Raw genomic sequence first — 52,935 nt, forward strand, 5'->3', positions numbered from 1 at the left:
GCTCGCCCGGCAAGAAGAAACAGCGCGAGTTCACGCAGGCCGATATCAATGGTGTGATTCTGGAACAGTCGCAGCAGCGGCAAATGCAACAACCACGCAAACCTGGCCGTCGGTCTGCAAAGGTGATCGACACAGACGTAAGCGCCCTGCCACTTCAGGCATCGTCCTTCAACAAGGTGTGAGACAAAAGGCGTTAGAAACAAACCCCTTAAACCCGGACATTTCAACTTAGCCAGAAAGCGGACATTTCAGAATGGCCTCGACAAATTCGGGAATCCTAATTAGATAGCCGGAGGTTTGGCGGCGATGTGGGCTTCAAATCGGCCCGCAATTGACTTGATTGCCTGACTGCCAAACGGGTAGGAGAGGGTGCCCGTCAGCGAACCTCAGGCCAACCACCACGCCTTCCGCAGTCGCTCTTTTCCTGCCAATGCGCATTCGATCGTCTCCATCGTTTCCGCCGCCTGTCTCTTCCTGGCTGGTGACGCTATCCGTTTTACGGCGTCGTTTCTGTTTGCGACCGCACCCAACCGGCGCACACGCTCGCGCGCCGCTTCAAACTGTGTTGATCAGTATTCGGTTATCCGACGACCAGATCGGCCTCGCGCAGCAGCGCCACAACGGTGCGCTCGGGCGCATGAAGCCGGAGCATCAGGTCCTGCACGAAGGTCGCCACCGATACTGCAGGATGGCCATCCTCAAAATATTCCAGAAGCCGCTGGACCTGGTTGACCGGAATCTCCAGCCGCACACGCTCCGAGCAGACGCGCAGGCCGCTGACACTCAACCTCGCATCTGGGTTCCACCGCAACGTCGAGAGCCCGTTGGGACGCGGGTCCGGCACCACGCGGAATTGCTGGTCAGGCAGTTCCGCCAGATAGCCCTGCGCGGTGAGCGCCCGGAGATATTGATGGACCGCGACCTTTTCCGCATCTTCGAATGCGGGAACGATTCTGTAGCGCATGTCGAGCCAGCCAAGCACCGTCAGCATCGTGAAGTCCCTGGTACTCGCGCCTTCAGCGGCGGGACGCACGAACTTGCCAAAGATGTCCGCTTGCCAGACTCGCGGGTCGACACAAAACGAGCCTTTTCCGGTCACGTCAACATCGGCCGCATCCGGCCAGCGCGCGCATGGCTCGCCTAGCTGTTGCTCAAAGGCGCCGATCTTCTCCGCGACAGGCAGTTGCCGATAGGCTGCATCGGCCGCTAGCCCGCCGGCTTGCACCCATGGGGTGACGGCTACAGGCACCGACAGCTTCGCGGCAGGCTTTTCGACCTCGCCAAAGAGCAGCGCCACTTCGGCCGGCCGCCGCTTGGGCGGCGCATGACGTTCGCGATTGCCGATCGCCGGGTGCCACAGCCAAACCTTGTTCGTTAGCCCATGCAGTACGACTTCCCGGAGATCGCCAATGCCCAGCACTTCGCCCGGTTTCGGGATCGAGATTTCAAGCGCAGCGTAGCCGAGAGCCCGGATGGTCGATCGCGTCGATGCGTCGTACAACGACTTGATGGCGATCTGGATGATCAGCGGTCCCGCCAGCGTCTCGGCAAAGAAGTCGACCGGGATTCCATCCACTGTGGTGCGGACTGACGCCAGACCCCATTCTTCAATGATGTGGCGCTTGCCATGTCCAGTACCTTTCTGTGTCAGCGCAGGGAGCGACGACGAACCGGCTCTCGGCAAGCAGTTGCACCGCCGCGGCGTGCAGTGCGCGCTGCGCATCAAGCTCGCAGGCAGCAGGACGCACGTGCCGGAAGTCCGCTTGAGAAGCGTCTTGACGACACAGGGTGACCTCGCCACCGCAGCCGGCGCAATAGAAGATCGCCGGGCCAACGGACGGCAGGTCGTTCGCCGCGACCACTTGACCCGCCTTGTTCCTGGCGAAAGCCATGTGCGAACTAAAAGCCATTAGATGTCCTTTGCGAACCACAAGTAGTGGGAGACTCGCCGCGAGTGAGGTCGTGCCTGATTTCTACCACATTAGAGTAAATGGAATGAGATACGACAATACGACACGGTCGCGAAAATTCACAGATGGCCGCCGTCGACATAATCGAGCACGCGCACACCGGTTTTGGCCGCGTGGTCGCAGTGCAGGCGGCCGGCGTACTGCTGCAGCGTGCCCGTCCAGGCCACCGGCATGGCGAATACCAGCGTCTCCAGTGCCGGGTGGTCGAAAACTTCGCCTACCAGCCTGCCGGTCGCCAGCACGATCCGGGGTGTGCCAGCGGCCAGCGCGTCAAGGGCCGCGAGCTGTGCTGCACGCGCCTTTTTCGCGAGGCGCCCGCGCAGCACGAACTGCGGCTGTACCGGCCCGCCAGAGCCTGCTTCAAGCGTTCGAGATGGTCTGTGCGCTCGGTGAGCACCAGCACCTTGCGCCCCTGCCCGTACTGCGCAATGATGGTGGCGGCGATCATCTGCATGCGTGCCGCGACCTGCGCGAGATGCGCGAACACTGTCCGCTTCGGCGCTTCAGCCGCGACGTTCACCGCTGCGGTGAGCCTTTGCGGGAGCGCTTCCAGCAGTTGGGGGGCGCCGGCTGGCAGGCGCGACGTGTGCCGGATCGGCCCGCACAGTATGAACATGACGGGCTGCTGGCTGTCGCGCCGCAGCGGCGTCGCGGTCAGACCCAGCACATAGCGCGCATGAACGGTCTTGAGCGCCGCCTCGAAGGAATCCGCCGGGACGTGGTGACATCAACTGAAGCGCAACTCAGCGACAGACCGGAGTTTTACGACAGGCAGAAGGAAAGTCAGGACAAAACCTGCATCATGGAAAAGTACACGCCCGATTGCGCGCCCGCACCTGGATCATGGCTCGAACTCGATGAACAGGAGCGAATTTCTCTCGTCGAAACGTATCACCGCGTCGCCCGGCTCAAACTTCCCAACGTCACGGCACACGCTGCGTTCCACGTGATCGTCGAAAACCAGATTGCCCTGAACCTTGAGCCCGTGGTCCGGGCGATGCATCGACTCAGGAACCAGGGACTGTCGCGACACGATGCTATCCACGCCATCAGCTCGGTCGCCGCAGAGCATCTGTTCGATATTTTGAAGACGGAGCGGAACGAAAACCCTGAAGCTTCGCAGGCGTCTTACTACGCGGCGGTGGAGCGATTGACGGCGGCACATTGGCACAAAGGCGAACCCTGATGCGGATACCATCGAAGCTTCAGCCGTGGTTTGAAGCGCGGCAGCGTTTCAGGTTGAGCCACGCTCATATCCAGATGGCCCGCGAACCGGGATTGAATCCCCGACGATTCGGGTCGCTGGCTAACGGGCAGCAGGAACCGTGGAAGCGTCCCCTCGAGGAATTCATTGCACATTGCTACCACAAGCGTTTTGGTCGCACTACGCCAGAACACGTGCAATCTCTGGAAGAGGCCGTGAAGCGTGCGGAAGGGCGGCGCAGCGAGCGAAGGGAAAGAAAGGCGGACCGGGCGGTTCTACCGTGAACAACCCGCCCGCTGTCCCGTAAAAGAGATCGGGCTTCACTGACCGGGCCGCAGCCCGGCCTCGACGTCGCCATGACAGACCGGCGAAAAATTGCCGGACCACAGGTGGCGGTAACCAGGTACGACGGGAATGGGCACGGCAACGGACGACCGCCTGCGAGGGCGACAGGTTGGGGGAAGAGCGTTGTTTAAGGCCGCTTAAATAAGCCTCAGCGCTAATTAAGTCAAAGGCGTATTGCTTAATTAACGACTAATTGCCATAATTCATCCATGGCTGACGAGAGTACAACAAATCCCCGGCTGGGCCGATTCGTCGAAACCGCCGTAGGCGGTGAGATTGCGAGCGCATTCGTGCCGCCGCCCCTACCGCCCGACCCCCCTATTGACGTCTTGAGTCTGCTTGACCGGCTCAGCCTTGCCGAGCGGGCGGTCGGGCGGCTGGACGGCATCACGATGCTTCTCCCCCGGCAGGAGCTTTTCCTCTACATGTATGTGCGCAAGGAGGCCGTGCTGTCGTCCCAGATCGAGGGCACCCAGTCCACCTTGACCGATTTGCTTCGTTTCGAAACCGAGGCACAGGCCGGCCAACCCATCGACGACGTCCGGGAGGTGTCGAACTACGTTGACGCGATGATGTATGGGCTGCACCGGCTCCAGGAGTTGCCGCTCTCTCTGCGGTTAATCCGCGAGATGCATGCGCGCCTGCTTCAAAGTGGGCGGGGGGGCACTAAAAGCCCTGGCGAGTTCCGCAGGTCCCAGAACTGGATCGGCGGGACCCGACCCGGCAACGCCCAGTATGTGCCGCCGCCCGTGAACGAGCTCGACCCCTGTCTTGATGCACTTGAAAAGTTCATGCATGAGGACCGCTCGCGCTTGCCGGCGCTGATCAAGGCCGGACTTCTTCATGTCCAGTTCGAGACGATCCACCCGTTTCTTGACGGCAACGGCCGCATTGGCCGGCTGCTCGTCACCCTGTTCCTCAAGGTGCATGGGGTTTTGCACTCGCCGCTCCTCTACCTGAGTCTCTACCTCAAGACGCACCGGGGGGACTACTACCGGCTCCTGCAGGAGGTGCGTGAACGCGGTGCCTGGGAACCCTGGCTCGAGTTCTTCCTCGATGGCGTGGCGGAGACAGCAAACCAGGCGTTTGATGCTGCAACACGGATCGTCGGCCTGTTCAAGGAAGACCGGGAGCGGATCACTGCGGAGAGCGAGCGGGCCGGATCGGCCCTGCGCGTCCATGACCTGCTTCAACAGAATCCATTCCTTACTGCCAACCTGCTGGTTGAACGTACCGGCCTCAGTGCGCCGACGGTCAATGCTGCGCTTGCCGACCTGGAACGCCTCGGTGTGGTGGAGGAAGTAACGGGGCGCCGGCGCGGACGCGTGTTCGGCTATCGGCGTTATCTCGCCATCCTTGGCGAAGGCACGGACCCGCTTCCCGCTCAACAGGACCAGACTCCCGGCGGGTAGCGCCCCGGCCATCCCGAAGCGTCATCGTCTTCGGCTCCGGAACCACCGGTCCGGCTTTTCGTGAGCTTTTCCCGTGCAAGCGCTCGTCGTTGTCGACGCGGGCGCCCGGGACCGGCGGGTGGCAGCGCCGGAAAAATTGAACGATTAGTTATGTTTGAGGGCGGCAAGGTTGCTCCGTCGACCACTAAAGAGGATGTAATGGCTATGTAACGCTGGCAAGCTCGGCGTGGAAGCTTGCGCGATGAAGAGAACAGATCGCTTCATGAACGTCATCGTTTTCATGCCACAGCCATCCGCTGCGCCCGGCGAATGCTGATGAGCATGGAAGGACGGCCGTTCCGGTGTGATATCGCTGACCCGGGCGACGAGCTTTGAGTCGCGGACCGTATTGCCATTGCACGGCAGTTATAACTAAGGATCTCGAATTATTGGCATGGTCGTTCGTGCTTAAACAGATAGTCGGCCCCAAGCCTATTCTTTCCGCAGCGGCACGCACAGAGGTCCAGCTGGAGCCGTCTCGCTTTCCCGTGAAATGCTGTCCGGCCCGAAATCCGCACTTCACCAGTCCAGACGATGCTTCTCTTCTGTCTCGCGGTGACGGGTGTCGTCGTCGCTATGAAGATAGATGCTCGTCGTCGAAATCGATGGGGGACCAAACCGCGCAGATCGATCGCTTTCATGACGTCTCCATCCAAATTGAGCTTTTCGGCTCCTCTTTCCGAAAGAGGAGAGCCCGCTGCTCGTTTCGCTTCAAGCCGGAACAACGGTGCATGCGTTGCAGTGTAGGGACGGTCGGCCCATGCGAGAACTGGCAAACGAGACATTTCAGCTATACTGACCTGACATAGCTCATTGGGGACCTGACGGTGGACTACGCTGCCTGGAAGCTGTTCATCGACGCCGCGGAACTCGGCAGTTTGAGCAAGGCCGCCGTTGCCTATGGGACAAGTCAGCCGCACATCAGCCGCCAGATTGTTGAGCTTGAGCAATACTGCGGCGGCCGTTTGTTTCAGCGGACCGGGCGAGGCGTGGTATTGACCGAGTTGGGGGCGCGTATCGCCCCGCGCATAAGGGCGTGGCTGGCCGGTACAGAGCAGTTGTCAAACGACATCCGCAGTACGGCGGGAGAGCCGATCGGCTTGGTCAGAATTGGAGTCCTGCCTTCCACCGCGCATCCGCTTGTCAGCACCCTTTACCATCGCCTTCGGGAGCGTTATCCCCTGGTGCAACTACAGGTGCGCGAAGGTCAAGGTGCGTTGCTGGAAACGTGGCTGGAAAACGGCAGTGTCGACCTCGCAATCCTGTTTCGAAATAGTCCTACGCCGAAAAACGCTGACGAGTATCTCGTTGAGGCGGCGACCTACCTGGTCGGTGCAGAAGGCGATCCTTTGACAAAGCAGTCCACGATTGCTTTTTCAAAGCTCGACGGGATTCCACTGGTCTTTTTCTGCCGCCCCAACAGCTGGCGCGACCGGCTCGAACAACTTGCGGGTGAACACCAGGTCTCCCTCATCTTCGCGGCGGAAGCTGACTCTTTGAGTCTGCAGGGGCACATCGTGGCAGACGGCGGAATCTACGCGTTGCTCGGACCTTATGCGATTACCAATCTTGAAAAGGAATGCCGGTTGCAGGCGTCGATGGTGGTTAATCCGTCCGTGCCGCGCTTCATTGCACTTGCCATGTCTCCCCACGGCGAAATGACGCTTGCTTGCCGCACGGTCATGCAGCTCACCAAGGAGATAGCGCGTTCGCGGAACCTCTCATCCGATCTCCAACTGGGCGTGTCAGCAGCTTTCCTGCGATCCATTTGAATGGTTGAAATGCAACGGCGAAACGCGTCGACGTTGAAAGGACCGCGCCATGATTAACGATGGCAACGGACGCAAGGGCCCGGCGCTGTCCGGTAGCCTTTCCACCAGAGAAAAGGCGCCATGCCCCGCCACCAGAAGCCGCACCGTTGACAACTGCATGATCAGGTGCGTGATCTACGTGAATTCCGGACGACTCCTTCGTGGATGTACCGGCCATTCGAACGTCTCGTTATGGCCACTGGCGAATGTCAACTTGTGGCCGACTGTACGTGCTCGCCGACTTCAACGTAAGCCACCATTCAAAAGCATTCGCCGTGCGCCAGCGGCTGCTTTGTGACGCCATTGCTCAGCGGGTGCGACCGGCTAATCAGGGACGCCCGGCGCTAGTTATCCTACGGCCGCTTGCCAAGTGTTAGCGGCCATCCCCTGCGATGTGACCCCGCAAGTCTCCCAGCTTCCCTGCCATCCGTTGCGGAATTGCTGCATCATGTGCAGCAATTATCTGCACTTATCCAGCTTGATGCACGAGTCCGACTTTCTCATAATTGGCGCAACGAAAGGTCATCGGGAGACGGTCGGACGCGTCGATCACGAAATCAGCGCAATCGCGATCTTGTTCAACCTCTCGTACGGACCAATGGAATACGACAATATTTTCGATAACCGTCACTCGGACGAAATCGCTGCCTTCCTTGCGGTGGCAAAGCAAGGCAGCTTCGTTGCAGCCGGGAAGCTTTTGAACCGCCACCCGACCGTGCTTTCGAAGCGGATAGCCGCGATGGAGGCACGACTTGGCGTCCGATTAATGGAGCGATCGACGCGACATGTTCGATTGACCCAGGTTGGGCTAGATATGGCGTCGCGTCTGCAAATGGCAATGGCGATGATCAGTGATGCAGAGCGGCAGGCAGCAAGTGAATCTGCCGACGTCCGAGGAATTTTGAGACTGGCGCTCCCTGCCTCGATGGGGCGTCGATGGATTGCACCGATACTGCCAGAGTTCATGGAGACGTATCCGGCGGTAAAAGTGGTCGCTGAGTTTGATGAGCGATTTGTCGATCTGATACGCGAAGGGTTCGACGCAGCTATACGTATCGGTGAGCTTGCAGACAGCCGACTGGTAGCAAAAAAACTAAGCACGCATCGCCGGATTCTGGGCGCTGCACCGTCCTATGTCAAAAGGCGAGGCCACCCCGCAGGACCGGCAGAATTGATAAATCACAATTGCCTTCGCTTTAGCGGATTCACATCATTCCCGGAATGGAAGCTGGTTCGTGGAGAGGAGCGACACACCTGTCCTGTCGACGGAAGTTTAACGACTAACGATAGCGATACGTTGCTAGCAGCCGCTGTTTCGGGAACTGGAATTGTCGGCGCGGGGGAGTGGCTTATGAATCAGGACATATCGCAAGGACGACTGGTCCGCGTACTGCCGGATTGGGAACTGGATTCAGCGGGGGACATATCCTTTGTCCGGCCTTCCGCCAAATATGAAGCAGCGCCGGTGTCTGCCTTCAAAAGCTGGATCGAAAGCCGATTCAGGCACGGAGCACCGTGGGATTTTCCCCTGCGATGACGAGCCTTAAATAGGAGAACGACGTGTTGAAAGGTGTAGCTTTGTCCATCACAGCCACAAGCCTCTTTGCAGGTTTGTATTATTACGCTACGTTGCTGCACCCGCTTACGGGCGAAATGATATTTGGCTGGCGGATGGTTCTCATGATGCCTTGCATCACCGTTTTCCTGATTGCAACTGGCGAATGGAGAAAGGTCAAGGCGTTGTGTTTGCGGATCAGAAAAAGTCCTCAGCTATTCCTTTACCTTGTGCTGAGCAGCGCGCTTCTCGGAAGCCAGCAATGGCTGTTCATGTGGGCTCCCCTTAATGGCCAAGCGCTTAATGTCTCCATGGGCTACTTCCTGCTTCCATTGGTGATGCTACTTGTTGGCCGCTATTTCTACAAAGAGAGACTGAGCGGTATGCAGAAGCTCGCGGCCGCATCCGCAGCCATCGGCGTCGCTAATGAATTTTATCAAGTTGGCGGCGTATCCTGGACATCGCTCTTTGTCTGTCTCGGGTTCCCTGCGTATTTCGCTCTGCGGCGCAGGCTGAATACGGCTCATCTTGGCGGTCTCTGGTTTGACGTCACGCTAACCTTGCCCGCTGCGTTCTGCTTTGTCTCCCGCACACCACACGATGCTTTCTCTACCGCCCCGCACCTGAGTGTTTTGCTTTGCTTGCTTGCTATCATCAGTGCTGCCGCCTTTATGGCCTATACGGTTGCGAACCGGCTGCTTCCATTCGGGCTGTTCGGATTGCTGGGGTATGTTGAGCCAGTTCTGATGGTGATGGTCTCCCTGATGCTTGGTGAGCGAATCCATGCGGAACAGTGGTTAACGTATATTCCGATCTGGATCGCGGTCTTGCTTCTCGCTGCCGAAGGTGGAACGAACCTGGCTGGCTTCAAACTGAAACGCCGTGTCCTTGCAGGGTCTCCGTGCGACTGTAACTAAAGTGAAGCGCTCAACGAGCGGTCCAAATCTGGCCCGCGAACGGCCGCTTCCGAATGACCATTCGACACTCCAAAAGGGTGGCGAGCGGCCGTTCCGGGGGCGCTAATGCTACCTATGGAGAGTAGCATCGTAGCGACGCAAGTTCTGGCGCGCTCGCTATGAACTGGCGTAGGTTTTTCAGCCGATACTGGACCCGAGCCAGATTGTGCAAGACGCTGGCGCGGGTAATCTGCAACGTAGATGCGCCCCACACCGTTTGTCGCCTAATCATGACGTTGCTCCATTGTTTGCGACGCGCTAAGGCGGTGTTTCAATGTTTTGAATTGTGTCTTCCTGATAACTACTGCAATCTGTCGACCTTCTTACGGTCGGCACGGGCTGCCTTCAATTGATCTCGCCATATGAGTTTGTGCTCGGGCCATCGATAAGGTAGTCAAGATATTTTGGAATACACAATGAGTGAGAAAATTGACCTGATTATTCATGATCACTCCGCCATGGAGAATGATATCAATCCTCGTGGGCGGGGAATGCAGAGGACAAAGGTGTCGGTTAGCACGGAATCAGCTCCCGATGTCGTCAACCGGGAAGCCTCGCCGTCTCATTGCAAGACCAGTTACGACTGGATGGACCATTTGCAGCGTTTAGCACGAGAGAATGGTAATCGGCAATGAGTGGTAGTTTATCATTTGGCTGAAGCAAGGCATTCGGAGGCGCGTGTGGCCCGATACGGGTCAACCACCGTGGCGGACAATGCAGCCTGTCGACGGCGGGAGAAGAGCCCCGCGTGTTTCTGAATATAAGCAATGCGTCAAATCCCCGCAAGCGTTCAACGACGCTACAAGAGCGGGCATAGTCGTTTACACGGTTGTATGTAGGGCGGAGAGTCTGAATTGTGCGATTCTCCGCAAGCTAGTCTCGGCATTGCGCATCTTTAAGCTGCACCTAATCCCTGCTTTCGCACAATCAAATTCCAGCCAGTTTTTGGTGCCGGCAACCTGCGGTCTACCTCGCGATTGAACACGAGGCAAATACCCAGGAACGATAGCTAAGTCCTGTTCGTTCCTGCATCGAAGCCTGCTCTTGGAGATGGTTATGAACGGCCGGAAAGGATTGGTTAAATTTGGTGCAGTACTCGGCATGGGCGGGATGGCTTTGGCCTGCTCGGCCACTGCGGACGCAAGCATAGTGGTGGGAGTCGCGGGTCCGATGACGGGAGAGTACGCGTCGGGGGGAGACCAGTTTCGCAAGGGCGCAGAACAGGCAGTGAAGGACATCAACGCGGCAGGCGGTTTGCTCGGACAGCAACTCGACCTGGTGGTCGGTGACGACGTTTGTGATCCCAAGCAGGCGGTTTCCGTTGCCAACAGCTTCGTCAATAAGAAGGTGGCGTTTGTCGACGGTCACTGGTGCTCCAGTTCCACGCTGCCGGCATCCGACGTCTACAACGACGCGCAGATCCCACAGGTCACCGTGTCGACCAACCCCAAAATCACGGAACGCGGCATCAAGGGGATCTTCCGCATCACGGGCAGGGACGACCAGCAAGGACAGGTCGCGGCGGACTATATCGCCGCGAACTTCAAGGGCAAGAAAATTGCCGTCATTGACGATAAGACGGCGTACGGCGGCGGTCTGGCGGACGAGATTGCAAAAGATCTGGCGGCGAAGCAGACACCCGTGGCGCTGCGCCAGTCGATCACGGCGGGTGAGAAGGACTATTCCGGCCTCATCAGCAAACTGAAGGCGAATGGTGTTCAGGTCCTTGTATACGGCGGCTACTACCAGGAAGTGGCGCTGATCCTTCGTCAGGCGGCGCAGGCTGGGCTGAATCTGACGGTCCTCGGCGGCGACACGCTGACGAACAATGAACTGGTGACCGCCGCAGGGCCGGAGATCAACAAGGTCCTGTTTACCTTCCCGCCCGACCCGCGCAAGAGTGCGGCAGCTGCAAAGGTAGTGGCGGCATTTCGCGCGCAGAAAATCGAGCCGGAAGGCTACATGCTGTACTCGTACGCCGCCATGCAGGTTTTTGCCGAGGCTGCGAAGAAAGCCAACTCCACGGACTATGCGGCGATCGTGAAGCAGCTTCACAACGCATCGTTCAGCACGGTAGTCGGCCAGGTGGACTTCGACGCGAAAGGCGATCTGAAGAGCCCGGGCTATGTGGTCTACCGGTGGAAGGGCAATAACTACGACTATGTGAAGTGACGCGTCCTGTCCAGTCTATGTAGCAAGGAAAGAGGCGGTGCGTCGCTTTACTGCGCCGCCTCTGCAGCAGATTCACCGGAGAGGACATGAGCCAGGCACTGCAACAACTGATTAATGGGCTGACCTTGGGCGCCGTCTATGGCCTGATCGCGATTGGCTACACGATGGTCTACGGCATTATCGGCATGATCAATTTCGCTCATGGCGATATATACATGGTGAGCGCGTTCATCGCCGTGACCTGCTTCACGCTGCTTGCTGGTAGCGGAATGTCGTCAGTCGTGGCGAGCATTGCAATTACGCTGATCGTATCTATCGCGCTGACGTCCGTATTCGGATGGACCGTCGAACGTGTCGGTTATCGGCCGCTTCGCGGATCCAATCGTCTTGCGCCGCTGATTTCGTCGATCGGGATTTCGATTTTCCTGCAGAACATGGTTCAGCTTACTCAAGGCGCACGAGTCAAGTCCATTCAGCCGCTTGTAACCGGAGGGGTGAACCTTTTCTCCGGTGAAAAATTTCAGGGGCCATACGTTTCGTACGTGCAAATTCTCATCGTTGCGGTAACGATCCTGTTGATGTGCGCCTTCACGTTGTTCATCAATAAAACACCCTTCGGTAGACAGCAGCGAGCCTGTGAGCAGGATCAGCGGATGATGCAGTTCCTCGGCTACAACGTGGACCGGATCATCGCCCTGACGTTCATGATCGGAGCCGCACTGGCTGCCGTCGCAGGTGTCATGGTGACGCTCTACTACGGCGTGATCGACTTCTCGATTGGATTCGAGGCTGGCATCAAGGCGTTTACCGCAGCCGTGCTCGGCGGAATCGGCTCGATTCCTGGGGCAATGCTGGGCGGTGTGATCATCGGCTTGATCGAAGCATTCTGGGCTGCCTACCTCTCGCCCGAATACAAGGATGTGGCCACGTTCGTGATTCTGATTGTGGTCTTGATGTTTCGTCCATCCGGGCTTCTCGGCCGACCCGAAGTGGAGAAGGTGTGATGAGTTCGACAGTCATGCAAGAAACGGATCTACAATTTCGCGTCAAGGATGCGCTTGGCGCAGCGCTGGTCGCGGGCCTCGTCGGCTTGCCAATGCTGGGTTTGACGACGCGAGATGGCACCCACGGTCTCGAGGTTCAGACACGATGGGCGTTGTTAGTGGCGTTCATCGCGATTGCATTTGCGGGGCGTATCGTCATGCAGCTTTTGCTGCAGCGATTCAGTTTTTTTTCAAAGCGTCGCTCGCGCGCCAGACCCGCTCCTCAAGTCGTGGGCAATGGCTCGCTTGTATGGGCCGGGGCCGGATGCGTGGCGTTCGCCGTGCTGTTACCCGCGTTGTTCGCTGGAAACCGCTACGTCGTCGATACAGCGACGACCGTACTGATTTACGTCATGCTTGGCTGGGGCCTGAATGTCGTCGTTGGTCTGGCGGGGCTGCTGGACCTTGGTTATGTCGCATTCTATGCGGTAGGCGCGTACGCGTACGGCCTGTTGTCGACGCATTTTGGCTTAGGCTTCTGGCAGTGTTTGCCAATCGCCGGCGGCCTCGCTGCGGCGTTCGGCATGTTGCTTGGTTATCCGACCCTCCGGCTCAGAGGCGATTATCTGGCCATCGTCACGCTCGGATTCGGGGAAATCATACGGTTGATACTCGTGAATTGGGGCGACGTGACGGGCGGACCCAATGGCGTCTCGTCCATTCCGAAGCCGACCTTCTTCGGGCTCCCCATGCAGGCAGCGGCCGATGGTCCCACCTTCGCGACCGTGTTTGGCCTTGATTACTCGCCTGGCCAGCGAGTCGTCTTTCTGTACTACCTGATCCTCGCGCTCGCGCTGCTGACGAACCTGCTCGTCTCGCGGCTCAGAAGGCTACCCGTTGGGCGTGCGTGGGAAGCGGTGCGCGAAGACGAGATCGCCTGCAAAGCAATGGGGATCAACGTAACGAATGTGAAGCTGTCTGCCTTTGCAACGGGGGCAATGCTGGCAGGATTCGCCGGCGTGTTCTTCGCCGCACGGCAGGGGTTCATTTCGCCGGAGAGCTTCACATTTTCGGAGTCGGCGACGATTCTCGCGATCGTGGTGCTCGGCGGTATGGGAAGCCAGCTTGGCGTCGTCCTTGCGGCAGCCTTGCTGGTGATTTTGCCCGAGTTAGGGCGTGATCTCTCCGAGTACAGAATGCTGCTTTTCGGTATTGCAATGGTGTTTATCATGGTCGTGCGCCCCGGCGGGCTGATCAGCCATCGCCGTGCGACTGTCAGCGCGCGCGACGTGGAGGCAAAGCCATGAACGCCTCCACTTCGCTGCTCAGCGTTGAGAATCTCACAATGCAGTTTGGCGGGCTTCGCGCGATCGAAGACCTGTCCATGACGGCGCGCGCAGGAGAGGTGACGTCGGTGATCGGGCCGAACGGGGCCGGAAAGACGACATTCTTTAACTGCCTGACGGGCTTTTACAAGCCGACCGAAGGCGCGATCACGTTGGGGCATCCCCGTCACGGGAAACTTCGGCTGGATGCGATGAACAATGTCGACGTGGCGCGGATTGGCCAGGTCGTCAGAACGTTTCAGAACATACGGCTGTTCCCGCGTATGACCGTGCTCGAAAACCTGATGATCGCCCAGCACAATGTGTTGCAGGACGCGTCCAGGTTCTCGATTGCTGGGGCACTCAACGCGCGGTCATTTCGACGCGCGAACGACAAGGCGATAGACAACGCTTTGACGTGGCTCGAACGCTTAAGCGTTCGGGATATAGCTAACAAACCTGCTGGCGACATGCCTTATGGGGTGCAGCGTCGCGTCGAGATCGCGCGCGCGATGTGCGCGGGCCCCATTCTGCTATGTCTGGATGAGCCGGCTGCCGGCCTCAATCCGCGCGAGTCGGCAGAACTCACCGCGTTGCTGACCTCGCTCGCGAGGGAGCAGGGCATCGGAATATTGCTGATCGAGCACGATATGAGCGTCGTCATGAAGGTTTCAGACCATATTGTCGTGCTAAATCACGGGAAGAAAATTGCAGAGGGCTTGCCTGCTGACATCAAGGTGAATCCTGAGGTGATCAGCGCATACCTCGGCGAGGACGACGAGTCGTCGTCACTTGCTGAAGCAACGCAGGAGAAGTCAGCTCATGCTTAAGATAGCCGAACTTAGTGCCCACTATGGCAGCGTCCAGGCGCTACGCGGGGTGAGCCTTGGCGTGAAGACTGGCGAGATCGTCACGTTGATCGGTGCGAACGGCGCAGGCAAGTCGACACTGATGAATACCATTTTCGGCTATCCACGGGCCAGCGGCGGCAAGGTCGAATTCGACGGACAAAATATTTCCGATCTGCCATCGCATGCGATCGGCAAGCTCGATATTGCGGTTGTGCCCGAGGGGCGCCGCATATTTCAGCGAATGACTGTGCTCGAGAATCTCCTGATGGGCGATACGTCAGGCAACCGGCGGACCGCAGCTGACCTCGAGCGCATGTATGAGATGTTCCCGATCCTGAGAAGCCGAGCTTCGCAGCGTGCGGGCACGCTGTCAGGAGGGGAGCAGCAAATGCTAGCGATAGGGCGTGCGTTGATGTCGCAACCGAGATTGCTCCTACTCGATGAGCCATCGCTTGGTCTCGCGCCGATCTTTATCAAGAAGATTTTTTCGGTTATCAAGGAGCTGAACGAGCAGCTCGGGATGACGATTCTGCTTGTCGAACAGAATGCTCATCACGCGCTGCGTGTGGCGCATCGAGGGTATGTTCTCCAGCACGGGCAGATTGCCCTGGAAGGGAGCGGTGCCGAACTGCTGGCCAACCCAGCCGTGCGGGCCGCATATCTAGAGGGTCATACGTCTCAACTTGACGCGGCCTAAGCGATGATCCGGATCGCGCGGGCTGCTCGTGCACTACTTTGCGAGGTTCGGTGCACAGGGATTGCGGCAATTCTCCGCAGTGTGAAGACCCCCGGGGAGACTTTAGTACCCTTGTTAGAAAGGATTTCCCGGCCAGAGCAGGGGCGCTTATCCTCCAGAAATGTGCAGAAATCCGCATAAATTAGCCGAGCCTCCTCAAGACCAGAATCTCGCAAAGATCCAGAATGTTGTAAACCGAATCAATCGTCGCCAGGGATTGCTTTCCAGGATGGGGTGCGATCGCTGAGCCTGCCTGCCGGGGTTCCGCAGGATGACGGTGGCATATACGGAACGAATTCAAGCGTAGGCCATCGGCCGGCACGCTCAATGAACTGGTTTTTATGGAGTTTTCGCATGAAAGTGCTCATCGTTTTCGCTCACCCCGAACCGAAGTCGTTCAATGGTGCGCTGAAAGATACGGCTGTCTCGACCCTGAAAGCGCAGGGGCACGAGGTTCAGGTAACCGACCTGTATCAACTGAAGTGGCGGCCTGAGCTCGGCGTCGAAGACTTCGTGGGCGAGCGTCTCAACCCTGACTTCCTCGATCTTTCGGCGGAACAGGAACATATGTTTAGAACATCCACGAAACCGACGCCGGATGTTTACGCCGAACAACAAAAGGTGCTCTGGAGCGATCTGATCATCTTCCAGTATCCAATGTGGTGGTTCGGGATGCCGGCGATTCTGAAGGGCTGGGTGGATCGCGTGATGACCCGCGGATTCGCCTATGCGACCGGGCGGAAGTACGAGACCGGTATGTTCAAGGGACGCAAGGCAATGGTTTCGACCACGACGGGAACGGCCGCGAGCCTTTACGAGCCGGACGGTGTCGACGGTGATATTAATCACATTCTTTGGCCGATCCACAACGGGATCTTCAATTACCTTGGCTTCGATGTGCTGCCGCCGCATGTATCGTGGATGCCTGGCCGGGTGAGCGCCGAGGAGCGTCATGCGTACCTCGACGCCTACGCAGCGCGGTTACGTGCGATCGAGAGCACGGAACCCCTGTTCTTCCATCCATTTGCGGACTTTGGTCCGGATCAACGTTTGAGGCCAGGTGTCGTGGCCCGTTCTGGCTTCCAATGGAATCCGGCAGTGGGCCAGTCGCACGACGAAGCGGCAGGGGCCTATACGCCGAAGAAGATTGTCAATGCGGGATGATCCGGTGTGACGTCGGGCCGCAGCTGCTGTCGAAAGCTTCTGCGGCCCAGCATCGAAACTGACCAGGAGTGAAACACACGATGGAAAAGCTACCCATGTTTCAGAACCTGCACCACATCTGTATCGTGGTTCGTGACATTGAAAAGGCCGTGGACTATTACGAGTCGATCGGAGTCGGTCCGTGGACAGATTTTCCGCCGATGGAGGCGTACGAACTGGATGGCTACGATCGTCCAGCCTTCCTGAAGATGCGTTATAAGTTCGCGAACATCGACAACGCCCAACTGCAGCTTTGCCAGCCAGGAGACGGTGACACGCCGCAACGACGCTTTCTGGAAACGCGCGGCGAAGGCGTTTTTCATCTTGGTTTTGCTGTTGAGAGTTGCGACAAAGCAGAGGAACAGGCTGCGAGCGCCGGACTGGACGTTCTGGCACGCGGGCGTCTCGATGATCGAAGCGGCTTCACGTACTTCAAGACGGTCAACGAGGGGGCAGGGGTCACGTTAGAGGTCCGGGCGCCGAGTACCAAAGCAGCTCAAGGGATCAAGTCCTGACACACGTTTACCGTGTGATTCTTTCGTTATCCCCGTTGCCTTAATCGAACTCAGAAATGCCCCTCGGTACGCCGCGGGGCATTGTCACATTTATCTCATGACGAACGGGTTTGCAGTCTTGACCCCCGTGTTGATCCAGACGCTCTTCGTTTGCAGATACTCGCGGATCGCGTCGATACCGTTTTCGCGACCAAGTCCCGAATCCTTGTAGCCGCCGAACGGCGACATGTAGCTCACCGCGCGATAGCTGTTCACCCAGACCATGCCGGCCTGCAGCTTCTCAGCGACACGAATGGACCGGCCGATATCCTTCGTCCAGACTCCAGAGCCAAGCCCGAAGCGTACGTCATTCGCCAGTGCGACAGCCTCGTCTTCGTCCTTGAACTTGATGATCGACAGGATGGGACCGAAGACTTCCTCCTGCGCGATCCGCATCCTGTTGTTCACGTCGCCGAAAATGGTCGGCTCGACGAACCAGCCATTACCGCATTCCGGTGCACAGCCTGGCTTTCCACCGAGCAGCAGCGTCGCCCCTTCCTGCTTTGCGGTTTCAATGTACGACAGAACCTTCTGATATTGAGGACGCGTCGTTACCGGCCCGACCTGCGTATCCATACTCGACGGATCCCCCATTTTCGCGGTGCGTGCCAGCGTCAGGAGTTTGTCGACGAAGGTGTCGTAGATGCTTTCTTGCAACAGAAGTCGCGAACCGGCAATACAGGTCTGTCCGGTCGCGGCGAAGATGCCGGAAACCGCGCCATTTACTGCGTCTTCGAGATTGGCGTCCTCGAACACGATGTTGGGTGACTTGCCGCCGAGTTCGAGACTAACGTGCTTGAATTGACGCGCTGCTGCCTCGTTGATCGCGCGCCCTGTGGAATCTGCGCCAGTGAACGTGATCTTCTTGACCAGGGGGTGTTCCACCAAAGGCGAGCCGACGTCCGCACCGAATCCAGTCACGACGTTCACGACGCCCGGCGGAAAGCCGGCTTCGGTGAAGAGCTTCGCAAACTCGATCGTGGACGCCGAAGTGAACTCGGACGGTTTGATCACAACCGTGCAACCTGCTGCCAACGCCGGCGCAATCTTCCATGTGGCTAGCAAAAGTGGCGAATTCCACGGCGTGATTGCTGCGACGACACCCAGCGGCTCGTTGCGCGTGAAGTTGAAATAGCCCTTCTTGTCGAGCGGAATGACGGCGCCCTGAATCTTGTCCGCCAGGCCGCCAAAATAGTAATACCACTGGGGCAGATATTGGCACTGTCCGAGCATCTCCGCCATGAGCTTGCCGTTGTCCCGAACTTCGAGTTCGGCAAGCCGCTTTGCGTCTCGCGCGATCAGGTCGCCGACCCGATGAAGCAGCAGGCCTCTCTGGCTTGGAGACATCTGTGACCATGGTCCGGTACTGAATGCGGTGTGCGCCGTTTGCACCGCCCGATCGACGTCGGTGCCGTTGCCTTTTGCAATTTGCGCCCAGCTGTCTCCTGTGAACGGATTTTCCGTATCGAACCATTCGCCCGAAGTGGACTGGCAAGATTCGCCGTTGATATACATTTCAAATCGCTGCATGACTCTCGTCTCCAATTGATATTGAATCAGGCGCCCACGGGCAGACGTCGCTGGGACTCAGCCAGGATTTCCTGCGCTTTCAGAATCACCGGCCGGTCGACCATACGGCCGTCCACAGCAACGGCCGCGCCGTGGGATGCAACTGCGGCTTCGACAACCCGGTGCGCCCATTCGACATCCTTCGTGCTGGGGATGAACGCAGCATTGACCGCTGCTACCTGTTTCGGATGAATACAAAGCTTGGCCCCAAAACCGAGCCGTCTTGCACGAACCGTGTCGCGCGTGATCTGCTCGGCATCGTCGAGCGTGGTGCTAACCCCGTCCACCGGTGGAAGCAGATTGCCGATGCGAGAGGCGAACACGATCTGTGAGCGGAAGTACAGGAGCTGCTCATCGTCGCCGTCAATACCGAGGTCGAGCTGGAAATCCACATTGCCGAATACAAGCCGGGTGGTCAGCCGGTGCTGGGCGATAGCGACTACATTCCGAAAACCTTGAGCCGTCTCAATCATCGGCAGGATGTCGGTCGGCTTGCCCGCGAACTCGCACAGGAAGATGTCGTCGATGCGTTCCGTCTTGGGCAGCATGACGGTGGCGACGGATGGCGCACGACATACGGCGATGTCGTCGCGAAACCATTCGCTGTTCACGTCATTCACACGGACCGCCACCGGCGTGCTGTTTGTCGACAGCCACTCGGCGAGGGCCGCCCGAGCTATCTTCTTCTCGGAGGGAGGCACGGCATCCTCCAGATCGATAACGACCACATCGACACCCGATGCAGCCGCCTTGGCAAACCTGTCCGGCCGGTTGCCGGGAACGAAGAGATAGGAGCGGGGTGCAAGGTCAGCCATGTTGGCCCTCCAGTTTCGATTCAGGGAGCAGTTTGGGTACGACGGTTGCATCGGTAATTGTCCGTACCGACGCGATGGAGCGCTTAAGTTCGTCTTCAGTGGCCGCATTGCCATACAAACCCAGCGTGATCGTTTTGTGCTCGAGTTCTGCGCGCGTCAGCGTGTTGCCGGGATCGCCCTTGGGATCATCCACGCGGCCTTCGAAGGTGCGACCGTCTTTCGTCTGAACGATGACCTTCCCAATCCAGCGTGACGGATAGGCCGTATCGACTTCCGGGTCGAGCACCATCGAAACCTTTTTGCAAAAGTGCGCGATCCTGCTTTCCTTGTAATGGCCGTCGAACTCACGTACGCCTGCGTGGCCGAATTCCGCAACCAGAGCGAGCACGGTGCCCATGGAGAACTTCGCCTGATGGACGGTCCTCGGATCGGTTACCGGGCCGAGGACATCAATTGCTGCCTGGTGAACATGAGTGACTACCGTCTCGATGTCGTCCGGCACGAGCTTCTCGCGCTGAATAACCTGCAACAGAGCATCGGCGGCCGGATGAGTGTGCCGGCACGAAGCGTGATACTTGAAGGACGTTTCGATCAACGCCCATCGTTCGCCGAGCGCTTCGGCGAGTTTGTCCGGATGCGTTTGCGTGGACATGCCCGCGCCCATGCCTTTCGCGCCCTCGAAGATGTCTTTCGCACCGGTGAAGCCGTCGGCCGCCAGGTAGGCTGCGAGAAGACCGTTCGCCGCGGCCTTGGCCGTATGCAGTTGCTTGGAGTCAGCACCGTCTTTCAGGAATTCCCAGAGTCCGGCTGCCTGGGTGCCGGCGGAGCCAAACGCATTCACCATCTGCTCGTCGCTCAATCGCAAGAGATTACCGACTGCCGCTGCAGCCGCGATCGTACCGACCGTACCAGTGGTATGAAAGATCTTGTAGTGCGAACGGCCGAGAAATTCACCGACACGGATGCCCACTTCGTAGCCTGCAACAGATGCAGCGATGAACTCCTTGCCACTTCTCCCAAGCGCTTGCGCGGCGGCCCACGCTGCGGGGAAGACGACAGTTGCCGGATGCAGAACCGAACTGTTATGAAGGTCGTCCTGTTCAGCAAAGTGCGATGCGGCGGCGTTGATCATTGCCGCGAAGAGCGGGCTGGTCATTCGGCGGGAAATCAATACTTCGCAGGGACCGGACTGCGGCCCGAAAGCGAATGCGTGCTTCTGGATCGTCCCGACGGGGCGCGCTTCGCGACCAGCCAGTGCTGATCCGAACCAGTCGAGGAAGAGGTCTTCCGTGCGTGCCGCCACGTCTGTGGGAATCTGTTCAAATTTGAGTTTGGCAGCAAACGAAGCAAGAATCTGGATGTTACTCATAACAGGCTTACCTTAACCGGGGAGTTAGATTACGGCCGCTTCGCGAAGCTCGCGGATGGCATCTGTCGTAAAGCCCAGTTCATTCAAAAGGGCTTCGGTGTGTTGGCCTAACGCGGGCACGGCGTCCAGCCGAACTTCTGATGCTGTACTGATGCCCGGCGGCAACAGGGCGGGAATGGAACCGGCAGGGGAGTCGATGCTCACCCAGCGATTGCGTTCCTTAAGCTGCGGATGCGACCACACGTCGTGCATATCATTCATTCGCGCGTTGGCGATCTGCGCGCTATCCAGCCGGCTGATGACTTCTTCCGAGGTCAGTTTGCTGAATGCGGCAACAATGATGTCGCGAAGTTCCTCGCGTGCTCCCACCCGCTTCGAGTTGGAACTGAAGCGAGCATCGACGGCGAGCTCAGGTTCCAGCAGAACCTGTGAGCAGAAGACACCCCATTCACGCTCGTTCTGCAATCCCAGCATGACTGTCTTTGCGTCGCAGGCGGGGAAGGGGCCGTAGGGATAAATGGTCGCGTGAGCGGCACCGGCGCGAGGTGGCGGGGATGCGCCATCGAACGCGTAGTAGAGGGGATATGTCATCCACTCCACCATGCTCTCGAGCATCGAGACATCGATTTCCCGTCCCAAGCCGGTCTTTGACCGTTGCAGAAGCGCGGAGAGGATGTTCGTGTAGGCGTACATCCCTGCAGCGATGTCGGCAATGGAACAGCCGGCTTTTGCCGGTGAATCTGGACCGCCGGTAATAGACAGGAACCCGGACTCACTCTGGATCAGCAGGTCGTAGGCTTTCTTGTCACGATATGGACCATCGGATCCGTAACCGGAGATGTTGCAGACAATCAGGTGGGGATACTTGTCACGCAACGCCTCATACGACAACCCAAGTCGCGCCGCGGCGCCGGGTGCCAGATTCTGTACTAGGACGTCGGTGTCCTCAAACAGGCGCTCGAATACACCCTGCGCCTGCGGGGCCTTGACGTCTAGCGTGAGGCTCTCCTTCGAGCGGTTGCACCATACAAAGTGCGAGGCCATGCCGTGCACGCGCTCGTCGTAGGCACGCGCGAAGTCACCGACACCTGGGCGTTCGATCTTGATTACGCGTGCGCCAAGATCCGCAAGTTGACGAGTGCAAAATGGTGCTGCAATCGCGTGTTCGAGGGTGATGACCTTCACGTCGTCCAGCGGTTTCATGTCCGTCTCCTCAGAAAGAGCGCGGCAGTCCGAGCAGATGCTCAGCTACATACGAAAGAATGAGATTGGTCGAGATCGGTGCGACCTGATAAAGCCGTGTCTCGCGGAATTTGCGTTCGACGTCGTATTCGTTCGCAAACCCGAAGCCCCCATGGAACTGCAGGCACGCATTCGCGGCCTCCCACGAAGCATCCGCGGCAAGCAGCTTTGCCATATTGGCTTGCGCGCCTGCCGACTGCCTCGCGTCGAAAAGTTCGCAGGCCTTATATCGCATCAAGCTTGCCGCCTCGACGTTGACATGCGCGCGAGCGATTGGAAACTGCACGCCCTGGTTTTGCCCGATCGGGCGGCCGAAGACGACGCGTTCCTTAACGTAGTTACAAACCTTGTCGAGGAACCAGTACCCATCGCCGATACATTCAGCGGCGATCAGCGTCCGCTCGGCATTCAGGCCGTCAAGGATGTATTTGAAGCCTTTGCCTTCCTCGCCGATCAGGTTTTCGGCTGGAATTTCGAGGTTGTCGAAGAAGAGCTCGTTAGTCTCGTGATTCACCATGTTCGGGATTGGGCGGACTGTCATGCCATGTTTGATCGCCTGATGCAGGTCGACCAGAAATATGGACATGCCCTCGGACTTCTTCGCGACCTGATCGATCGGTGTGGTTCGCGCGAGCAGGATCATCAGGTCGGAGTGTTGAACCCGCGAGATCCAGACCTTCTGTCCGTTGACAACATAACGGTCGCCCTTGCGAACCGCAGTCGTCTTGAGTTTGGTCGTGTCGGTACCGGTCGTCGGCTCGGTCACGCCCATCGACTGAAGCCTCAACTTTCCGCTGGCGATTTCCGGAAGGTACTTGGCCTTCTGTTCTGCCGAGCCGTGCCTGAGCAGTGTCCCCATGTTGTACATCTGCCCGTGACACGCACCGGAATTGCCACCGCTGCGGTTGATCTCTTCCATGATCACCGAAGCTTCGGTCAGGCCGAGTCCGGAGCCGCCATATTCCTGCGGTATCAGGGCTGCCAACCAACCCGCGTCGGTGAGGGCTTGCACGAAGGTCTCGGGGTAGGCGCGTTCCTCGTCGACCTTGCGGAAATACTCGGCGGGAAAGTTGGAACACAAATCGCGAACGGCTTCGCGAATGTCCTGATAGGGGTCAACGTTAGACAGCACTTGTCTCTTCTCCTCAAAGTTTATTTTTGAAAAATGTACGCGGGTGCCGTTAGCGTCGCCTCGGCATCGACGCACAACACGCCATTGGAATTGGCTGCCCAGACCTTCACTTCGGTCGATCCGGGGGCGCGGGCCGCGTAGAGATGAAACGGGGCCCGGTCAAACAGCGGGTTGACCGCTTTGAATGAGAAAGAAGCTATCGATTCACCGGGAAGGCTGCGCCGGACGAGATCGATTAACAACGTGGCAGTCAGCGGCCCGTGCACGACTAGCGCCGGATAGCCTTCCTGCTCCAGGGCATAGGTGCGGTCATAGTGAATCCGGTGTCCGTTGAAGGTATCGGCGGAGTAGCGAAAGAGCAGCACCGGATTCGGCACGATCTCGCGCTTCCAGGTAAACTCAGCCGGCGCGGTTGGGCCGGTTGCCACGGCGTACGCCGTTGTCGCGGACTCGCGGTACACAATGTCCTGCTCTTCGGAAATCAGCGAACCTTCGAGGTCTTCCAGTTCGTGACGCAGACGTACAAACACGAGCTTTCCGGTACGTCCTTCCTTGGCCGCCACGTCAAGGATCTGCGAGGTCCTGGTGACTTCGCTGCCCACCACGAGCGGACGTTCGAACCGGACGCGGCTGCCCGCCCACATACGCCTCGGCAATGGCACTGGCGGCAGGAATCCGCCGCGTGTCGGATGCCCGTCCGCGCCGACCTGCGATTGCGAAACAATGTGGGGGAAAAGCGCCCAGTGCCACAGCGGAGGCAACGGACAGCCGGCGCCCGGGACATCCTCATAGTCCAGCGTAGCGGCGAGTTGTTGTGCAAGACGTGGCGAGACGAATTCGCGTTCGGCCTGTGTACGGCCGATCCAGGAGCGCAGGTAGTTGAGTTCAGCAGTCATTGGAAGCGTCGGATAGCGTCGTTCACGCTAGATTGACGCACCGGCCTGCTGACTACAATTTGTGTCTGGAGAAGAGGGCTTTAAACGCAGACTAACTGCCGACGTTCAGATCAACTGGGGCTCATGAACGGTTTTGCACTTCTGCGTGAGGAGGTCGACCAGTTCGCGCGCGAAAGACGGCAACAGGTCGAGGTTGCGCACGCAGATCAGCAGATTGCGCGTCGCCCAGTCGTTCTCGATTTCAACGAGCCGGATGTTCATGGTTTTGACGTAGCGTACCGCTGACGAGCAAGGCAACACGCCGATCCCGACGTTAGCCTCGATCATTCGGCACAGCGCTTCGAAGTTACCTACTTCAATTCGCACCTGAAGTTTCTTGTGCATGTCGCTTGCTACGCGGTTCAGAAAGGTATGAATCGCGCTAGCTTCGGGCATGCCGACGAAGTCAAACCCGCTTGCCTCTTCAAATGGAATGGACGTCTTTCCGGCGAGGGGGTGCGAATTCGAGACCGCCAATATGAGCCGGTCTGAGCGGTATGGCAGGACTTGCAGGGATTCGGGCCTGACATTGCCAGCGACTATGCCGACGTCCGCGGTGCCTTCACTCACCGCACGCACGACGTCATGGCTCAGCCGTTCGCGAAGCTCGACATTCACGTCGGGATGGTTGGCGAGAAAGTCACGCAGGTCGTTCGGTAGGAATTCGGTCGTAGCGGTAGTGTTCGCAAAGATCCGCACATGACCTTTGATGCCGCGTGCGTACTCCTGCATGTCGCCACGCAACTGCTCGAGTTGTGACAGGACGAGCCGGGCATGGTGAAGGAACGCCTGGCCCGGTGGCGTAAGCGTGACGCCCTGGCTAGTCCGATACAGCAGTTTTGCCCCCATGCTTTCTTCCAGATTTTTGATTCTGGTGCTTGCCGCGGGTACCGACATATGAAACCGCTCGGCACCACGCGTCAAGCTATCCGTCTCTGCAATACATGTGATGAGACGAAGATCAACCAGATCGAAATGCATGGCCATGATACGTGCTCCGAATGAAGAGATGCCCCGTTGGTCCAGTGTAGCAAATAGCAGAAATCCGCAAATCGGTATTTACGATGTTTTCCAACATATTTTCCGGACTGCCTATAACGGTGCGCTAGTGGAGATGGTCAGCATGATTCGCATTTTAGTAACTATGCAAAACTCCGCAAAATTCAGGGTGACTAGATCAAGACCGGAATAATTTCGCGCCGGACAATCGGTTCACGGTGGCGTGCCGCGTTCGTCAGAGCGGCAGAGCAGCCCAAACCATTCAATCTGGAGAAAGCGATGTTGATTGCGCCGTTCAGGAACGAGCCGTTCGATTTGTTCGACACCGAAAGTGCCAAAGCGGATATGCAGCAGGCACTGAAAAAGGTGCGTGCCGAGTTTGGCAAGACCTATCCGCTGGTGATCAATGGCGAGCGCGTGCAGACCGAAGCGACACTCGTTTCGACGAATCCGTCGAATCCGGACGAGATTGTCGGCTATACCGCCAAGGCGACGACGCGGCACGCGGACGCCGCGCTGGAAGCAGCCTGGGCGGCCTTCGAATCATGGAAGCGTTGGAGCCAGGAAGATCGGTCGCGCGTCATGTTGAAGGCCGCGGCTATCATGCGTCGGCGCAAGCGCGAACTCGAGGCATGGCTGGTCTATGAAATCGGCAAGAACTATGTCGAAGCGAGCGCCGAAGTCGCGGAAATGATCGACTTCACAGAGTACTACGCACGTCAGGCGATTAGACACGTCGGCGGCCTCGGTTCGCTGATTGACTATTCGGGTGAGGAGAACGAGAGCTTCTACGTTCCGCTGGGCGTGGGCGTGACGATTTCGCCGTGGAATTTTCCGATGGCATTGATGACCGGCATGACGGTCGGCGCGATCGTGGTGGGTAATACGGTCGTTTGCAAGCCAGCGGAAGACACGGTGGTGTCACTGGCCAAGATTTTCGACATCTTCGCCGAAGCAGGTCTGCCGCCCGGCGTGGTGAATTATCTGCCGGGTACCGGACGCGAGATTGGTTCGTACCTTGTCGCTCATCCGAAGACGCGCTTCATCAACTTCACGGGCTCACTCGCAACCGGTGCCCAGATCAACGAGTCCGCTGCGAAGCTGGCTGAAGGCCAGAAATGGTTCAAGCGGGTGTTTCTTGAACTCGGCGGCAAGGACGCGATTCTGGTCGATGAAACGGCCAATCTCGATGACGCAGCGACTGCAGCTATTCAGGCGGCCTTCGGCTATTCCGGCCAGAAGTGTTCGGCCTGCTCGCGTCTGATCGTGGTGGATTCGGTCTACGACGCATTGCTCGAGAAGGTCGTTGCGAAGACGAAGGAACTCGTTGTCAGCGAGGCGAAGGACAATCCTAGTTTCGGTCCGGTGTGCAATGAACTGCAGTACAAGAAGGTGCTGTCGTACATCGATATCGGTCACACCGAGGGCAAGCTTCTGACAGGCGGCAAGGCCGTGGAAAATGCAGCGGGCTATCTGATTGAGCCGACCATCTTCGGCGACGTGTCGCCTCGCGCGCGCATTGCACAAGAGGAAGTATTCGGGCCGTTCGTCGCCGCGATCCGTGTCAAGGACTTCGACGAAGGTCTGGCTGTGGTCAATGACACGGTCTACGGGCTGACCGGCGCGCTCTTCTCGAACGACCGCAGCCGCATCGAACGAGCACGCCGCGATTTCCACGTCGGCAATCTGTATTTCAACCGCAAGTGTACGGGCGCGTTGGTCGGTGTTCAGCCGTTTGGCGGTTTTAACCTGACGGGCACTGATACCAAGACAGGTGGTCCCGACTACCTTCTGCAGTTCCTGCAAATGAAGGCAGTGGCTGAACGTCTGTAAGCGTATGTTCGGGGGCGCCACAGAAGGGCGGCCCCGGTTCACGTACCAGGCTCTCCATACAAACGGAACGAACATAATGGGCTTCATTGCAGACCGCATTGGCCAGATCGCCCCTGCGCAAACGATGGCAATGTCAGCAAAAGCGGCAGAACTGCGTCGTGCCGGAAAGAATGTGATCTCCCTGTCGCAAGGCGAACCAGACTTTCACACGCCCGAGAACATCCAGGCAGCAGCGATTCGTGCGATGCGCGAAGGCAAGACGCGCTACACGGAGGCCGCGGGTATTCGGGAGTTGCGCGAGGCGATCGTAGCCAAACTGAAGCGCGACAACGGTGTCGACTACCCAATGGATGGCGTCAGCGTGTCGGTTGGTGCGAAACAGGCGATCTTCGCGGCGTTTTTCGCGACTCTCAATCCGGGAGACGAAGTGATCGTGCCCGCGCCGTGCTGGGTCTCCTATCCGGAAATCGTCAAAATGGCGACCGGCATGCCCATCGTCGTGGCGTGCGACGAAGCGGCAGGGTTCAAACTGACGGCTGCGCAGCTGGAGGCATCGATCACGCCGCGCACCAAGTGGCTGATGCTGAATTCACCATCGAATCCGACCGGAGCGGTTTACTCGGCGGAGGAACTCCGCACCATCGCGGAAGTACTGCGTCGACATCCTCATGTCTGGGTGCTGTCGGACGACATCTATGAAAAGCTCGTCTATACCGGAAGCCCGTTCGTCAATATCCTGAACGTGGCGCCGGAGTTGCAGGAGCGCACGCTCATCATCAACGGCGTGTCGAAAGTGTACTCGATGACCGGCTGGCGGATCGGCTATTCCGCCGGACCGGCTGCGCTCATCCGCGCTATGAATCTCGTGCAAGGCCAGATTGTCACCAGTGCATCGTCGGTGTCGCAATACGCTGCGATTGAAGCACTCAATGGCGATCAGTCATTCGTAGAGAGATCGCGATCGGCTTTCGACGAACGCCGGAAGCTTGTAGTCAAAACGCTGAGCGACATTCCGGGACTCCACAGTAACGAGCCCGAGGGCGCCTTCTATGCATTTGTCGGCTGCCATGGCGTCATTGGGAGCCGTGCGCCGAGGGGCAGGCTTCTGGAGAACGACCAGGACTTCGTCATGTACCTGTTGGAAGAGGCGAACGTGGCAGTCGTTTCAGGCTCCGGTTTTCTGCTCTCGCCGTACTTCAGACTCTCTTATGCCGCATCGCTCGACGACCTGAACGAAGCGCTGAGCCGGATTCGCAGTGCATGTCAAAACCTCGAAACCGTATCGGTCTGATAGCCCGTTATCCACATACTGCTCGGCTCTCAGGAGCCCAACGAGCCCTCGAAGGTAAATCATGAGCGAAAGGATTGTCATCACAGGTGGTGGTGCAATTGGTTGTTCAATCGCGTATTTCCTGAGCGTCCAGAAGACGCCCGGACGTGAGATCTGGGTGATCGAAAAAGATCCAACCTACAGAATCGCGTCATCGTCGCTCTCGGCCAGTTCGATTCGGCAGCAGTTTTCAACGCCCATTTGCATTCAGCTATCGCAGTTCGGTTACGACTTCTTCTCGTTGTGCGAGCGGCATAAGGCACAGTATGGCGCCGGTGTCGACCTGGTGGATTGCGGCTATCTGTTCGTGGGCAATGCGCAGCAGGAGAGCGTGCTACGTCGGCGGAGCGCACTGGCCAGATCGTTAGGCGTCGAACTGCAGGAGTATTCCGCTGCAGCGTTGCAGCAGCGCTACCCGTGGATAAACGTCGGCGATCTGACTTATGCCGTTGAAGGCCTTGCAGGCGAAGGCTGGTTCGATGGCTACAGCGTGATGCAATGGTTCAGAAACCGTGCGAGAGAGGCGGGCGTTCATTTCACTACGGGCGAAGCGGCGGGCTACCGTACACGCGCAGACCGGATTACCCACGTTGAACTGACCGATGGGCGGGAAATCTCCGGGGATACGTTCGTGAATGCAAGCGGAGCGTGGTGCGCGTCTGTTGCAAAAAGCGTGGGTGTCGATCTGCCGGTTCGGCCCAGACGACGTTCCGCCTTCGTCGTGTCATGCCCGACGGCGATACCGGATATGCCGATATTGATCGATTCGTCCGGCATATACCTGCGCAGGGAGCAGAACCATTTCCTGTGCATCATCTCGCCTTCAGCGGAGATGGATCTGGATAACCTGCCGCTCGACGTGCAGTTTTCCGAATTTGACGAGATCATCTGGCCGACGCTGGCAGAGCGGATCCCTGCGTTTGAGGCGCTACGCGTGGAGCACGCCTGGGCTGGCTACTACGAATACAACATCCTCGACCAGAACGGTATCGTCGGTCAGTCGGGCCCGGAAAACTCGTTCGTGGCGGCCGGTTTCAGCGGTCACGGCATGATGCACAGTCCCGGTGTCGGCCGTGCAATGGCTGAATTGCTGACCTTCGGTGAGTTCAGAACGTTGGACCTCTCGCCGCTATCGCCGGCGCGGCTCACTTCGGGCCAACTGGTGATCGAAGAGGGCGTTTACTAGCGCCCGGCAATCGGTTGATCAGTGTGGATGCAGGCCACGCCCTCGCGCGTTTCGATACTGTCGGGGCGTGAGGTGCGTGGCGGACTTGAATTGCCGCGCAAAGGCGCTGTGGTCCGCGTAACCGCAGTCCGTCGCGATATCGGTAATGCTGTTGTCAGTCGTTTCGAGCAGCTTGCACGCGTGGTCGATCCGCAATTTCATGAGCAGTTGCTTGGGCGTCAGATGAAACACTTCACGGGTCAGACGTTCCAGTGTGTCTACAGAGATGGAGGCGCGTTCCGCCGCCTCAGTGACCAGGATGTTCTGTCCGAGGTTCTGTTCCAGATAATCCAGATAGTCCAGTAAGCGGCGGTAGCCGTGGTGCCGTTCGTCGGGGCGAGGCAGATCGCGCGAGATGCCGATCAGTCCGATCGCTTGCCCGTCTTCGTTGAGAACTGGAAACTTGGAGCTGAGGCACCAGTATCGATGCCCCGATCCGGACGAGTAGAGGCGCAGGCGATCGACAATCGGAGACTGATTTTCGATAACGTTCAGATCTTGCGCGCTGGTGCTTGCACCGGTCACCGGAAATAGCTGGTCGGCCGTCTGGCCAATCACGTCGTCGCGCGCCATCCCGCTTCGGTTGATGAGCGTTTGATTAACGGAAAGATAGCGCGCCTGGGCATCCTTGATGTAGTACAGCACGTCCGGAAAGCAATCGAAGACGCGCTCGAGCATCTCAGGTTGCCGGTCCAGCTGTCGAAAGACCTCCACCAACATATCGGAATAGGCCTTGGCGGGCATAGCGGATCAATGTGAAGTCACAGTGATCCCGATTGTACAGGGGGTGTAATCCGGGGCGGGAGCGAAGAAAGCGGTGAGGCGGCAACTGGCCGCTCCACCGCTTCCGCGCAGGAATCCGCGCACTGGTGTTTATTGACTCGCGTGGGCCTTCGCGCCAAGCAATGCTTCACGGAAACGGCTTCGCAGGTACGGACCGTCACGTGGGGGGAGGGCGGTCGGTTCGGGATCGGTTCCGACCTTCACCGTGGCGAGCACAGGACCCTTGGCCTTGAGAATGACGTCGACATACTCTTCGAGTTCGCCCTCGGCGTAAATAGTTGTCGCTTTCTCGAATCCGGCTGCCCTGGCGATTGCGGTAATGTCGACACCTCGGCCTGCATGGGCCAATTGCATGCCCGTTTCCGCGTAGTGTTCGTTGTCGATAACGACGACAGAGAGATTGGCCGGCCGATCTACGCCAACGGTCGCGAGCGACCCAAGGCCCATCATCATTTCACCGTCGCCAACGAACACGATCACGCGCTTCTCGGGTTGTGCAAGCGCGATGCCGAGCCCAAAGGAAACAGCTCCGCCCATCGCACCCCAAAGATAGAAGTTCTGTGACGTGTCCCCGGCGGCGGCCACATCGAAGGTCGGATTGCCAAGGCTGGTCACTGCCAGAACGTCCTGCTGCCGATCGCGGAGAATCCGCTTCACCGCCAGTCGACGGTTCAGGGGCGTCGTCTGCTGAGTCATATTCGTGCTCACTTATTAAAGTTCTTGGTGCCGATGACGCGCTGTCCGATCAGGACGGCGACCATCCGGGAGGTGTTGTAGCCAAAATCCAGCGCGGCGCGTACGGTCTCAGGGACGGCGGCGGGATCATCCGCGCGGTAGACATAAACGCCGGCCGATTCGAGGGCCTCCTGGGTCGATTTGCCCATGGCGACTTGCCAGGGATTGAATTCGCCCCACTCTCCGCGCATGGTGACCAGCATCACGATGGGCATGCGGCATTCGTGTTGCAGCGAGAGCATGTTGATGCAGTTGCCCACGCCGCTCGACTGCAGCAGCAGTACGCCACGCTGGCCGCCAGTCCATGCGCCGCCCATCATGGCCACCCCTTCTTCTTCGGTGGTCAGCGAGACGGCATGGATTTCAGCGTCAGCTTCACAGAGTTCGATAAGACGTTTGTGCCCCGCATCAGGCACGTATGCCACTTGCCGCACGTCAGCGGCTTTGAAGTGCTCGAAGATTGTTTCCGGCCAGTTGACTGACATGGTGACGAGTTTTGGTAGGTTAATGAAAACGGATAGCCGTCGCGGCAAGCAGGGCGGATCAGTTACCTTGCTTTGATGAGTGACAGCGTGCATCAGCAAAAGTCGTCGCTCAATTACTGATTGCGGAAGACACATTTAGGCTGGGGTTAACGGGATTTGTCCATGCGCATTCACGCGCAGATCTTTTCCGTGTTGGCTTGCGTGTGCGTTCGAGCTTCTGGAATGCGGCCTTCCAGAATGCCGAATTCCAACCCTTGGTTTGTGTAAGCACACTAGTGTTCAAATGATTGGAGAAGGAACCATGAAGATTCTTGTGCCAGTGAAGAGAGTGGTCGATTACAACGTGAAGGTCCGGGTCAGGTCGGACGGCAGGGGTGTCGACATCACGAACGTGAAGATGTCGATGAATCCGTTCGACGAAATCGCGGTTGAAGAAGCAGTGCGTCTGCGCGAAGCAGGCGTAGCCACGGAGGTCATCGCCGTGTCGGCGGGTGTGGCGCAAGCGCAGGAAACGCTGCGTACCGCGCTGGCGATCGGCGCGGACCGCGCGATCCTGATCGAGTCGAATGAAGAGCTGCAGCCGCTGGCTGTCGCCAAGCTGTTGAAGGCGCTGGTTGACAAGGAGCAGCCGTCGCTGGTGATCCTCGGCAAGCAGGCGATCGACGACGATTCGAACCAGACCGGCCAGATGCTGGCCGCGCTGGCGAACCTGCCGCAGGCCACGTTCGCCTCGAAGGTTGTCGTGGCAGACGGCAAGGCGACGGTGTCACGCGAAGTCGACGGCGGCGCGGAAACGCTGTCGCTGACGCTGCCCGCCGTGGTCACGACCGATTTGCGCCTGAACGAGCCGCGCTACGTGACGCTGCCGAACATCATGAAGGCGAAGAAGAAGCCGCTGGAAACGATCAAGCCGGAAGACCTCGGCGTCGATGTCACGCCGCGCCTGAAGACGCTAAAAGTCGTCGAGCCGCCCAGGCGCTCCGCCGGTGTGAAGGTGCCGGATGTGAAGACGCTGGTGGAGAAGCTGAAGACCGAAGCCAAGGTGCTTTAAGTAGAACGCGGAGACAGAGCAAATGACGAATCTGGTGAATCTTGTATTAGCAGAACACGACAACGCGTCGATCAGGGCCGCGACGCTGAACACGATTGCAGCGGCGCAGAAGATCGGTGGTGACATTCACGTGCTGGTGGCCGGTCACAACGCGCAAGCCGCAGCAGATGCGGCCGCGAAGATCGCAGGCGTTTCGAAAGTGCTGCTGGCCGACGCGCCGCAACTCGAAGCAGGCCTCGCTGAAAACGTCGAAGCGACGGTGCTGAACATTGCGAAGAACTACTCGCACATCCTCGCGCCGGCGACCGCTTACGGCAAGAACATCGCGCCGCGTATCGCTGCGAAGCTCGACGTCGCGCAGATCAGCGACATCACCGCAGTGGATAGCGCCGACACGTTCGAGCGTCCGATCTACGCGGGCAACGCGATCGCAATGGTTCAATCTCAGGACCCGATTAAGGTCATCACGGTCCGCTCGACCGGTTTCGACCCGGTTGCAGCAGAAGGCGGCAGCGCAATGGTCGAGAAGATCGAAGCCGCAGCCGATACCGGTCTGTCGCAATTCGTGAGCCGTGAAGTGACGAAGCTGGATCGTCCGGAACTGACCTCGGCGAAGATCATCGTGTCGGGTGGCCGCGGGCTGGGCAGCGGTGAGAACTACACGAAGGTTCTCGAGCCGCTGGCCGACAAGCTGAACGCGGCGCTGGGCGCATCGCGTGCGGCGGTGGATGCCGGCTTCGTGCCGAACGACTATCAGGTCGGCCAGACCGGCAAGATCGTCGCGCCGCAACTGTATGTGGCCGTCGGCATCTCGGGCGCGATCCAGCATCTGGCCGGGATGAAGGACTCGAAGGTGATCGTCGCCATCAACAAGGACCCGGAAGCGCCAATTTTCAGCGTCGCCGATTACGGTGTTGTCGGCGATCTGTTCGCGGTCGTGCCAGAACTGGTAGCCGGCATCTGGGCTCCTTGAGATTTGAGTCCTTTCACTGAAGGAGGTGCCTGTGGATATCTCGACTCAGATCCGGCAAAACGCCGCGAATGCGGTCAATGCAGAGGACGCAGACATCTGGCGATGGTTTGCAGGCCTGGTCGAGGAGCGTCGTATCCGTTGGTGTCTTGCTGACGGCAGCTGGTTGGTGAGTGTCGATCACAGGCACGTTGCGACGGACGAAAATTTTGATCACGCGATACGAGCCGCCCGGCTGGTCAGTAGGCGATGGGACGAAAGGGCAAATCGCGAGTTACCACGATGAAGCGTGGCATAGAGCCGCGAAAGTTTGAGAGCGCGCATGCATCTCCGAGGTTCGCGTGTGAGAGCGCAAGCCTTTGCCCGGTGTTCCCGGGCTTTTTTCGCACACGTACCGTTGTAGACGCAAGACGCTCCTGACTCCGCAGCGGTTACTGATTCCGGGTCAGAGTTAGTCAATCATGGAGCATGGAGGTGGGCGATGAGTTTACGTGAAGGATCCTTGAGATCAGTGGTGGAGAAATGGTTTGGTGCTGGGTCAGATGCACGCGCACGAGTCACGCGATCCAGGCACATCCGATGCAAACAGTGGAGATGCGTCCGTGTCGAGGCAACGCGTTCTGTCGGCACGCTTGAACTTATCTTTTTTCGACACGAAGACGGCTCGTGGTGCGTGTTTCCGCCAGACACGAGACGATTGACGATGGACGTCTCAGAATTGCCTCGAGTTTGACGTGTGCCATGCGAGACCGATCGATTGCGATAGTGCGCCGATAAGAGCTCCGGCGATCAGCGGCCCCTGCGTTGCCTGGCCGCTTTACGCTACTTAATTTTGACGATGCAGCCCAAAATGACCTGCAGAAAGAACGAAAGACAATCGGCAAAGCCAAACCGAGACCTGAACCGACAAGTTGGCCACGCCTGAGCGTGCAGAGTTCGCTGGTCATGGTGCTCGGAGAAAGGATGCTTAGTCTATCCTGTCGAGATCGCCATCGAACTCGATCGCGGTCAGGAAGCCTCCGTGGAATCTCTTTTCCACGTCACTTTCGATTATGTTCAGTGCTCGCACTGCCTCAGCATGATCGTTTGCGTTGTCCTGCGGTTCATAGCCCAGGAAATCGGCATGGGAGTTATCCCAACGGGCATCGGTGTTCGCGGAAATCCCGTAGACATCGACGTAGTGAAAGTCTGGATGGTCAATGCATCGTTTGACCAGTTGCACCATGTCACGCTTGCTGATGAATGTCATCAGCTGGCGCGGGTGCGATGGTACGTCGTCGGGACGATAGGACCCGATACGCAGCGACGCGACGGACATTCCGTGCTTGTCCGCATACAGTCGACCCAAGCCTTCTCCGAACATCTTGGAAACTCCGTAGCGGCTATCAGGACGCGGTAAAGCATTTGCATCGATTCGCTTCGAGCGATCGGAGAAACCCACGGCATGATGCGAGCTTGCAAACACCACGCGCTTGACACCCGCGAGGCGGGCGGCCTCGAAGACGTTAAAGCACCCCGAAATATTCAATGTGAGGATGCGCTCCCAAGTATCCTCGTCAGGCGCACCTGCGAAATGCACGACGCAGTCGATGCCTTCCATCGCCGCCTGAACTTGCGAGAAATCGCGAATATCCAAAGTGACAACTTCTTCGCCTTCGCGCGCTGCTTCTTGAGGCGCGATATCTGCGACTCGCAGCAGGTTGTACTGGCCGTACAGGCCCGCACGAAGCTCCTTACCAATGTTGCCGGCGGATCCTAAAAGCAATACTTTCATCCTGAACTCCTGTTTATAGCGCTGGGTCAACACAGATCGGTCTTGCGGGTGCCTGTGATGACCCACTGATGGAAAACGTACCATCGTGCACGTTCTCTGACCACAGGCTCTTGCAATCGCAATTTCCATGAGTCTAGGTTTGCCAAGATGCGATCGGTTTGCCAAGATGCGATCGTCCTATACCGTGTCGAGGCATCGTCCAGATCCGCAGGAGACGCTTATAGCGCCGCGGCGACGACCGCAATTTCGACCGCGTAGTCGGGCGACAGAAGCTGTGCGTGAACCGTCGTGCGGGCTGGCGTTGAACCGGGGACGACCCACTTGTCCCACACCGAGTTGAGATCGTTGAAGTGCGCCAGATCCGCGAGATACACGGTCGCGGATACGAGCAGTTCCTTGCTGCTACCGGTTTTCTCCAACAAGCCGTCGATCTGGTCCAGGATGTCCTTGACCTGCGTCACAACATCCGCGCCGGGCGTCCTCGTGGCAACCTGACCAACGGTAAATACCAGACCGCCGGCTTTAACTGCCTGACTGAGTCGGGCTCCCGCATCTACACGTTGAATCTCCATCGATAAAGCTCCGTCGTAGTGGTGATCGTTCAACCGCAGCCATTTGCCGCGACTACCGGCTCATTATGCAGCGTTGAATTTGTCGAAGTGGTGATTTTTTTCGGTACTTAATCATTCGTTTATTTCATGAGTCGTCGTCTCGGGCCGGCCTCGCTTTTCATTCCACAGTGGAATGTTAATATATCCAAAAAAATCGCTTTTCCTACTATTTCGTTTACTTGAGAGTGGCGATAGGTCGCACACGTAATCACCATGTGCGAACACTGTCGATGTCAAACATAGTCCGCTGGCAAGCCGACGCTTGCGAATCTGGAGAGCAACTAATGAAAAAGTTTGCTGTTATCGCCGCCGCATTGGCTATCTCGAACGTGGGCCTCGCGCACGCAGATACAATCGATGTCAAGATCGGGAATTCCGGGCCACTAACCGGGAACGGTGCGGTCGCTGGTAAGGATGCCGAAAATGGTTTGCGTCTCGCGATCGACGAGTTGAATGCCAAAGGAGTGACGATTGGAGGGAAGAAGGCTAACTTCATTCTCGACTCACAGGACGATCAGGGCGATCCCCGTGTTGGCGTACAGGTTGCGCAAAAGCTCGTTGACGATCACGTGGATGCGGTCATGGGACCATTCTATTCCGGCGTGACGCTTGCGGCCGCGACAGTGTATGGCCCATCGAAAATCCCGGTTATCACCAGTGCGACGAACCCCGCTGTGACGCGCCAAGGCATGACCAACCTCTTTCAGGTCTTACCGAGTGATTCGAGGCTCGGTGGCGAGATGGCGCGCTATGCGGTGGCTTCGCTCAAAGCGAAAAAAGCAGCGATCATCGATGACCGGACGGCCTATGGCGGTGGCGTGGCCGACGAGTTCGAGAAAGTGGTACGCCAGTCGGGGGTCGACATCGTCGATCGGGAATACACCAACGACAAGGCCACCGACTTCAAGGCGATCTTGACCAAAATCCGCGCCACCATGCCGGATGTCGTCTTCTTCGGCGGCTACTCGCAGCAGGCCGGCCTGCTGGTCAAGCAGATGCACGGTTTGGGGATCAAGGCGTTGCTGCTGGGAGGCGATGCTATCTGCAATCCGGACACCGGCTCGATCGGCGGGGAGCAAAGCGCGAGCGTCCGCTGCCCCATCGGCGGATCCCCCTTGGCTGGCACCAGCTTGACAGGCAAGTTTCACGACGCCTACGTATCCAAGTTCAAAGCGCAGCCCCAAATCTATAGCGCAGTGTTTTACGACGCGATGAACATGGTGGCCGCTGCGATGCAGAAGGCGGGTAGCACCAAAAGCGATGTGGTGGTGAAACAACTGCGCGACACCGACTACACCGGCATCGTCGGCCAGTACTCGTTCACGTCTTCAGGCGAGCTGAAAAGTCCTACGGTGACGATCTACAAGTTTGCCGGCAGCAAACTGCAAGTCGCCAACTGATGCAACATTCGTAGTGATCTGTGGCGCGGGGCCACCGGTCGTGATCGATCCGTGGCCCTGGGGAAATGTGCATTGCAAATGGATCTCGCATTTATCGCATGAGCGAACGGGCTATGCCCGGTTCGCTCATTGCTATTGGTCGCTCGATACCCGTTCAGTGGGGAAGCAGCGGCAATCGAGAGGTGTATCGACAAGTGATCTGACTAAATGCGCTTAGTAGAGCGGATTAGTTTCGAGGATTGAAGGGCGCGAAGTAGTGCGATCGCCCGTCGGAGGGGTGCCAGGCATCGATTGAATAAGATTGAATTGACCGGTCTGGTCAGATGGATTGGTGCTTTCTATCGCTTTGTCCGGTCGGCAGTCCTACTGCTACCTCTCCAACCGCAGACCGGAGACGAAAAGAACCTATAGACCTTCGCATCCGAGATTGCGAAGTCGTGCATCAACCCAGCTCGTGTCGAGTCGGCCTTCCTCAATTTCCACGATGGTCTTTTCTTCGGCGTGATGTTTTTCCGACGCTTCCTGGTAGACCTGTTCCATATAGTCGAACGGGACGCACAGAATGCCGTCCGCGTCGGCGATAACCAGATCGCCGGGCTCGATGCACATGCCGTCAAGAGCAACCGTCACGTTAATTTCACCCGGACCGTCCTTGTAGGGGCCGCGATGCGTGACACCCGCAGCGTAGACGGGAAACGGGTTCTTTTTAATGGTAGCCGCGTCGCGGATCGCACCATTGATCACGATCCCGCCCAGCTTCCTGCTGGCAGCAAACCAAGTCATCAATTCGCCAATCAGGGCATTCGTCAAATCTCCGCCGGCGTCTACCACCACCACGTCACCCGGTTCAGCCAGATCGAGCGCTTTGTGCACCATCAGGTTGTCGCCCGGGCGACACTTGACGGTCAATGCAGGACCTACCATCGGAGTGCCGTCATGCATTGGGCGCAGTGCCGCGCCGCCGGCCGTCATACGCGACATGACGTCGCTGACATTAGCCACCGGCAGATTGCGAAACTGCTCCACAATGCGACTGTCTGCCTTACGCGCTCGTGCGTGAATCTTAAAGCCAATCATTCGAACTCCCAAGAACCGGTTTGTCGTTAGTCGAGAAAACGCCCGGACGAGATCGCGAATCCATGAGACATGGATGGATGTCGCATGCCTAGAAAAACGGCTCGGGCTGTTTCACCAACGCACGATATGTCACTGATCAAGCAAAAAAAAGCGAACTTTTCTAATGTCATGTATTGCTTTTTTTCTGCCGGGACAGGAGGCGTGATTGACTTGGAAAAAAGCCCCCTCGTTATGCCTTGAGCAGGATTCTCCCGAAATCGCAGCATTCGGACGCCAGCTGTGCAACCTCGTGATTGAGCGAGTTCGGATGATCGCTTCGGTACATCGCAACGTATTTGACCGGAGGTAACGGCGGCTCCGTCTCAATGGTCCCGAGCAAGCCATTTTCGATGAGGTAGCTGAGACATTCTTTGGGAAGGTAGCTGACGCCGAGGCCTGAAAGCGTCAGGCCGATTTGCGCAACGAGATTGTTGCTCGAGAGCGCCTTCGTGACCCTCACACCATTATCTTGAAGAAAGCGCGTGTAAGTTGCTCCGGTACCCGATGACATGCCTTGAGTCAGCAGGGGGAATTGAGATATCTCGGCGAGAGGCACCACTCTGCTCTCAGGGACCAGCGTGGGGACACACATCCAGGCATTCTCAACGGCAGCAAGAGGAATCGAAACGAAGCGATCGGAGATCGGCGCATCAGGGACAACGATGAGATCGATCGTGCCGGCGGCGAGCCGGTCGCGCAAAGGAGAGCCTAGATCCACTTCTGCCTCGACTGTAACGCGAGGGTACGCGCGGCGAATGGCTTCGACCAGCTGGGGAAGCCAAGTCAGAGCGGTAAGTTCGGTGACGCCAATACTGAGCTTGCGCACCAGCAGATCTTTCGTGCTCACGCGCTCGATTGCTGCGTCTCGCCGATCGAGGAGATCTTTGGCGTGGTAGAAAAGTTCTTCGCCTCGTTCGGTGAGTTTGGCGCTGCGGCGTGTGCGATCGAACAACTCGATGTCAAAGGTGCTCTCGAGTTCCTGAATACGTTTGGAGATGGCCGACTGGCCCGCGTTCAACTTGGCAGCCGCTGCCTCGAATGAGCCAAGCTGCACTATCCAGTAAAGAGCCTCCAGCTGTTTGAAGGTAAGCATGACGGCGTCCAGTATGAAAAAAAGAAATATTATACGATCAAAAAAAATCGCTTTTTTCATTTTTTACGGAGCCTTATCGTTTCGTTGACGCTCGATGGAAGGCAACTAAGCGGAGCCTAAAGGCTGTGGCACCGCATGCGATCTGGTCGCCTGCCGCGTGTTTGCATCCACATCGATCGTTTCCACGGGGCCGCATGCGACCCCAATTGAAACGCGATCCGGCACATGGTTTAACGATGGGAACAAAGCCCAATGAATCAAGCAATGCTTTCGAATCGTATCAATCGTGTCAAACCGTCCCCGAGTATTGCCGCCAAGGCGCTCGTCGACCGGCTTCGTGCGGAAGGTCGAGATATTATCGATTTCACGATCGGGGAACCGGACCTTCCGACGCCTGCGTATATCGTGGATGCGGCGATCAAAGCGCTTGACCGTGGTGAAACCAAGTACACGGCGTCAAGCGGAATCGCACCTTTGCGTCAGGCGATCGCTGACAGTCTGCGGCGAGACAGCTCGCTTGAATACCGCCCCGAAAACGTCGTCGTTGGCGGCGGCGGCAAGCATGTATTGTTCAATGCGCTGACGGTGACGCTGAACCCGGGCGACGAAGTCATCATTCCCGCTCCGTTCTGGGTTTCTTACCCCGACATGGTCGCGTTGAACGATGGTGTGCCCGTGATCGTTACCTGCGAAGAGGCCGACGGTTTCAAGCTGCAACCTGAAGCGCTCGAAGCCGCGATCACACCGAAAACGAAATGGCTCTTCCTCAACACGCCGAATAACCCGACCGGGGTGGTTTATGCGCGGGAAGAACTCGAGCGGATCGGTGCGGTGCTAGAGCGTCATCCACATGTGTGGCTATTGTCTGACGAGATTTACGAGCACTTTGTGTTCGGCGGCAGAACGCACGTTTCGCCGATCGCCGCGATTCCCTGCGTTGCTGAGCGACATCTTCTCGTGAGCGGTGTATCGAAGGGGTACGCGATGACCGGCTGGCGAATCGGCTATGGCGCAGGTCCGCGTCCGCTGATCGATGCGATCGGAAAGCTGATCACACAGAGCACGACATGTCCCAGTTCGATCAGTCAGGCTGCAGCGGTCGCGGCGTTTGCAGGCCCGCGGCCCGACGAAATTTCGCGAATCTTCGCGGAGCGTGCCGAACTAGTGGCCTTTCTTCTTCGGGACGCGAAAGGGATCACCGTTAGCGTGCCACAAGGTGCGTTCTATCTGTTTCCCTCTGTTCGTGACCTGATCGGTAAGAAGACGCCTGACGGAAAAGCGATCCGGACAGATCTCGATGTGGTCCAATATCTTGTCGAACACGCTGGCGTGGCGACGTTGGATGGTACCGCTTACGGCTTGTCTCCGTATCTGCGTCTGTCATTCGCGACGTCGAACGACGCAATTGTCGAAGGCTGCAATCGCATCGTTCGCGCGTGCGCTGATCTCCGATAGCGCCTTCGCGCAGCAGGATCAAATCTAAAAAGGACAATGTCGTGGCGGGAAGTTGTACTCCAGGATCGCTGAAACTGAGCTACATGGGAAGCTCGGCGATCCTTTGCGAAAGCACTGAGCCGCTCAGTCTGAGCCAGCAAACGCTGTTCTGGGCGTTGGCAATGTCGGTGAGCAAATGGCCCTCCGTGGAAGAGGTCATTCCAGGAATGAATAATCTCCTCGTGATCTTGGAACGCCGTGTCGACGAACCGTGGGAAGTGGCGGAGCAGATTCGTGCCGAATGGCCCCGCACTATGCCTTTGTCTGTGACCGGCAAGGTCGTCGACGTTCCGGTCGCGTACGGCGGCGAGTATGGACCTGACCTCGAATATGTGGCCGGGCGGGCTGGGAAGAGTTTGACGGATACGGCAGCGCTCCATGCGTCGGGTGAGTACAAGGTGTTCTTCCTGGGTGCGCACGCAGGTTTCGGGTATCTCGGGGGGCTCCCCCAGCAACTGCACTCACCTCGATTGGCGAAGCCTCGTCTGAGCGCACCATCTGGAACGGTCGCTATCGGAGGAATGCAAACTGGCGTCATAGCGCAAACGTCGCCGAGCGGCTGGCGTTTGATCGGCAAGACGGACCTGGACTTCTTCCAGGCCGATAGGCAGCCGCCGGCACTACTCGCCCCGGGAGATACCGTCCGGTTCCAGATCGAGAGAGTTGAAACGTGATCGAAATACTGACAGTCGGCCCTCTATGCTCGATACAGGACGAAGGCAGGCGAGGGTATCGCAACCTCGGGCTCGGCCTTGCGGGCGCCATGGATCAACTGGCGTACCGGGTCGGCAATGTTCTGTGCGGAAACGATGCTGGCGTCGCATCGCTCGAAATGACCGTTTTCCCGGTGAAGCTACGTTTTGGCAAGCGCGTACGTGTTGCGCTGAGTGGCGCTGCTTGCCCGATCACTGTCGATGAGAAAAAGATCCCGCCATGGTGGTCGTTTGTTGTCGAGGCGGGACAAACGCTCACGGTGAGTGCGCCGTTATCGGGAGTGCGTGCTTATTTGTCCGTACACGGTGGACTGGCAGTCCCGGACGTGCTGGGTTCCCGCAGCACCGATATCAAAAGTGGCCTCGGTGGACACGAAGGTCGTTGTCTGAAACGCGGCGACGTGTTGGGCGTGGGCGAGCCGACGAACTCACCGCTGGCGGCAAGCGAGAGCGGCTTCGGCGTGATGCCTCCCGACGTCGCATTGACTGACCTCGTACCCACGAGTAACAGGAGCGTGCGCGTGATGCCCGGCGCTGAATTCGACCGGTTTAGTGAAGCCGGACTCGAGACCTTCTGGAATACCGGCTGGAATGTGACGCCGGACAGCAACCGGATCGGTTATCGACTCGAAGGCCCCGAAGTGGAGTTCAAGCAACCGGTGGAGATGCTGTCGCACGGCATCCTTCCCGGGGTCATCCAGGTGCCGCCTTCCGGACGACCTATTGTCATCATGAGTGATGGTCAGACGTCGGGCGGATACCCGAAGATCGGAACCGTGATCGAGGCGGATCTATGGCGACTTGCGCAGACTCCGATTGGTTCACAGGTTCGTTTTGAAGAGGTCTCGGTGCAGGACGCCGTGCTTGCCTCAACGAGTGTTAATCGATACGTGTCGCAGATCGAGAATTCACTCTGGAGAGTGAGATGAATATTCCAGATCTCGAGAAGATTATCGGCAGCTTGTCTCAATCCGGCGTGCGCGAGTTGCGGCTAAGGAAACCCGGCTTCTCGCTGGAGGTGCGGCGCGGATCGGATCAGGCCGGCAGGTCGCCCGAACCCCTCAGCGTGTTGACTCACGATCGTGCTGGGTCCGGCCGTAGCAAAGGCGACTTCGTGCAGTCACCTCACGCGGGCATTTTTTACGGTCAACACCCGGCCTTTCGCGAAGTGAACGTTGAGCGTTCGAGTGTCAGGGCCAGCGATATTGTGGGCTTCGTTGCAAACGGCGGCGTCCTTCTGCCGGTCTCATCGCCGCGGGATGGGGTCATCGGCAAGCAGATCTGGCCGGATGGCTCGCTCGTTGGTTACGGCACCGACGTATATGAATTGCAAGGAGAGGGGGCGTGAACCAAATCGATCTGAATTCCGATCTCGGCGAGGGTTTCGGCGTCTATAAGCTGGGCGACGACGAGGCAATGCTCGATATCGTTTCGTCGGCGAACATCGCATGTGGCTTCCACGCCGGCGATCCCGACGTGATGCACAAGACGGTAGTCGCGGCAATGAAGCGCGGCGTCGATATTGGAGCACATCCGGGTTTCAACGACATCTGGGGTTTCGGGCGCCGGACCATCGTTGGCGATTCGATGCGGACGATTGAGAATCTGATCGCGTATCAGATCGGCGCATTGCAGGCCATCGCACGCGCTGCGGGGGCAAATGTGAGCCACTTCAAAGTGCATGGTGCGCTCGGTAACCTGATGTTCACGGACCGTGAGATATCCGACGCTGTTGTTCGAGCGGTCAAGGCAGTCGATCGAGAACTCCTGTTTGTGGTGCCACCTAACACGGAAGGCGAATCCGCAGCGGAGCGTGGCGGTCTGAATCTGGTTCGGGAAGTATTCGCAGATCGTGCGTACACCGACGAGGGGCACCTCGTATCACGCAGGCTCCCGGGTGCAGTGATCCACGACGCGGAGCTGGCCGCCCAGCGGGTAATCGACATGATCGACCACAAATGCGTTACGTCGATTTCGGGAAAGAAGGTTGCCGTCAAGCTCGACACGGTGACCGTACATGGTGACACCGAGGGCGCGGTGACGATGGCGAAGATCGTGCGCTCGCGACTGGTCGAGAACGGCATCGTCGTGCAGCCGGTGTCCAGAACCTTTGCGCGGTGAGCCGTTGCGGAAGCTTCGTCTTGCGACGCGAGACGAAACGAAGAAATTTCTAAGCGAGCGTCAGTGTGGACTCTGAAAAAGTACTGCAGTTAATTCAACTGATGTCGGAAACCGACATCTCCTATCTGAAGTTGAGAGAGGGAGATTCGACGATTACGTTGAAATCGGACGGATGCAAATCAGACCCCGCGATCCTGCTCCGGATCAATCCGGGAAGTGTCGAGAAAGCCTCGACGTCGGTAGCGGCTCCTGCCGACGAGGCCGCTCGCGTGTTCTGTTCGCCGGTGACAGGCGTGTTCTACGCGTGTGCATCGCCAGAGGATCCGCCATTCGTCGAAGTAGGCACCCCCATCCGTCCGGGCAAGCCGCTTTGCATCATTGAAGCCATGAAGATGCTGAACGAGATCGAAGCCGATGTCGAAGGCACGATCGCCGCCATACTCGTCAAGAACGGCGACGTCGTGACGGCCGGGCAACCGCTGTTTGCATTGAACTGAGATTCGGAGCCCAAAGAATGTTTCAAAAGATCCTGATTGCAAATCGCGGTGAGATCGCGCTCCGGATTCAGCGTGCGTGCCGCGAATTGGGGATCCGTTCTGTCAGCGTGTTCTCCGAGGGCGATCGCAATGCGCGATCCGTAAAGCTGGCGGATCAGGCGATCTGCATTGGCCCGGCGCAGTCGTCGAGGAGCTATCTCGATATGGCGGCGGTGATCGGCGCTGCCGAGGCCACGAAGAGCGACGCGGTCCACCCGGGGTACGGATTCCTGTCGGAAAACGCTCTCTTCGCGCAGCGGGTCACCGAGTCGGGCCTGGGTTTCATCGGGCCGCGCGCCGAAACGATCCGGCTGATGGGCGACAAGGTATCGGCGAAAGCAGAGATGCTGAAAGCAGGCGTGCCTTGTGTACCCGGCTCGCGCGGCGCGCTGACGCAAAATTCGGACGAGACATTGGCGGAGGCGGATCGTATCGGCTATCCGGTCATCATCAAGGCCGCTGGCGGTGGCGGCGGACGGGGGATGAGAATCGTCCGCGAGCGGGACGAACTTTTGCCCGCCGTCACGATGACGCGCGAAGAGGCTGGCAGGGCGTTTGGCAATCCGGAAGTGTACATGGAGAAGTTTCTGGAGAAGCCGCGCCACGTCGAGATCCAGGTGCTTGCCGATTCGCACGGGCAGGCAGTGTGGCTCGGCGAGCGTGATTGTTCGCTGCAGCGCCGGCATCAGAAGGTGATCGAGGAGTCCCCGGCGCCGCATATTGACCGTAACCAGATTTCGAAGGTGGGCGAGCAGTGTGCCGAAGCCTGTCGACAGATGGGATATATCGGCGCGGGAACATTCGAGTTCCTCTATGAAGATGGCGCTTTCTACTTTATCGAAATGAATACGCGAGTGCAGGTAGAGCATCCGGTCACCGAGATGGTGACGGGCATCGATATTGTACGCGAGCAGATCCTTGTTGCGGCGGGCGAGCGGCTTTCGTTTAGCCAAGGCGACATCGGCATTCGCGGCCATGCCATCGAGTGTCGGATAAACGCGGAGGATCCTGTGTCCTTCATGCCTATGCCGGGAAAGATCGAGCAATGGCATATCCCGGGGGGACCAGGTATCCGCGTCGATTCGCATGCGTACGCGGGATATGAGGTCCCGCCGTACTATGACTCGATGATCGGAAAGCTGATTGCATATGGGCAGACCCGCGCGCATGCAATGCAGCGGATGCGCGTCGCGCTGCGTGAATTCTCGGTAGAGGGAATCAAAACCAATATTCCTTTGCACCGCGATTTGATGAATGATGCGGAATTCGAGAAAGGCGGTGTCACCATCCATTATCTCGAGTCGAAACTGCATGCCAGCGCTCCCTGACGCGACAGAGCGCGTATTGCCGCAGCAGGATTTTTTAACTGAATCCAGATTGGAGTCGTACCCGTGAAGCCGATTATCATTGTTGGCGGTGGCGTGATGGGCTGTTCGCTTGCCTATTTTCTTTCCAGTCAGGACTCGAAACGCCCGATCATCGTGATCGAGCGCGATCAGACATATGAACGCGCTTCGTCGGCTTTGTCTACGAGTTCTCTGCGTCAGCAGTTTTCGACTCCCATTAACATCCAGCTTTCGCAATTCGGATACCAGTTCATGGCTGGTGAAGCGGATGTGGCACAACAGGTTTCCCTGACCCCCAGAGGTTATCTATTTCTGGCGAAAGCCAATCAGGAAGCAGGGCTTCGCGAACGAAGCGAAATTGCCCGCTCTTACGGTGCGCAGGTCAAAGAGTATGAGCCAGAAGAACTGAAGAAAGAATGCCCGTGGCTGCAGGTTGACGACCTGTCGTATGCGGTACGCGGCTTGTCGGGTGAAGGCTGGTTCGACGGCTACAGTCTGATGCAGCTCTTTAAGTCCCGCGCGCGGGAGGCCGGCGTCAAATTCGTCACCAATGATGTGACGGGCTTCGATATCGAGGGGGACCGGGTGCTGGCAGCCCGTTTCGCCGATGGCACCCGCGTCGAAGGCGAAATCTTCGTTAATGCAGCGGGCCCGTGGTCGGGCAAGCTGGCCGCCACGATGGGCTTGGAAATTTCGGTTAGACCGCGTCGGCGCACCGTGTACATGGTGTCGTGCCCGACGAGATTCACTGATTTTCCTATTCTGATGGATACAACCGGCATCTACGTGCGGCCCGAGCAAAATCACTTCATCCTGAATCTTTCTCCGAAGCCTGAGTTGGACTTCGACGATCTGCCGTTGGATCCGGATTTCGGCGCGTTCGAGGAATTCATCTGGCCGACCCTTGCTGAGCGTATCCCCGCATTTGAGGCGTTGCGCATCGAGCGCGCGTGGGCCGGGTATTACGAATTCAACACCATCGACCATAACGGTCTCGTTGGTCAGATGGGTTATCAAAACCTCTATCTCGCAACGGGTTTCAGCGGCCATGGCCTTATGCACAGCCCTGGTGTCGGTAGAGGATTGGCGGAACTCATCACGTACGGTGAATATCGCTCTCTCGATCTGTCTGCGCTCGATCCTTATCGATTCGAACGGGGTGAGGAGATCGTGGAAAAAGGCGTCTATTAATCGGACGTCGTTTTGCGGAAGGGCATCGATCGAAGGACAACAGGGACTGGCTGCTCAACTCATCGACAATATCGACAAGTTTGCGGCGAATAGTCAACTGGCCTGAACGACAGCAGGAGCGCAATGCGTCGCTGAGATTGACGCTCTGCGCTCCGGCAACCTGAATGCTATTTCTCCGTCACGCACGGTCATAACCCGGATGCCGTAACGACGCTATGGGGTCGATAAATATCAAAGACGAATTTCACCACTCGCCACGGATCGAAGCGGCAAAGGCGGCGAATGAAGAGGACGCTGTTCTTTGGCGATGGTTTTCGGCCTTAATTGACGAAGGGCGTTTGCGGTGGTGTCGCTCGAGTAGCGGCTGGTTGGTAAGTGTTGACCATAAACACGTCGCGACTGAACCCGATTTCGATTCGGCGATTCGCGCGGCGAAGTCTCAGGTATCCGTGGTGACGGAGCTGAAAAAGCAACGCTCACGCCGGGTGAAAATTCAATCGAATTCAAAAGCGCACATGTCTGTAGACGGCTAGCGTTCATCGCACGTACTGTGTGTTCAAAGGGCGAACTGATTCTCGTACCGCGTTTGCGACGCCTCATAGTGGTTCCGTAGACCGACTTTCTTTCATGATTTGGCGGTGCCCGAAATTCTTTCGATTTTGCTTCCACTTCGCAACTTCGCGACGCATGACGAGGTGGGCTTGGGCAGGGGAAGATGATCATTCCCTCTCTATCGCATTGAGTAGATGCTACTTTCCCGTGCTGGTTGGACGAGGTTCTTGGGACGATCACTTTTACGCATGTTTTACGATGGAAAAAAGTCGCTTTTCTTTTGTTTTTGACCGTCAGAAAGTGGGGCCGTGATTCGAAAGATCTGGAACCATCATGTTGGATGAGGGGATCTTTCCAACGGGACTCGTTGCCTTTGCATGAAGCGAAGCTCGACGGAACCGCGTCAATATACAGTGGGATCGAATGATTTCCATGTCGACAATTGACCACGGATGAGGCGACGAGCGACGTGGCCAGAGAGATATGACGATCGTCAAGGCGTTGCGGTGCCTGGAATGAATGGACGTTGGTTGCCAAAGATACGTTGCGGTTGTCCATCGCGTTGTCATGCTTGAGGGCAGCTACGGCTAACGGAAGAGGAAGTTGAGATGAAGATTCTTGTGGCAGTGAAGAGAGTGGTCGATTACAACGTGAAGGTCCGGGTCAGGTCGGACGGCAGGGGTGTCGACATCGCGAACGCGAAGATGTCGATGAATCCGTTCGACGAAATCGCGGTTGAAGAAGCAGTGCGTCTGCGCGAAGCAGGCGTAGCCACGGAGGTCATCGCCGTGTCGGCGGGTGTGGCGCAAGCGCAGGAAACGCTGCGTACCGCGCTGGCGATCGGCGCGGACCGCGCGATCCTGATCGAGTCGAATGAAGAGCTGCAGCCGCTGGCTGTCGCCAAGCTGTTGAAGGCGCTGGTTGACAAGGAGCAGCCGTCGCTGGTGATCCTCGGCAAGCAGGCGATCGACGACGATTCGAACCAGACCGGCCAGATGCTGGCCGCGCTGGCGAACCTGCCGCAGGCCACGTTCGCCTCGAAGGTTGTCGTGGCAGACGGCAAGGCGACGGTGTCACGCGAAGTCGACGGCGGCGCGGAAACGCTGTCGCTGACGCTGCCCGCCGTGGTCACGACCGATTTGCGCCTGAACGAGCCGCGCTACGTGACGCTGCCGAACATCATGAAGGCGAAGAAGAAGCCGCTGGAAACGATCAAGCCGGAAGACCTCGGCGTCGATGTCACGCCGCGCCTGAAGACGCTAAAAGTCGTCGAGCCGCCCAGGCGCTCCGCCGGTGTGAAGGTGCCGGATGTGAAGACGCTGGTGGAGAAGCTGAAGACCGAAGCCAAGGTGCTTTAAGTAGAACGCGGAGACAGAGCAAATGACGAATCTGGTGAATCTTGTATTAGCAGAACACGACAACGCGTCGATCAGGGCCGCGACGCTGAACACGATTGCAGCGGCGCAGAAGATCGGTGGTGACATTCACGTGCTGGTGGCCGGTCACAACGCGCAAGCCGCAGCAGATGCGGCCGCGAAGATCGCAGGCGTTTCGAAAGTGCTGCTGGCCGACGCGCCGCAACTCGAAGCAGGCCTCGCTGAAAACGTCGAAGCGACGGTGCTGAACATTGCGAAGAACTACTCGCACATCCTCGCGCCGGCGACCGCTTACGGCAAGAACATCGCGCCGCGTATCGCTGCGAAGCTCGACGTCGCGCAGATCAGCGACATCACCGCAGTGGATAGCGCCGACACGTTCGAGCGTCCGATCTACGCGGGCAACGCGATCGCAACGGTTCAATCTCAGGACCCGATTAAGGTCATCACGGTCCGCTCGACCGGTTTCGACCCGGTTGCAGCAGAAGGCGGCAGCGCAATGGTCGAGAAGATCGAAGCCGCAGCCGATACCGGTCTGTCGCAATTCGTGAGCCGTGAAGTGACGAAGCTGGATCGTCCGGAACTGACCTCGGCGAAGATCATCGTGTCGGGTGGCCGCGGGCTGGGCAGCGGTGAGAACTACACGAAGGTTCTCGAGCCGCTGGCCGACAAGCTGAACGCGGCGCTGGGCGCATGGCGTGCGGCGGTGGATGCCGGCTTCGTGCCGAACGACTATCAGGTCGGCCAGACCGGCAAGATCGTCGCGCCGCAACTGTATGTGGCCGTCGGCATCTCGGGCGCGATCCAGCATCTGGCCGGGATGAAGGACTCGAAGGTGATCGTCGCCATCAACAAGGACCCGGAAGCGCCAATTTTCAGCGTCGCCGATTACGGTGTTGTCGGCGATCTGTTTGACATCGTACCTGAGTTGACCGGCGCAGTATCGCATTGACGAGCCGACCGTTGTTCCAAAGACCTGCGGTAGATTTATGTAGTCGCGCTTGAACATCTCGTCCAGAAGTTCTTCAGCGGATCGCGCCGTGCGTGTCATGTGCAAGCAGGTCGCTTCATAAGCGAGAGTCGTCAGGACCCAGGACTTGCTGACCTCGCGAATCCCCGCGAGGCGCATCGCTCTATCCCCTTATCGAAGATAGGAGTAGTACGGTGCAAGACATCATCGATGGAATTGCTGAGTTTCAGAAGAACATTTTTCCAAAGCGCTCGGCGCTTTTTAAAGAGCTAGCCAAAAAACAAAGTCCGAACGTGCTTTTCATTACCTGCTCGGACAGCCGCGTTGTTCCTGAACTGCTAACACAGCGCGAGCCAGGTGATATGTTCGTTATACGCAATGCCGGAAACATCGTACCGTCTTACGGGCCTGAACCAGGTGGGGTGTCAGCGACAGTTGAATATGCCGTCCAGGTGCTGAATGTAAGCGATATTGTAATTTGCGGACATTCAGACTGCGGCGCCATGAATGCAATCGCGTCCTGCAAATGTCTGGACCACATTCCTGCTGTCGGGAGCTGGTTGCGATACGCGGACGCCGCGCGTTTAGTCAATGCATCGCGGACCTACGAGTCACCGGCCACGCAACTTCACGCATTGGTACAAGATAACGTCGTAGCGCAGCTCGCGAATATCCAAACCCACCCATCTGTAGCACTGGCAATCGCACAGTGCCGTTTGAACCTTCACGGATGGGTATATGACATACCAACAGGAGACATTGATGCTCTCGACAATTCGACGCAGCGGTTTGTGCCGTTGCGTAACCATCCACAGGCGTGCGCTCTACGAAGTTTCCCTGCCTCTGAAAAGTGAAGGAGAGCGAATCAGAGGGGTATCTGACGATAGCCTGAAGTTCATTATCTATTGAAATTAGCAATAAGTTAATGCACTTAAAGGATCACCTATTTCGATATAACTCGATGGGTGCTATTAGCGCGTTAATAAGCAGTTTGAAGGCGCACGCTAAAAGCCACGAAGCGAATGGTTCGGAAACGTCAAGTTCCTGTACGTTAAGCGAAGGAATGTTTTTCCTCGGGATTCGCGTTGGTGTGTGCAGCTCCTGTTCGCAAATCAGCAGCTGTGTTTCTTTTATCGCGGTACTGCCGCAAATTTTCGCAATCTTAATCGCAATGGATATCCTCATCCAGCAGATCCTCAACGGATTGGTGCTTGGCAGCGTTTATGCCATCATCGCACTGGGCTATACGATGGTTTACGGCATTCTGGGCATCATCAACTTCGCTCACGGCGATGTGTTGATGGTGGGCGCGATGGTTGCGCTCTCGGCCATTGGCGTGCTTCAGAACCACTTCCCCGGCCTTGGTAATGTGCCAACGCTCATCATCGCGTTGATTATCGCGGCCATCGTGTGCGCGGCAGTCGGCTACACGATCGAGCGCGTGGCCTACCGGCCGTTACGTAAAGCGCCGCGTCTCGCTCCGCTGATCACCGCGATCGGCGTGTCGATCCTGCTGCAAACGCTGGCCATGATGATCTGGTCGCGCAACCCGCTGCCGTTCCCGCAGCTGTTGCCCACCGACCCGATCAACGTGATCAAGGCCACCGACACAACGCCGGGCGCCGTGATCTCGATGACCGAGATCGTGATCATCGTGGTGGCGTTCCTCGTGATGGGCGGCCTGCTGCTGCTGGTGCACAAGACCAGGCTCGGCCGCGCCATGCGCGCCATCGCCGAGAACCCGGGCGTCGCGTCGCTGATGGGCGTGAACCCGAACTTCGTGATCTCGGCGACCTTCATGATCGGCTCGGCGCTCGCCGCACTGGCCGGCGTGATGATCGCGTCCGAATACGGCAACGCGCACTTCTATATGGGCTTCATCCCCGGCCTGAAGGCCTTTACCGCGGCGGTGCTCGGCGGTATCGGCAATCTCGGCGGTGCGATGGTAGGCGGCGTGATTCTGGGGCTGATCGAACAGTTGGGCGCCGGCTATATCGGCAACCTGACCGGTGGCGTGTTCGGCAGTAACTATCAGGACGTGTTTGCGTTCATCGTGCTGATCATCGTACTGGTGTTCCGTCCGTCGGGTCTACTCGGCGAACGCGTTGCGGATCGCGCTTGATCCAGGCCAAGGAGTAAATCAAATGACCTCAATTCAACCGATCGAGCCGTCCACGACGCTCATTCCCGAGAAGAACCTGGCGAAGACGCTGACCGTCGGCATCATCACCGCCTTCTTCGTGATCGCTGCGCCGATGATCATCGGCACCGCCGGCGGCAACTACTGGGTTCGCGTGCTCGACTTCGCGATGCTGTACGTGATGCTGGCACTCGGTCTCAATGTCGTGGTCGGCTTTGCCGGCCTGCTCGACCTGGGTTATATCGCCTTCTACGCAGTGGGCGCCTATACCGCGGCGCTGTTGTCTTCGCCGCATCTGACCTCGCAGTTCGAGTGGATCGCGCATCTCGCACCGAACGGGCTGCACGTGCCGTTCCTCATCATCGTGCCGTGCGCGATGGCGGTGGCGGCGTTTTTCGGCGTGATTCTCGGTGCGCCGACGCTGCGTCTGCGAGGCGATTACCTCGCCATCGTGACGTTGGGCTTCGGGGAAATTGTCCGGATTTTCCTGAACAACCTCGACCGTCCGGTGAACATCACCAACGGCCCGAAAGGCATACCGGGATCGATTCGGTGCACCTGGGCGACTTCAGTCTCGCGCAGACGCACTCGCTGTTCGGCTTCCAGTTCCCGTCGGTGTACTCGTACTACTACCTGTTCGTGCTTGCCGCGCTGCTCGTGATCTGGGTCTGTACGCGTTTGCAGCACTCGCGTATCGGCCGTGCATGGGCCGCGATTCGCGAAGACGAAATCGCCGCCAAGGCGATGGGCATCAACACGCGTAACGTGAAACTGCTCGCGTTCGCGATGGGCGCGTCGTTCGGCGGCCTGTCGGGCGCGATGTTCGGCGCGTTTCAGGGCTTCGTGTCGCCGGAATCGTTCACGCTACCGGAGTCGATCGTGGTGCTGGCGTGCGTGGTGCTAGGCGGCATGG

General features: G+C 58.0%; 49 protein-coding genes and 2 pseudogenes. 33 read left to right on the top strand and 18 right to left on the bottom strand.

Annotated features, from left to right (window positions below; genetic code table 11):
* Window positions 1–182 (top strand): annotated as a pseudogene (locus C0Z16_RS38420) (ISNCY family transposase); the annotation flags it as partial.
* Window positions 183–580: 398 nt separating this feature from the next.
* Here C0Z16_RS38420 and C0Z16_RS31555 read toward each other — a convergent pair.
* The 4 genes from C0Z16_RS31555 to C0Z16_RS31565 all read right to left on the bottom strand — a co-directional run bounded on the left by C0Z16_RS31555 (window position 581) and on the right by C0Z16_RS31565 (window position 2,637).
* Window positions 581–1,576 carry a hypothetical protein gene (locus C0Z16_RS31555; protein ID WP_102635959.1) on the bottom strand — a complete coding sequence of 332 codons (996 nt, stop codon included), beginning with the start codon at window positions 1,574–1,576 and terminating at the stop codon, window positions 581–583.
* 31 nt (window positions 1,577–1,607) lie between these two features.
* On the bottom strand, window positions 1,608–1,910 hold the full coding sequence (locus C0Z16_RS31560; RefSeq protein ID WP_102635960.1) for a competence protein CoiA family protein: 303 nt from the start codon (window positions 1,908–1,910) through the stop codon (window positions 1,608–1,610).
* Window positions 1,911–2,029: 119 nt separating this feature from the next.
* Entirely contained in the window at window positions 2,030–2,212 is a 183-nt protein-coding gene (locus C0Z16_RS39040; RefSeq protein ID WP_244201428.1) for a hypothetical protein, read from the bottom strand.
* Window positions 2,188–2,637: a hypothetical protein gene (locus tag C0Z16_RS31565; protein WP_208638654.1), complete on the bottom strand. Its 450-nt coding sequence runs from the start codon at window positions 2,635–2,637 to the stop codon at window positions 2,188–2,190. Before C0Z16_RS31565 ends, C0Z16_RS39040 begins: the two co-directional genes overlap by 25 nt.
* A gap of 9 nt (window positions 2,638–2,646) precedes the next feature.
* Here C0Z16_RS31565 and C0Z16_RS31570 point away from each other — a divergent pair, with 9 nt between their 5' ends.
* From C0Z16_RS31570 to C0Z16_RS31630, 13 genes are all read left to right on the top strand, one after another.
* Window positions 2,647–3,156 (top strand): hypothetical protein, encoded by a 510-nt coding sequence (locus C0Z16_RS31570; protein WP_244201429.1) that lies wholly within the window; start codon window positions 2,647–2,649, stop codon window positions 3,154–3,156.
* Between the two features lie 572 nt (window positions 3,157–3,728).
* Window positions 3,729–4,931, top strand: a complete 1,203-nt coding sequence (locus tag C0Z16_RS31580) for a Fic family protein (RefSeq protein WP_102635962.1) — start codon at window positions 3,729–3,731, stop codon at window positions 4,929–4,931.
* A gap of 866 nt (window positions 4,932–5,797) precedes the next feature.
* Window positions 5,798–6,742, top strand: a complete 945-nt coding sequence (locus C0Z16_RS31585; RefSeq protein WP_102635963.1) for a LysR family transcriptional regulator — start codon at window positions 5,798–5,800, stop codon at window positions 6,740–6,742.
* Window positions 6,743–7,229: 487 nt separating this feature from the next.
* Window positions 7,230–8,318 carry a LysR family transcriptional regulator gene (locus tag C0Z16_RS31590; RefSeq protein WP_244201430.1) on the top strand — a complete coding sequence of 363 codons (1,089 nt, stop codon included), beginning with the start codon at window positions 7,230–7,232 and terminating at the stop codon, window positions 8,316–8,318.
* Window positions 8,319–8,341: 23 nt separating this feature from the next.
* On the top strand, window positions 8,342–9,253 hold the full coding sequence (gene rarD, locus C0Z16_RS31595) for an EamA family transporter RarD (RefSeq protein ID WP_102635964.1): 912 nt from the start codon (window positions 8,342–8,344) through the stop codon (window positions 9,251–9,253).
* A gap of 455 nt (window positions 9,254–9,708) precedes the next feature.
* Window positions 9,709–9,927: a hypothetical protein gene (locus tag C0Z16_RS37570; RefSeq protein WP_146014385.1), complete on the top strand. Its 219-nt coding sequence runs from the start codon at window positions 9,709–9,711 to the stop codon at window positions 9,925–9,927.
* Between the two features lie 421 nt (window positions 9,928–10,348).
* Complete coding sequence (locus C0Z16_RS31600) at window positions 10,349–11,464, top strand: branched-chain amino acid ABC transporter substrate-binding protein (RefSeq protein WP_102635965.1); 1,116 nt, start codon at window positions 10,349–10,351, stop codon at window positions 11,462–11,464.
* A gap of 86 nt (window positions 11,465–11,550) precedes the next feature.
* On the top strand, window positions 11,551–12,468 hold the full coding sequence (locus tag C0Z16_RS31605; RefSeq protein WP_102635966.1) for a branched-chain amino acid ABC transporter permease: 918 nt from the start codon (window positions 11,551–11,553) through the stop codon (window positions 12,466–12,468).
* Complete coding sequence (gene livM, locus C0Z16_RS31610) at window positions 12,468–13,754, top strand: high-affinity branched-chain amino acid ABC transporter permease LivM (protein ID WP_102635967.1); 1,287 nt, start codon at window positions 12,468–12,470, stop codon at window positions 13,752–13,754. Before C0Z16_RS31605 ends, livM begins: the two co-directional genes overlap by 1 nt.
* Complete coding sequence (locus tag C0Z16_RS31615) at window positions 13,751–14,602, top strand: ABC transporter ATP-binding protein (RefSeq protein ID WP_102635968.1); 852 nt, start codon at window positions 13,751–13,753, stop codon at window positions 14,600–14,602. The genes livM and C0Z16_RS31615 overlap by 4 nt, the downstream gene beginning before the upstream one ends.
* Window positions 14,595–15,320, top strand: a complete 726-nt coding sequence (locus tag C0Z16_RS31620) for an ABC transporter ATP-binding protein (RefSeq protein ID WP_102635969.1) — start codon at window positions 14,595–14,597, stop codon at window positions 15,318–15,320. The genes C0Z16_RS31615 and C0Z16_RS31620 overlap by 8 nt, the downstream gene beginning before the upstream one ends.
* A gap of 393 nt (window positions 15,321–15,713) precedes the next feature.
* Window positions 15,714–16,523 (top strand): NAD(P)H-dependent oxidoreductase, encoded by an 810-nt coding sequence (locus C0Z16_RS31625; RefSeq protein ID WP_102635970.1) that lies wholly within the window; start codon window positions 15,714–15,716, stop codon window positions 16,521–16,523.
* 80 nt (window positions 16,524–16,603) lie between these two features.
* Window positions 16,604–17,077 (top strand): VOC family protein, encoded by a 474-nt coding sequence (locus C0Z16_RS31630; protein WP_102635971.1) that lies wholly within the window; start codon window positions 16,604–16,606, stop codon window positions 17,075–17,077.
* Between the two features lie 90 nt (window positions 17,078–17,167).
* On the opposite strand, the gene C0Z16_RS31635 is transcribed toward C0Z16_RS31630, so the two are convergent.
* The 7 genes from C0Z16_RS31635 to C0Z16_RS31665 all read right to left on the bottom strand — a co-directional run bounded on the left by C0Z16_RS31635 (window position 17,168) and on the right by C0Z16_RS31665 (window position 25,159).
* Window positions 17,168–18,646 (bottom strand): aldehyde dehydrogenase, encoded by a 1,479-nt coding sequence (locus C0Z16_RS31635; protein WP_102635972.1) that lies wholly within the window; start codon window positions 18,644–18,646, stop codon window positions 17,168–17,170.
* A 26-nt stretch (window positions 18,647–18,672) separates the two neighbouring features.
* Window positions 18,673–19,500, bottom strand: coding sequence for an HpcH/HpaI aldolase/citrate lyase family protein (locus C0Z16_RS31640; protein ID WP_102635973.1), 828 nt, complete (start codon window positions 19,498–19,500; stop codon window positions 18,673–18,675).
* Complete coding sequence (locus C0Z16_RS31645) at window positions 19,493–20,869, bottom strand: MmgE/PrpD family protein (RefSeq protein ID WP_102635974.1); 1,377 nt, start codon at window positions 20,867–20,869, stop codon at window positions 19,493–19,495. The genes C0Z16_RS31640 and C0Z16_RS31645 overlap by 8 nt, the downstream gene beginning before the upstream one ends.
* Window positions 20,870–20,893: 24 nt before the next feature.
* Complete coding sequence (locus tag C0Z16_RS31650) at window positions 20,894–22,072, bottom strand: CaiB/BaiF CoA transferase family protein (RefSeq protein WP_102635975.1); 1,179 nt, start codon at window positions 22,070–22,072, stop codon at window positions 20,894–20,896.
* 10 nt (window positions 22,073–22,082) lie between these two features.
* Complete coding sequence (locus C0Z16_RS31655) at window positions 22,083–23,243, bottom strand: acyl-CoA dehydrogenase family protein (protein ID WP_102635976.1); 1,161 nt, start codon at window positions 23,241–23,243, stop codon at window positions 22,083–22,085.
* Window positions 23,244–23,263: 20 nt separating this feature from the next.
* Window positions 23,264–24,139: an FAS1-like dehydratase domain-containing protein gene (locus C0Z16_RS31660; RefSeq protein ID WP_102635977.1), complete on the bottom strand. Its 876-nt coding sequence runs from the start codon at window positions 24,137–24,139 to the stop codon at window positions 23,264–23,266.
* A gap of 105 nt (window positions 24,140–24,244) precedes the next feature.
* Window positions 24,245–25,159 (bottom strand): LysR substrate-binding domain-containing protein, encoded by a 915-nt coding sequence (locus C0Z16_RS31665; RefSeq protein WP_208638655.1) that lies wholly within the window; start codon window positions 25,157–25,159, stop codon window positions 24,245–24,247.
* Window positions 25,160–25,456: 297 nt separating this feature from the next.
* On the opposite strand from C0Z16_RS31665, the gene pruA reads away from it, so the two are divergent.
* From pruA to C0Z16_RS31680, 3 genes are all read left to right on the top strand, one after another.
* Window positions 25,457–27,010: an L-glutamate gamma-semialdehyde dehydrogenase gene (gene pruA / locus C0Z16_RS31670; protein WP_102635979.1), complete on the top strand. Its 1,554-nt coding sequence runs from the start codon at window positions 25,457–25,459 to the stop codon at window positions 27,008–27,010.
* Between the two features lie 76 nt (window positions 27,011–27,086).
* Window positions 27,087–28,301: a pyridoxal phosphate-dependent aminotransferase gene (locus C0Z16_RS31675; RefSeq protein ID WP_102635980.1), complete on the top strand. Its 1,215-nt coding sequence runs from the start codon at window positions 27,087–27,089 to the stop codon at window positions 28,299–28,301.
* Window positions 28,302–28,362: 61 nt separating this feature from the next.
* Window positions 28,363–29,526 (top strand): NAD(P)/FAD-dependent oxidoreductase, encoded by a 1,164-nt coding sequence (locus tag C0Z16_RS31680; protein ID WP_102635981.1) that lies wholly within the window; start codon window positions 28,363–28,365, stop codon window positions 29,524–29,526.
* Window positions 29,527–29,544: 18 nt separating this feature from the next.
* Here C0Z16_RS31680 and C0Z16_RS31685 read toward each other — a convergent pair whose 3' ends face one another.
* The 3 genes from C0Z16_RS31685 to C0Z16_RS31695 all read right to left on the bottom strand — a co-directional run bounded on the left by C0Z16_RS31685 (window position 29,545) and on the right by C0Z16_RS31695 (window position 31,568).
* Window positions 29,545–30,309, bottom strand: coding sequence for a helix-turn-helix domain-containing protein (locus C0Z16_RS31685; RefSeq protein WP_102635982.1), 765 nt, complete (start codon window positions 30,307–30,309; stop codon window positions 29,545–29,547).
* A 129-nt stretch (window positions 30,310–30,438) separates the two neighbouring features.
* Window positions 30,439–31,044, bottom strand: coding sequence for a thiamine pyrophosphate-dependent enzyme (locus C0Z16_RS31690; protein ID WP_102635983.1), 606 nt, complete (start codon window positions 31,042–31,044; stop codon window positions 30,439–30,441).
* 8 nt (window positions 31,045–31,052) lie between these two features.
* Entirely contained in the window at window positions 31,053–31,568 is a 516-nt protein-coding gene (locus C0Z16_RS31695; protein WP_102635984.1) for a thiamine pyrophosphate-binding protein, read from the bottom strand.
* 301 nt (window positions 31,569–31,869) lie between these two features.
* Here C0Z16_RS31695 and C0Z16_RS31700 point away from each other — a divergent pair, with 301 nt between their 5' ends.
* Together C0Z16_RS31700 and C0Z16_RS31705 are read left to right on the top strand one after the other, a co-directional pair.
* On the top strand, window positions 31,870–32,619 hold the full coding sequence (locus C0Z16_RS31700) for an electron transfer flavoprotein subunit beta/FixA family protein (protein WP_102635985.1): 750 nt from the start codon (window positions 31,870–31,872) through the stop codon (window positions 32,617–32,619).
* A gap of 22 nt (window positions 32,620–32,641) precedes the next feature.
* A complete protein-coding gene (locus C0Z16_RS31705; RefSeq protein WP_407070713.1) occupies window positions 32,642–33,592 on the top strand; it encodes an electron transfer flavoprotein subunit alpha/FixB family protein in 951 nt (316 codons plus the stop codon).
* Window positions 33,593–34,556: 964 nt separating this feature from the next.
* Here the strand turns inward: C0Z16_RS31705 and C0Z16_RS31720 are convergent.
* Window positions 34,557–35,363: an NAD-dependent epimerase/dehydratase family protein gene (locus tag C0Z16_RS31720; protein WP_102635988.1), complete on the bottom strand. Its 807-nt coding sequence runs from the start codon at window positions 35,361–35,363 to the stop codon at window positions 34,557–34,559.
* 218 nt (window positions 35,364–35,581) lie between these two features.
* Window positions 35,582–35,935 carry a RidA family protein gene (locus C0Z16_RS31725; protein ID WP_102635989.1) on the bottom strand — a complete coding sequence of 118 codons (354 nt, stop codon included), beginning with the start codon at window positions 35,933–35,935 and terminating at the stop codon, window positions 35,582–35,584.
* Between the two features lie 323 nt (window positions 35,936–36,258).
* Here C0Z16_RS31725 and C0Z16_RS31730 point away from each other — a divergent pair, with 323 nt between their 5' ends.
* Window positions 36,259–37,374, top strand: coding sequence for a branched-chain amino acid ABC transporter substrate-binding protein (locus C0Z16_RS31730; RefSeq protein ID WP_102635990.1), 1,116 nt, complete (start codon window positions 36,259–36,261; stop codon window positions 37,372–37,374).
* A gap of 405 nt (window positions 37,375–37,779) precedes the next feature.
* On the opposite strand, the gene C0Z16_RS31735 is transcribed toward C0Z16_RS31730, so the two are convergent.
* Window positions 37,780–38,451 carry an RraA family protein gene (locus tag C0Z16_RS31735; protein ID WP_102635991.1) on the bottom strand — a complete coding sequence of 224 codons (672 nt, stop codon included), beginning with the start codon at window positions 38,449–38,451 and terminating at the stop codon, window positions 37,780–37,782.
* Between the two features lie 229 nt (window positions 38,452–38,680).
* A complete protein-coding gene (locus C0Z16_RS31740; protein WP_407070714.1) occupies window positions 38,681–39,643 on the bottom strand; it encodes a LysR family transcriptional regulator in 963 nt (320 codons plus the stop codon).
* A 204-nt stretch (window positions 39,644–39,847) separates the two neighbouring features.
* On the opposite strand from C0Z16_RS31740, the gene C0Z16_RS31745 reads away from it, so the two are divergent.
* The 13 genes and pseudogenes from C0Z16_RS31745 to C0Z16_RS31810 form a co-directional block, all read left to right on the top strand.
* On the top strand, window positions 39,848–41,038 hold the full coding sequence (locus C0Z16_RS31745) for a pyridoxal phosphate-dependent aminotransferase (RefSeq protein WP_244201431.1): 1,191 nt from the start codon (window positions 39,848–39,850) through the stop codon (window positions 41,036–41,038).
* Between the two features lie 83 nt (window positions 41,039–41,121).
* Window positions 41,122–41,751 (top strand): 5-oxoprolinase subunit PxpB, encoded by a 630-nt coding sequence (gene pxpB, locus C0Z16_RS31750; RefSeq protein WP_102635993.1) that lies wholly within the window; start codon window positions 41,122–41,124, stop codon window positions 41,749–41,751.
* Window positions 41,748–42,719, top strand: a complete 972-nt coding sequence (locus tag C0Z16_RS31755; protein ID WP_102635994.1) for a 5-oxoprolinase subunit C family protein — start codon at window positions 41,748–41,750, stop codon at window positions 42,717–42,719. Before pxpB ends, C0Z16_RS31755 begins: the two co-directional genes overlap by 4 nt.
* Complete coding sequence (locus tag C0Z16_RS31760) at window positions 42,716–43,138, top strand: hypothetical protein (protein ID WP_102635995.1); 423 nt, start codon at window positions 42,716–42,718, stop codon at window positions 43,136–43,138. Before C0Z16_RS31755 ends, C0Z16_RS31760 begins: the two co-directional genes overlap by 4 nt.
* A complete protein-coding gene (locus C0Z16_RS31765) occupies window positions 43,135–43,911 on the top strand; it encodes a 5-oxoprolinase subunit PxpA (protein ID WP_102635996.1) in 777 nt (258 codons plus the stop codon). The genes C0Z16_RS31760 and C0Z16_RS31765 overlap by 4 nt, the downstream gene beginning before the upstream one ends.
* A 65-nt stretch (window positions 43,912–43,976) precedes the next feature.
* On the top strand, window positions 43,977–44,408 hold the full coding sequence (locus C0Z16_RS31770; protein WP_102635997.1) for an acetyl-CoA carboxylase biotin carboxyl carrier protein: 432 nt from the start codon (window positions 43,977–43,979) through the stop codon (window positions 44,406–44,408).
* Window positions 44,409–44,425: 17 nt separating this feature from the next.
* Window positions 44,426–45,775: an acetyl-CoA carboxylase biotin carboxylase subunit gene (gene accC, locus C0Z16_RS31775; RefSeq protein WP_102635998.1), complete on the top strand. Its 1,350-nt coding sequence runs from the start codon at window positions 44,426–44,428 to the stop codon at window positions 45,773–45,775.
* Window positions 45,776–45,838: 63 nt separating this feature from the next.
* On the top strand, window positions 45,839–46,984 hold the full coding sequence (locus C0Z16_RS31780; RefSeq protein ID WP_244201432.1) for an NAD(P)/FAD-dependent oxidoreductase: 1,146 nt from the start codon (window positions 45,839–45,841) through the stop codon (window positions 46,982–46,984).
* Window positions 46,985–48,144: 1,160 nt separating this feature from the next.
* On the top strand, window positions 48,145–48,894 hold the full coding sequence (locus C0Z16_RS31790) for an electron transfer flavoprotein subunit beta/FixA family protein (RefSeq protein WP_102635999.1): 750 nt from the start codon (window positions 48,145–48,147) through the stop codon (window positions 48,892–48,894).
* A 31-nt stretch (window positions 48,895–48,925) separates the two neighbouring features.
* On the top strand, window positions 48,926–49,864 hold the full coding sequence (locus C0Z16_RS31795; protein ID WP_102636007.1) for an electron transfer flavoprotein subunit alpha/FixB family protein: 939 nt from the start codon (window positions 48,926–48,928) through the stop codon (window positions 49,862–49,864).
* Window positions 49,865–50,076: 212 nt separating this feature from the next.
* A complete protein-coding gene (locus tag C0Z16_RS31800) occupies window positions 50,077–50,736 on the top strand; it encodes a carbonic anhydrase (RefSeq protein WP_102636000.1) in 660 nt (219 codons plus the stop codon).
* Between the two features lie 317 nt (window positions 50,737–51,053).
* Window positions 51,054–52,004: a branched-chain amino acid ABC transporter permease gene (locus C0Z16_RS31805; RefSeq protein ID WP_102636008.1), complete on the top strand. Its 951-nt coding sequence runs from the start codon at window positions 51,054–51,056 to the stop codon at window positions 52,002–52,004.
* A gap of 22 nt (window positions 52,005–52,026) precedes the next feature.
* Window positions 52,027–52,935 (top strand): annotated as a pseudogene (locus C0Z16_RS31810) (ABC transporter permease subunit); the annotation flags it as partial.

This window comes from Paraburkholderia rhynchosiae (genome assembly GCF_002879865.1).
Classification (GTDB): domain Bacteria; phylum Pseudomonadota; class Gammaproteobacteria; order Burkholderiales; family Burkholderiaceae; genus Paraburkholderia; species Paraburkholderia rhynchosiae.

Bases quoted from the DNA above. Each gene is read 5' to 3' on its own strand.
- C0Z16_RS31560 (WP_102635960.1), bottom strand. From the start codon at position 1,910: ATGGCTTTTAGTTCGCACATGGCTTTCGCCAGGAACAAGGCGGGTCAA.
- C0Z16_RS31570 (WP_244201429.1), top strand. From the start codon at position 2,647: ATGAACGGTCTTGAGCGCCGCCTCGAAGGAATCCGCCGGGACGTGGTG.
- C0Z16_RS31580 (WP_102635962.1), top strand. From the start codon at position 3,729: ATGGCTGACGAGAGTACAACAAATCCCCGGCTGGGCCGATTCGTCGAA.
- C0Z16_RS31590 (WP_244201430.1), top strand. From the start codon at position 7,230: ATGTGCAGCAATTATCTGCACTTATCCAGCTTGATGCACGAGTCCGAC.
- C0Z16_RS37570 (WP_146014385.1), top strand. From the start codon at position 9,709: ATGAGTGAGAAAATTGACCTGATTATTCATGATCACTCCGCCATGGAG.
- C0Z16_RS31600 (WP_102635965.1), top strand. From the start codon at position 10,349: ATGAACGGCCGGAAAGGATTGGTTAAATTTGGTGCAGTACTCGGCATG.
- C0Z16_RS31605 (WP_102635966.1), top strand. From the start codon at position 11,551: ATGAGCCAGGCACTGCAACAACTGATTAATGGGCTGACCTTGGGCGCC.
- livM (WP_102635967.1), top strand. From the start codon at position 12,468: ATGAGTTCGACAGTCATGCAAGAAACGGATCTACAATTTCGCGTCAAG.
- C0Z16_RS31615 (WP_102635968.1), top strand. From the start codon at position 13,751: ATGAACGCCTCCACTTCGCTGCTCAGCGTTGAGAATCTCACAATGCAG.
- C0Z16_RS31620 (WP_102635969.1), top strand. From the start codon at position 14,595: ATGCTTAAGATAGCCGAACTTAGTGCCCACTATGGCAGCGTCCAGGCG.
- C0Z16_RS31625 (WP_102635970.1), top strand. From the start codon at position 15,714: ATGAAAGTGCTCATCGTTTTCGCTCACCCCGAACCGAAGTCGTTCAAT.
- C0Z16_RS31630 (WP_102635971.1), top strand. From the start codon at position 16,604: ATGGAAAAGCTACCCATGTTTCAGAACCTGCACCACATCTGTATCGTG.
- C0Z16_RS31635 (WP_102635972.1), bottom strand. From the start codon at position 18,646: ATGCAGCGATTTGAAATGTATATCAACGGCGAATCTTGCCAGTCCACT.
- C0Z16_RS31640 (WP_102635973.1), bottom strand. From the start codon at position 19,500: ATGGCTGACCTTGCACCCCGCTCCTATCTCTTCGTTCCCGGCAACCGG.
- C0Z16_RS31645 (WP_102635974.1), bottom strand. From the start codon at position 20,869: ATGAGTAACATCCAGATTCTTGCTTCGTTTGCTGCCAAACTCAAATTT.
- C0Z16_RS31650 (WP_102635975.1), bottom strand. From the start codon at position 22,072: ATGAAACCGCTGGACGACGTGAAGGTCATCACCCTCGAACACGCGATT.
- C0Z16_RS31660 (WP_102635977.1), bottom strand. From the start codon at position 24,139: ATGACTGCTGAACTCAACTACCTGCGCTCCTGGATCGGCCGTACACAG.
- C0Z16_RS31665 (WP_208638655.1), bottom strand. From the start codon at position 25,159: ATGCATTTCGATCTGGTTGATCTTCGTCTCATCACATGTATTGCAGAG.
- pruA (WP_102635979.1), top strand. From the start codon at position 25,457: ATGTTGATTGCGCCGTTCAGGAACGAGCCGTTCGATTTGTTCGACACC.
- C0Z16_RS31675 (WP_102635980.1), top strand. From the start codon at position 27,087: ATGGGCTTCATTGCAGACCGCATTGGCCAGATCGCCCCTGCGCAAACG.
- C0Z16_RS31680 (WP_102635981.1), top strand. From the start codon at position 28,363: ATGAGCGAAAGGATTGTCATCACAGGTGGTGGTGCAATTGGTTGTTCA.
- C0Z16_RS31685 (WP_102635982.1), bottom strand. From the start codon at position 30,309: ATGCCCGCCAAGGCCTATTCCGATATGTTGGTGGAGGTCTTTCGACAG.
- C0Z16_RS31690 (WP_102635983.1), bottom strand. From the start codon at position 31,044: ATGACTCAGCAGACGACGCCCCTGAACCGTCGACTGGCGGTGAAGCGG.
- C0Z16_RS31695 (WP_102635984.1), bottom strand. From the start codon at position 31,568: ATGTCAGTCAACTGGCCGGAAACAATCTTCGAGCACTTCAAAGCCGCT.
- C0Z16_RS31700 (WP_102635985.1), top strand. From the start codon at position 31,870: ATGAAGATTCTTGTGCCAGTGAAGAGAGTGGTCGATTACAACGTGAAG.
- C0Z16_RS31705 (WP_407070713.1), top strand. From the start codon at position 32,642: ATGACGAATCTGGTGAATCTTGTATTAGCAGAACACGACAACGCGTCG.
- C0Z16_RS31720 (WP_102635988.1), bottom strand. From the start codon at position 35,363: ATGAAAGTATTGCTTTTAGGATCCGCCGGCAACATTGGTAAGGAGCTT.
- C0Z16_RS31725 (WP_102635989.1), bottom strand. From the start codon at position 35,935: ATGGAGATTCAACGTGTAGATGCGGGAGCCCGACTCAGTCAGGCAGTT.
- C0Z16_RS31730 (WP_102635990.1), top strand. From the start codon at position 36,259: ATGAAAAAGTTTGCTGTTATCGCCGCCGCATTGGCTATCTCGAACGTG.
- C0Z16_RS31735 (WP_102635991.1), bottom strand. From the start codon at position 38,451: ATGATTGGCTTTAAGATTCACGCACGAGCGCGTAAGGCAGACAGTCGC.
- C0Z16_RS31740 (WP_407070714.1), bottom strand. From the start codon at position 39,643: ATGAAAAAAGCGATTTTTTTTGATCGTATAATATTTCTTTTTTTCATA.
- C0Z16_RS31745 (WP_244201431.1), top strand. From the start codon at position 39,848: ATGCTTTCGAATCGTATCAATCGTGTCAAACCGTCCCCGAGTATTGCC.
- pxpB (WP_102635993.1), top strand. From the start codon at position 41,122: ATGGGAAGCTCGGCGATCCTTTGCGAAAGCACTGAGCCGCTCAGTCTG.
- C0Z16_RS31760 (WP_102635995.1), top strand. From the start codon at position 42,716: ATGAATATTCCAGATCTCGAGAAGATTATCGGCAGCTTGTCTCAATCC.
- accC (WP_102635998.1), top strand. From the start codon at position 44,426: ATGTTTCAAAAGATCCTGATTGCAAATCGCGGTGAGATCGCGCTCCGG.
- C0Z16_RS31790 (WP_102635999.1), top strand. From the start codon at position 48,145: ATGAAGATTCTTGTGGCAGTGAAGAGAGTGGTCGATTACAACGTGAAG.
- C0Z16_RS31805 (WP_102636008.1), top strand. From the start codon at position 51,054: ATGGATATCCTCATCCAGCAGATCCTCAACGGATTGGTGCTTGGCAGC.